This is a genomic window from Phytohabitans sp. LZ39 (assembly GCF_059359075.1).
Genome location: NZ_JCADBM010000038.1, coordinates 1 through 55,267, shown reverse-complemented (window position 1 = coordinate 55,267; position 55,267 = coordinate 1). Strand labels below are relative to the sequence as shown.

The following is a 55,267-nucleotide window of genomic DNA, read 5'->3' as shown; positions in this document are numbered from 1 at the left end:
GGAGGTGAGCGGGTCGCCGTCGGTCGCGCCGGTGCGGCTCTGAAGGAAGAAGCCGTACAGGGTGTCGCCGTCCGACTCGCGGGCCAGCGTGCGCTGGGTGATCACGCCGCGCACGTCGTACAGCGTGCTGCTCGTGCCGTTGCCGGACGCCGGCGCGAGCGGCGAACGGTCGAACTTGCCGTCTTCGGCGTCGGTGGTCTGGCCCTGCACCTCGCCGACCGAGAGCACGGTCGTGACCTGCACGGTGAAGCCACAGGTGGCGGTCGAGCCGTCGGCGTCGGTGGCGGTGACCGTCACCGGGTACGTGCCGGCGGGCAGTTCGGTGCCGGCGGTCACTACTGCGGTGGCGGTGCCGCCGGGCGCGGTGGCCGGCGTGAACGAGGTCCGCGTGATGGCGGCGTGCGGCGCGGTGACGGCCAGGTCGACGATCGTGTCGTCGGGGTCGGTCGCGGTCACCTCCCGGGTCGCGGCGACACCGGCGGAGGTGGTCAACGTCGCGCCGCAGTCGAGCGAGGCGCTCGCGCCGTAGGCGCCGAGACCGTCGAACGCGTCGGTCGCGAATCCCTCCCACTGAGCCGACGGGTCGAAAGCGTCGGCGGTGTCGGTGTCGGGGGCGGTGAGCCGGCGCAGCGTGTTGTCGGCCGTGCTGGTGACGCCGGTGCCCCACTCCGCGCCGGGGTCGACGCCGACCTGGCCGATCGAGTCGAGGACGTCAGAGCCCTTGACCAGCACGACCGCGTCGTCGCCGTTGAAGAGGCCCGAGCCGGTGGTCTGGTCGGCCTGGGCGAGGATCGCGGCCGAGGCGGCGGAGTGGGCGAACACGAAGACGTTGCCGTCGGCCACTGTGCCGGTCAGCGCGAAACTCGTGAACGTGGTGGCCCCGTTGAAGTACATGCGGAGCGCGTATCCGCCGCCCGCCAGGTCGATCGGGGCGCCGGTGCCGTTGTATATCTCGATCGCCTTGTTGTTTGACGATCCTTCGATGTATTCGGATATGAACAGGTCGGTGGGCGCGGCGGACGCCGCGGCCGGGAAGAGCCCGACCGAGGCGACCGTGATCGCGACCAGAGCGCACAACTGGCGGCGCATGCATCCTCCAGGCGAGACGGGAGATCAACGCACGTTAAGTGGTCGATCCGTCGCCCGTCTATCGCCTGGGTGTCAGTTACATGTCACGTTTTCGGATCTAGGCGGTGCAGGAGCTCTGGAACGTCCGCACCGTACTCGTACCACTCCCGATCGGCCATGAATCCCAGCTCCGCGTTTACTTTCAGCATCGGCTCATTGTCTGGCGCGTTCCACGTCTGCACCTCGGTGAGGCGGGGCTCGGCCGAGCGGAGCTCGAAGAGCATGCGTGCCTTGATCGCCCGGTCGATGCCGTATCCGCGATGCTCGGGCACCACGATCGTGTCGTACTGGTCGGCGCGGGTCGGGTGCTGTGCCGGCACGACCACCTCGGTCAGCCCCGCCACCGCCCCGGTGCGCTCGTGGATCGCCAGCACGATGTACGGCTTCATACCGCGGCGGTGCAGGCAGGCGAGGCTGTCGCGGAGCCGCTGCGGATCGTAGGAGCTGGGCCGCAGGTCGAGGTCGCCGTCGTCGACGTCGCGCAGCGCCGCCTTGGCCACGGCGTATCCCTCGATCAGATCGTCGGTGGGACCGCCCGGGAAATACTCCACCCGGTAGCCGTTGCTGACGCTGCCGGCCGTCTCGCCGACCGCCAGCCAGTCCACCGTGGACAGCTTGAGCACGCTGCGTGTCTCCACGTACTCACGGGCGAAGCCGAGCGACTCGTAGAACTTCACCGCCGGCGTGCCGCCGACCACCTCGACACCGATCGCGGAAAAACCCTCGTCGTAGACCCTCCGAACAACCTTGGTGAGCAGCGTGCGGGCCAGACCGGTGCGGCGCTCCGACGGGTGGACGAAGAGCTCGACCACGCCGATGTCGCCGAGCAAAAGCACATTGGCATGGCCCGGAAGGCGGCCCGACTCGTCTTCGGCCACCCAGGAGATCCGCCGCTCGCCCGGCATGGTCTCCGACTGGTACTCCCGCAGGAACGAGTCCTGCCATTGGGGATCTTCAGGGAGGTCGGCCGCGAGCACCGCATTGAGAGTGTCCAGGAGGGACTCTATCTCGGCGGGTGACGCGGTCCGCGGATCCCACTCGCGCACCATCACCCGTACAGCTTGCCGTCAACCGAAGGTGAGGGGAAGGGCCTTGTTCTTCAAAGTGCCTGAGAGGTGACGCTAAGTGCGACTCTTCGTACCGTACTCGTTTGCCGCGTCAAACACGTCCTGGGCGTAAACCCGCACGTCGTTGTAGGAGAGGATCGCGTTCCACCAGTCGGTGGCGAGATCCATGTTGCGGCCGCCCTGACACAGGTAGTTACCGGCGGCGAGGGCCGCGTCGTCGATGTCATTGATGTCGGTAAGGCCGTCGTTGTCCGCGTCGACCTTGTGGGTCTGCCAGGTCGACGGGATGAACTGCATCGCGCCGACGGCCCGGTCGAACGTGGTGTCGCCATCGAGCACACCGTCGTCGGTGTCGTCGATCCGCTGGGTGTTGCCGGTGCCGTTGAGCACCGGCCCGAGGATGCGGGGCGTCGACTCGCCGTCGTTACCGAGCGTGGCGTTGTAGCGGCCGTGGTTGGACTCGACCTTGCCGATCGCGGCGAGGGTGGTCCACTTGAGCTTGCACCCCGGCCGGGTCTCGTTGATGACCAGCTCCGCGTATCCGTAGGCCTGCATCGCCACCCACGGCACATCGACCTTGCCGCCGGTCTGGGTGGCCCACGCCGCGAGCACGTCGGCCGGGCGAGCACCCGCGGGGGGCGCGGTGGTCACCGTCGCACCCGGCGAGGGCGTGACACCGCCGGTGACCGGCGGCCCGGTCGACGGCAGCGGCACCTGGCCGTCGGAGAGCGTCGGCGCCGGCGTGAGGTCGCCGCCGACGGTGGCCTCCGGTGCCGCCTTGCGTGAGCCGGCGGTCATCGGGATCGCGATCGCGCCCGCGCCCGCGGCGGCGATGACCAGCACGAGCAGCAGCACGGCCGGCAGCGTCAGCCGTCCACTCGGCCGCCCGGACCAGGCCCGCACGCCGCGCGCCACGTCGCCCGCCCGCGGCGCGCGCCGAAAACCATGAGCGAACCGCACTCGCCGTCGCGGTCCAGCAGGAGTTTCTGGTACGACCGGCGCGGCGGCCGCCACGGTGACCGTGGGCCGGTCGGCAGGCGACTCGGTGGTGCCGGAGCCGGTTGCGGGAGGCGTCGCCCCAGGCGCCGCCTCACCCTTTTCCTCGCCCGTGGCGTGGCCATCCGCGGGCCGTGCCCACTCCGACGGCGGCTCGACGTCGGCCTTCGTGGTCTCGCCCTTGGCGGTCTCCGGCGGCGCGGCCTCGGCCTCACCCGGCTCGGGCGTCACGGGCGTGCCCGGCTCCCGCTGCTCGGGCGTCACGGGCGCGCTCGGATCCGGCTCCCGCTGCTCCGGCGCGGCCGCCTTCTCCGGTGTGAGCTTGTCGGCCGCGGGCGCCGCCTCCTCTGGGGCCGCGCCCGAACTGCCCAGCGGCCCAGCCCACTCGGGCGCCGCCGAACGCAGGGGCCGCTTTGGTGTCGCCTCCCCGTCCGCCACGCGTCGAGTATGGCGCATCGCGCTGGGCAGCGCGGCGGTCGTACCCTGTCTGGCATGCCCCGGTACGAGTTCCGCTGCCGCGCCTGTGGCGACACCTTCGAGGTCAACCGCCCGATGACCGAGTCCGGCGAGCCTGCGAGCTGCCCGCAGGGCCACGCCGACACGGTCAAGCTGCTTTCCACCGTCGCCGTCACCGGCCGTGGCGGTGGCTTCACGTCCAGTCCCGGCCCGGCCGCCTCGGGTGGCGGGGGTTGCTGTGGCGGCGGCTGCGGCTGCGGATAGGGCCGGAAGGCGGGTATTTCTGACCCGTCGTGCCACAACCCGTTCCGCCTGTCGTCGTTACGTCAGCCGTAACACCCCCGACACACCCCTCTCGTTGGCTGCTGCTTGGTTGTGATCACCCCTGGCTACGGCCGTGGGGGCAGGTCTGTACCGGCCGTTCCTACGATGTGCCAGGTTGCGGGGGTACGGGAGCATAAACCGCGACTTCCAGGGGGGCGGAGGTTCCACGCGTGCCGGCACACAACTTGCCGAGTGGCTTGGTGACTTTCATGTTCACCGACATCGAGGGCTCGACCAGATTGGCCCGGATGCTCGGTGCGGGCTACCGTCCGGTGCTGAGCGAGCACAGACGGTTGCTCCGCCGTACCTTGTCCGAAAGCGACGGTACGGAGCTGTTCACCGAGGGCGACTCCTTCTTCGTAGCCTTCACCGACGCGGCGGCGGCCATCGAGGCCTGCGCGACCGCACAGCGGGCGCTCGCCACCCACGAGTGGCCGTCGCCGGAGTCGACCCCGAAGGTCCGGATGGGCCTGCACACCGGTCACGCCGAGGCGGTCAACGGTGAGTACGCGAGCCCCGAGGTGCACCGCGCGGCCCGGATCGCCGCCGCGGCGCACGGTGGGCAGGTGCTCTGCTCGGAGGCGACCGCCCGTTACGCGGCGCCGCTGCCGCCCGAGGCCTCCCTGCTCGACCTGGGCCTGCACAGGCTGCGCGGCTTCGACGACCGCGAGCGGCTCTACCAGCTCGTCGCGCCCGGCCTGGAGCGGCAGTTCCCGCGCCCGCGTACGGCTGACGCGCTCGCGCACAACCTGCCGACCCAGGTGACCTCGTTCGTCGGGCGGCACGCCGAGCGGTCAGAGCTGTCGAGCTTGATGGCCGACCACCGTCTGGTGACGGTCGTGGGCGCCGGCGGCGCGGGCAAGACCCGTCTCGCGGTGGAGATGGCCGGTGGACTCGTCGACACGTACCAGGATGGGGTCTGGTTCGTCGATCTCGCGTCGGTGACCGACCCGGGCCTGGTGGCGTTCGCGATCGCCGCGGTGCTGGGTTTGCGGCCCGAGCCGGGCCGCCCGGTGGTCGACACGCTGGTGGAGTTCGCCGCGTCGCGGCGGATGCTGCTGGTGCTCGACACGTGTGACGCGCAGCTGTCCGCGGCGGCCGAGGTGATCTCGCGGCTGCTGACCGGCGGCGGTGCCGTCCGGGTGCTGGCGACCAGCCGCGAGCCGTTCAACCTGCCTGGTGAGACGGTGTGGCGCATCCCACCGCTGTCCGTGCGGCCGGGCCCGGCCGGCGGGCCGAGCGAGGCGGTGTCGCTGCTGCTCGACCGCACGACCTCGGCGCGCGGTGGCCGCCGTTCGGAGCCCACCGAGGCCGACGACCTCCAGCGGGTGGTGGCCCGGCTCGACGGGCTGCCGCTGGCGATCGAGCTGGCCGCGGCCCGGCTGCGGGTGCTGTCGGCCAGCCAGCTCGCCGAGCGCCTCGACGACGTACTGGGCGCGCTCGACGCCGGCCGCGAAGACCCCGAGGGCACGTACGCGGGCGAGGGCCGGTGGGTGGCCAGCCAGCTGGCGACGGTCGACCTGGCCCAGGCCGGTGCGGCCCGCCGGGCCGAGGCGGCGGTCCGCTCGGCGACCCAGCGGCACGCGACGATCCAGGCGACGGTGACGTGGTCTTACCGCACGTTGGGGCCGCGAGCGGCCCGGCTGCTGCGGTGGCTGTCGGTCTTCGCCGGGCCGGTCGACCTGCCGACCGTGGAGTGGCTGCTCGACGACGACCCGCTCGACCCGCTGTCGGTGCTCGTCGACAAGTCGATGATCCAGGCGGAGCCGCACGCGTCCGGCACGACCTACCGCATGCTCGACCCGATCCGGGCGTACGCGGCCCGGCGGCTGGCCGAGGCCGGCGAGGAGCGGGGCGCCCGCGACCGCCACGTGGCGTGGTCGCTGCACGCGCTCGACAAGGCACATCTGGGTCCGGACCACCGCCCGGTGACGCTCTCGCTGTACGCGCTGGACTCGCTCGCCGACGAGATGCGCGCCGCGCTGCGCTGGTCCGCCACGGGCGGCAGCGCCCGGGGTGGCCTGCGCCTGGCCAGCGGCCTCGACCAGTGGTGGCGCGAGCGGGGTCTGGCCCGGGAGGGCCGGCTGTGGCTGTTCCGGCTGTACGGGCGGATCGCCGAGACCGGTGAGCCGATTCCCGAGGCCGAGCTCGCGGCGGCGTACCACATGCACTCGCTGCACGCCGGCGCCGACGGTGAGGTGGCCGAGGAGCTGCGCTTCTCGCAGCGGGCCGAGGCCGCGGCGCGGCAGGCCGGCGACGCCGGGCTGCTGGCTCGCGTGCTCACCGGCCGGGGTGGCTCGCTGGTCGACATGGGCCAGCACGACGACGCCGAGCGGGTCTGCCGCGAGGTGATCGCGTGGGCCGAGACCAGCGGGGTGGCCAGCGACGCGCTGCTGGCCGTCTACACCCTCGCCGAGCTGCTGTGGCGCCGTGGCGCGCTCGACCAGGCCGCCGACGTGCTCGCCGGCGCCCGGCCGCTGGAGGCCGCCCGCCCGGCCGAGCGGGGCCGGCGCAGCGTCGACTTCCTGCTCGGCATGGTCGCCCTCGGCCGCCGTGACCTCGTCGCCGCCCACGACCACCTGGTGGTGGCGCTGCGGTCCCGGATGACCTACGGCTTCCACAGCCGCGCCTGCGACACGATCTGCGCGATCGCGGTCCGCTGCGCGCTCGGCGGCGACTCGCTGACCGCGGCCCGCCTCTTCGGCGCGGCCCAGGCCACCCGGTCGGCCCTGCGCAGCACGCCGGGCCGGTTCGGCGCCTACTGGGCCGAGCAGCAGGCGGCCGTGCGGGCGGCGCTGGGCGACGCGACCTTCGACGCCGCGTACGCCGAGGGCGGCGCGCTCACCGTCGAAGAGGCCGCCGCGCTGGCGCTGGCCGTCGACCACCCGGACATGGCGGTAGGCTCCCGCCGCTTCGCCGCCTGACACTTTCCGCCCCCGAGCCCCCGAGCCCCAAGAGGGCAGCCCTCTTGGGCGTGAATTCTGAGAAGGGCTCCCCTGTACCCGTCCTGACGGGAACAGGGCAGCCCTCTTGGGGACGAGCAGGCGGTCAGCGCGCGGGGAGCAGCTTGGCCGCCGCGTCGATCTGGGCCCGGCTCACCGAGCCGAAGACCGACACGGCCTGGTAGTACGTCCAGGCGAGCGCCAGGCAGGCCGGCCGCACCACCGAGTTGTACGTGTTGCACTTGCGCTTCAGGTCCTCGTAGAAGGCGCTGTCCAGCCGCGGCTTGTTGGCCGGAAACTGCCCGATCGCCTTGTAGTTGCGGTAGCCGAAGTCGTGCCGGTAGCAGGAGAGGGTGAAGTCGAACCCGAGGGGGTTGTCGGGGCTCGACGAGCAGTAGTCGGTCGACCAGTCGAAGCCGTACGCCGCCCACGCGCCCTGGTTCTGGCGGGCGGAGTTCCAGGCGCTGTAGCTGGTCGCGCTGGTCTGCGTCCAGTTGGACAGGACGACCGGCTTGTCGGACGGTGCGGCGACGGCCGGGCCCGCCAGCCCCAGCAGGGTGAGCAGGGCGGCGGACACGGCCACGAGCAGAGTTGCGACCCGACGGGACACGTTTCCTCCATGGGGATGGAAGGGGGATACGACTTGGTTACCGGTGGGTAAACCAAGGTGTCCTCAGTGTCGGGGCATAGCCTTGCTTAAATCAATAAATGTCGTAGACGCAGGTGGAACGGTTAATGGATCACGGGCCACGGCAAGCTGGGCAGGCTCTCGTTCCACAGCCGGTCCAGCGCGGTGACGTAGTACGTGTACCGAGTGCCGGGCGCCGCCGAGGTGTCCACGAAGGACGTGCCACGGGTGGTGCCGACGAGGTGTGCGGCGTCGGCGAAGCCGCAGCGTCCGGGGAGGGTGATCCCGTCGAAGCGGTACACCGCGTACGACGTGGCCGGGCCCAGCAGCTGCTTCCAGCGCAGCGTGACCGGACCGTCCGCCGCCCGGGACGCCCCGGTCACCAGTGGGGGCAGCGGCGCCTTCCGGTCCAGGTGCGGCATCTCCGGCACCAGCGCCGGCCGTGAGTAGTGCTCGGCGGCGTAGATGTCGGTGGCGCCGAGCTTGTTCGCCCGTACCTGCACCGCGCTGAAGTGCACGTTGCCGTCCACCTCGGGGTAGTCGCGGTTGAAGGTCAGGTGGCGGGACATCTCGGCCGGATCCTGCCAGGGCGCCGGCTGCGCCGGATCGGCGATCTTGTAGTCGGCCTGCCCGACGTAGAGGTGCACGCGGGTGCCGGCGACCACGTCCGCCCACCAGGGCACCAGCTTGGCGTAGTCGGCCACGGCCAGCCCGATGTGCCAGTACACCTGGGGCAGGATGTAGTCGATCCACTCTTCCTTGACCCATTTGCGGGTATCGGCGAAGTTCGCCTCGTACGACTGGGTGCCGTTGGTCTCCGAGCCGAGCGGGTCGGCCGCCTTGTTGCGCCAGATGCCGAAGGGGCTGATGCCGAACTTCACCCACGGCTTGGCGGCCTTCACCTTCGCGCCGAACTCCCGGACCAGCAGGTCGATGTTGTGGCGCCGCCAGTCCGCCTTGCTGGCGAAGCCCGCACCGTACTGGGCGAACGTCGCCTCGTCGGGAAAGTCCTGTCCCGCGGCCGGGTACGGGTAGAAGTAGTCGTCGAAGTGCACCGCGTCGATGTCGTACTTCGTGACCGCGTCGAGCATCGCCCGCTGTACGAACTCGCGCACCTCGGGGATGCCCGGGTTGTAGTAGAGCCGCGAACCGGCCGCGTTGACCGGGTAGGCGACCGCCCACTCCGGGTGCTGCCGGACCGGGTGGTTGGGCGCCAGCTTGGCGATGTCCGGCCCGGCGCCCTGCGGCATCGAGATCCGGTACGGGTTGAACCACGCGTGAAACTCCAGGTTGCGCGCGTGCGCCTCGGCGACCAGGAACTTCAGCGGGTCCCAGCCGGGCGAGGCGCCGTCGCGGGCGCCGGTGAGCCACTCCGACCACGGCTCGTACGGCGAGGGCCAGAACGCGTCGGCGGTGGGTCGCACCTGCACGATCACCGCGTTGTGGTTGAGCCGCTGGGCGAGGTCGAGCCAGCCGCGGTACTCGGCCTTGAGCTTCTCCTCGCTCTGCCCAGGCGCGCTGGGCCAGTCGATATTGGCGACGCTCGCGATCCACATCGCCCGAAACTGCCGCTTGGGAGTGGCCGGGTCGGCCGTACACGTGGGGGTCGTCGCCGCGGCGCTCGCGGGTGCCGCCGGCACCATGAGCCCGCCGGCGATGACCAGCGCCGCGACCAGCGCTCTTCTAAGGGGCCGTCTACTCGACAACATTCGCCGCCTCCTGCTCGTCGATAGAAGGAAATTTTCACAGCGGCGCCGCTGAGCGCAAGGCCCCGATGCCGGGGTTTTCCCCGATGCGGCGGTTGCGGGCGAGGAGGACCCTGGGTCTATGGGACGTTTCTTGGCCTGGACCGCGGTGGGTGTCGTCGCCGTGGTAGCGGTGGGCTGGCTCGCGATCGCGCTGCTCAAGGCGCTGCTGGGCATAGCCGTGTACTTGATCGTGGGCGCCCTCGTGGTCGGCGGCGGTGTCTACCTCTACCAGAAGGGCAAGCGGGCCATCTCCCGCGACCAGCGGATGCGCAACCGCATCGAGGCGGCGACTATCACCTACCGCCAGCGCAACCGCTGACAACTCGGAAATCTAGCGGCCGTGAGGGTCGCCGTCGGTCCATGGCTATTTCACATATTTGAGCTACCGCGACGTCCGCGGTGGTCCCGACCGTTGCTCCCGCGGCCTCACCCGTCCGCCGTTGGTCGCGCTGAGCCCTTTGCGGTCGCGCTGTCCGTCTGTGCGTCCAGGTCGCCCGCCGTCCCGCGGGCCGATGGCCCGAGGTGGTGGGTGGTGTTCGCGGCGCCTTTGCTCTGCTCCCTTATAGGAGGCGGCCGGCGGGTCAATGGTTCTTGGGTGGGGGTGCCCATCATGGGGAAGCAGAGCAAAGGGATCCGCGCGCACACCCCGTTCCTGGCCGGGCCCGCGCGGCCGTGGAGGGTGAGCGTGACCGGCGGCGGACGGGTGAGGCCCGGGGGGAGCGGTGGGTGGCATTGGTCCGGACCACCGCGGACGTCGCGGTAGCCCGAATCTCCGTTTCGACTGGAACGCTCGACCCAGGAAGCTCTCTAGATGATCGTCCAGGTGTCGCCGCCGGTCAGGAGGCCGGCGAGCTGCTCCTCGGGCGTGCCGGTCGCCTTCGCCTTGGCCGCGTCGAGCTGGCTCTGCACCAGGTTGTCGTAGGACGGCCGGGAGACGTTGCGGAAGACCCCGATCGGCGTGTTGCGCAGGTCGATGCCGGGGAGGCGGGAGAGGGCGAAGGCGTACGCCGGCTCGGTCACGCCGGCGTCGTGCACGACGATCTCCTCGGGCGAGACAGTCGCCGTCTCGCGCACCTCGAGCCCGAAGCCGCCCGGCGGGTGTACGACGCAGAACTGCCCGTCCTTGCCGAACGTGATCGGCTCACCGTGCTCCAAGCGGATGAGGTAGTCGTCGCGGGTGCCCGGGTCCTTGAGCTCTTCGAACGCGCCGTCGTTGAAGATGTTGCAGTTTTGGTAGATCTCGACGAAGGCGGAGCCGTTGTGCTCGGCGGCCGCCCGCAGCACCGACTGGAGGTGCTTGCGGTCGGAGTCGATCGTCCGTGCCACGAACGCCGCCTCCGCGCCGAGCGCCAGTGACAGCGGGTTGAACGGCGAGTCGGCCGAGCCGGCGGGCGTCGACTTTGTGATCTTGCCGATCTCCGACGTCGGGGAGTACTGGCCCTTGGTCAGCCCGTAGATCCGGTTGTTGAAGAGCAGGATCTTGAGGTTGACGTTGCGGCGGAGGGCGTGGATCAGGTGGTTGCCGCCGATCGAGAGCGCGTCGCCGTCGCCGGTGACCACCCAGACCGACAGGTCGGGCCGGCTCACCGAGAGGCCGGTCGCGATCGCCGGGGCGCGGCCGTGGATCGAGTGCATCCCGTACGTGTTCATGTAGTACGGGAAGCGGGACGAGCAGCCGATCCCGGAGACGAAGACGATCCGCTCGCGCGGGATGTTGAGCTCGGGCATGAACGACTGCACGGCCGCGAGGATCGCGTAGTCACCGCACCCCGGGCACCACCGCACCTCCTGGTCGGACTTGAAGTCCTTGGTGGTGAGCTTCAGCGCGACGGGCTCAGGCATTCTTAACCACTTCTTCCAGCATGGTCTCCAGCTCGGCGGCGGTGAACGGCAGGCCGCGGACCTGGTTGTAGGGGATGGCGTCGACGAGGTAGCGGGCCCGGATGACATGGGCGAGCTGGCCCAGGTTCATCTCCGGGATGACCACGCGGTCGTACCGGCGGACCACCTCGCCGACGTTGCGCGGCATCGGCGCGAGGTGGCGAAGGTGGGCCTGGGCCACGGCCTGACCGCGCTGGCGCAGGGCCCGGCAGGCGGCGCCGATCGGCCCGTACGTCGAGCCCCAGCCGAGCACCAGCACGCGCGCGTCGCCGTCGGGGTCTTCGACCTCCAGGTCGGGCACCTCGATCGCCTCGATGCGGGCGGCGCGGGTGCGCACCATGAAGTCGTGGTTGGCCGGGTCGTACGAGATGTCGCCGGTCTTGTCCGCCTTTTCCAGGCCGCCGATCCGGTGCTCCAGCCCCGGCGTACCCGGAATGGCCCACGGCCGGGCCAGCGTCTGCGGGTCGCGCAGGTAGGGCAGGAAGGTGCTGCCGTCTTCGCCGTTGGGCTGGGTGGCGAACTCGACCTGGAGGTCGGGCAGCGACTCGACCTCGGGCAGCAGCCACGGCTCGGAGCCGTTGGCCACGTAGTTGTCGGAGAGAAGGATCACCGGCGTGCGGTGGGTCAGCGCGATCCGGGCCGCCTCGATGGCCGCGTGGAAGCAGTCGGAGGGTGAGCGCGGCGCGATGACCGCCACCGGCGCCTCGCCGTGCCGGCCGAAGAGTGCCATGTTGAGGTCGGCCTGCTCGGTCTTCGTGGGCATGCCGGTCGAGGGGCCGGCCCGCTGCACGTCGACGACGACGAGCGGCAGCTCCAGGGCCACGGCCAGCGAGATCGTCTCACCCTTGAGCGCGACGCCCGGCCCGCTGGTGGTGGTAATCCCGAGCGCGCCGCCGTACGCCGCGCCGAGGGCCGCGCCGATCGCCGCGATCTCGTCTTCGGCCTGCATGGTCGTGATGCCGAAGCGCTTGTGCTTGCTCAGCTCGTGGAGGATGTCCGAGGCCGGCGTGATCGGGTAGGCGCCGAGGAAGACGGGCAGCTTGGAGCGGACGGCGGCGGCGATGATGCCCAGCGCGAGCGCCGCGTTACCGGTGATGTTGCGGTAGGTGCCCGGCGGCATCTTGGCCGGCTTGACCTCGTAACGCACGCCGAAGTCTTCGGTCGTCTCGCCGAAGTTCCACCCGGCCTTGAACGCGGCGATGTTGGCCGCGACGAGCTCGGGGCGGGCCGCGAACTTGCGCTCCAGGAAGCGGATCGTCGACTCGTACGGCCGGGAGTACATCCACGACAGCAGGCCCAGCGCGAACATGTTCTTGGCGCGCTCGGCGTCTTTCTTCGAAACGGCGTGCTCGGCCAGCGCGCCGACCGTCATGCTCGTCAGCCCCACCGGGTGCACCGAGTAACCGTCGAGCGAGCCGTCTTCCAGCGGGTTGGCCGCGTAGCCGACCTTGGCCAGATTGCGCTTGGTGAACTCGTCGGTGTTGACGATGATGTCCGCGCCGCGCGGCAGGTCGCCGAGGTTGGCCTTGAGGGCCGCCGGGTTCATCGCCACGAGCACGTTGGGCGCGTCGCCGGGGGTGAGGATGTCGTAGTCGGCGAAGTGCACCTGGAAGCTCGACACGCCGGGCAGCGTGCCGGCGGGCGCGCGGATCTCGGCGGGGAAGTTGGGCAGCGTCGAGATGTCGTTGCCCAGCTGAGCGGTTTCCGACGTGAAACGATCACCGGTGAGCTGCATGCCGTCGCCTGAGTCGCCAGCGAACCGGATGACCACCCGATCCAGCTGGCGGACCTGTTTGGTCACTGACCCCTGACCTCCTTGCGAGCCGGCAGCGGCGGGGTGCACCTGGTGTGCCCATCCGCCTAAGTTCAGTCCACCAATGAGCGTACGTCGAACGACTCACGTCATCTGTAACCTGTCCGCCGCATGAGACCTGAACCGCACGCCTGCGGAAGATCACGCGGTACGCTGCGGGCCGTGGACGGTTATCTCGGGTCCTACGCCACTCTCGGGTTGCTGCTGCTCGCGGCCGTCCTGGTCTTCGTGGGGGCGTTCTCGGCCAACCGCCTGCTCAGCCCGGCGAGCCCCGCGGAGCCCGCCGGCAAGCGCGAGACGTACGAGTGCGGTGTCGACCCCGTCGGCGGTGACTGGGCACAAGCCCAGATCCGTTATTACGTCTATGCCTATCTATATGTGCTCTTTGCGGTCGAGGCCGTGTTCCTGTTTCCGTGGGCGGTGATCTTCGACCGCCCGGGCTTCGGCATGACGACCGTGGTGGAGATGGCGATCTTCGTCGCTGTGCTGGCGCTCGGCATCCTGTACGCGTGGCGCAAGCGCATCCTGCGCTGGACCTAGGGTCCTAGGCCAGTCCTCGTCGCGACACCGCCGGCGGGCGGTCGCCCCTGATCGAGGCCACCATGTCCAGCACCTGGCGGGTCTGTCGCACCTGATGGGCGCGGAAGACCCGCGCGCCGAGCCAGGCTGACACCGCGGTCGCGGCGAGCGTGCCGGAGAGCCGCTCGCCCACCGGCAGGTCGAGCGTCTCGCCGACGAAGTCCTTGTTCGAGAGCGCGACGAGCACCGGCCACCCGGTGGCGACGAGCTCGCCGAGCCGCCGGGTCAGCTCCAGCGAGTGCCGGGTGTTCTTGCCGAAGTCGTGCGCCGGGTCGATCAGGATGCCGTCCGGGCGTACGCCCAGGTCACGGGCCCGCTCGGCGAGCCTGGTGACGGTCGTGAGGGCGTCCGCGACGACGTCGTCGAAGGCCGCCCGGTGTGGCCGGGTACGCGGCCGCAGCCCACCCGCGTGCGCGCAGACGAGCCCGGCACCGGTGGCGGCGGCCACCTCGGCCAGCGCCGGGTCCGCGCCGGCCCAGGTGTCGTTGACCAGGTCGGCCCCGGCCGCGACCGCCTCCCGAGCCACCTCGGCCCGCCATGTGTCGATCGAGATCACCAGCTCGGGGTACTCGGCCCGGACCGCGGTGATCGTGCCGACCGTACGGCGGATCTCCTCGGGCACGTCCACGTCGGCGCCCGGCCCGGCCTTGACCCCGCCGATGTCGACGATCTGGGCGCCCTCGTCGACCGCCTGGGCGACCGCGCGGAGTGCCGCGTCCGGGGAAAAGGTCGAGCCTCGGTCGAAGAACGAATCGGGCGTGCGGTTGACGATGGCCATCACGACCAGCTCACCGGGCCCGAACACCCGTTCACCCAGGCGGAGATCGTCCACCCCATGAAACTTAGACCGGGGTGGCGGGGTCGCCCGCCGCGCCCGGCCGTGCCACGATCGGTCCATGGGTCAGGTACTCCTCCTCGTCGTCGTGGCGTTGACCGTCGCCGCTGTCGTTTTCGGGGTCACCGTGCTGGTGACCGGCGGTGACTCGGGTCTGGGCACAGCCGAGCCGGATGGCCGTGCCGTGCCGCTGCCGGGCACCAGGCCGCTGATGGAGGCCGATGTCTCCGCGGTCCGGTTCGACACCACCGTGCGGGGTTACCGGATGGCCCAGGTCGACCAGGCGCTGCGCCGGGCGGCCTACGACATCGGATACAAGGACGAGCTCATCGGCGTGCTGGAGGCCGAGGTCACGGCGCTGCGCGAGGGGCGCGCCACCGACGCCGACGCGCTGCGTCGGGCCCGCGAGGCCGCCCTGGTGCCGGCCGGTGCGGGCGCGCCCGGCGAGGGCTACGGCAGCCCGGCGTCCGGCGTGGTCGACCTCGGCGACGTCTCGGCGCCGCGCCACCACCGCGACACCACGGAGCGTGACGAGGAAGAGGGCGTCGCGACGGCCACCGCCGCGGCGGTGCCGGGCCCCGTCGTCACGGGCGCGGCCGTCACCGCCGACGAGGTGATCGGCGACGACACCGACGACGAGATCGACACCGATGCCTCCGACCCGGTCGACGCCGAGGTAGAGGAGGCCGAGGCGGCAGACGAGACCGAAGACGAGCCGGACGACGCCACCGACTCGGACGCCCGCCGCGTCCTCCCCGACCGGGACGAGAGGGCATGACCGAGGAAAACCTTCGCTCCGCGGCTCAGCCCGGCTCGGGCGAGGTGACCGCGACGGTCATCGTCAACGCGCCGGCCGAGTCGGTCTTCAAGGCGTTCACGGCGTGGGAGCGGCAGTCCGACTGGATCCCGTTCACCAAGGTGCGCGTGGTCGAGGGTGACGGCGGCGAGGGCAGCCTCGTCGAGGCGGTCACGGCCCTCGGCCCGGCCACCCTGCGCGACGAGATGCGTGTGGTCCGCGTCGACCCGCCGTACGAGGTGCGTGTGGTGCACTTCGGCCGCCTCCTGCGCGGTCCGGGCGTCTTCCGCTGCACCCCGATGGGCGAGGGCCGCACCCAGGTGGTGTGGCACGAGTGGTTTCACCTGCCGGGCGGCGTGGCCGGGCGCGTAGCGTGGCCGGTGCTGTGGCCGGGCTCCAAGGTGAGCCTGACCCAGGCGCTGAAGAAGTTCGCCCGGCTCGTGGAGGCGGGAAAGATCTAATGTCCGACCTCGTGATCGGGGCAGATGGGCTGGCCCGCTGCGGGTGGGGCGGCCGCACACCCGAATACATCGCCTACCACGACGACGAGTGGGGCCGGCCGGTGCGCACCGACGACGGCCTCTACGAGAAGGTCACGCTGGAGGCGTTCCAGTCCGGCTTGTCCTGGCTGATCATTCTGCGCAAGCGGGAGTCTTTCCGGGCCGCGTTCGACGGCTTCCACATCGAGACCGTCGCCAAGTACGGCGAGGCCAAGATCGAGCGGCTCCTCGCCGACCCGGGCATCGTGCGCAACAGGGCCAAGGTCGAGGCCGCCATCCACAACGCCCGCGCCGCGCTCGACCTGCCAGACGGTCTGGCGTCGCTGCTGTGGTCGTACGCGCCCCCGCCACGCGCCCGCCGCCCGAAGTCGTTCGCCGAGGTGCCCGCGCTCACCCCCGAGTCCACCGCGATGGCGAAGGCGCTGAAGAAGAGCGGTTTCCGCTTCGTCGGCCCCACGACCGCGTACGCGCTGATGCAGGCGACCGGCATGGTCGACGACCACCTCGACGGGTGCCACGTCAAGATGCCGTGATGGGATGGCGCCATGGGGCACTGGACGGTGGTCATCTCGGATGAACGGCACGAGGCGGAGCGGCTTTTCCATCACGACACGCTGGAGCTGACCGGCATTGGCCAGCCCCGCCCCAAGCCCGGCGACGAGGTGCTGGTGGTGGCCGGCCACGAGCGGCCCGCCGTGGTGGCACTGGGCCTGGTGCGCCCGGTGGGCTCCGAGCGCGACCCCGACGACCCCGCGCCCAGCGACGACGAGCCGCTGGTCGTCACGTACACGCGCAGGACCTTCGACGAGCCCGTCCCGGCCGAACGACTCGCGCTCGACCAGCCGGTGGCCCCGGTCGACCCGGAGACCTTCCAGGCGATCACGGACAGCCTCCGGCCGGCCGTCGACCGCACCACCTGGATGGTCAGCCTCGACCTCCCGATCGAGGCATCCTCCCCGGCGGAGGCGGTGCGCGTCTTCTGGACCTACGTGATGGAGCTCGGCCCGCGCGAGCTGCCCGCCTTCGTCTCCCCGGCCGGCGACGAGCTGGCCATGCAGGCGTTCGTGCTCGGCGAGGAAGCCAACCTCGACCCCGAAGAAGAAGACGAAGATCACTCAGCTTAGTCTGACAAAGGCTCTGACGTGCGCGTCATCCCAGCTATACCTTCGAAGATCGTCCCGGGTCCGCGTCAGTGGCGGGCCGTCGCTCCCGCCGGAGACCGCGCGGGCCGGCGGCTCGCGGGGCGAGCCGAAGTCCCCGGCCCACGCTGCCAGCCCCGCGCGTCAAGCCCGCCAGGGTTCCGCTTCGCGATCCACGCTCGCCGTCAAGCCTTGGACAATGTCCAGCTGCCGCCGCAATGTAAGCGCACGGGCGGGCGAACTTTCAGATCTAGGAGACTTGGGGTTTGATATAGCGCCCTAACTCTCCAAGATCTCGAATTCCCGGGGCACGAGCACCGTCGCCTCGATTACTCGGAGCAGTTAAACCGCGACCAACAGCGAACGGGTGAGGCCGCGGGAGCAACGGCCTCGACCACGACGGACGTCGCGGTAGCTCAAATCTCGAAAGGTTCTAACGCCCTTCGAAAACTGGCTTCTCCTTGGCCACGAAGGCGGCGGTGGCGTTGCGGTGGTCGGCGGTGGCGCCGCAGATCGCCTGGGCCTGCGCCTCGGCGGCGAGCGCCTCGGAGAGGGTGCCCGCGTCGCCGACGGAGAGCTGGCGCTTGATCGCCCCGTAGGCCACCGTCGGGCCCGTGGCGAGCCGGGCGGCCAGCTCCTGCGCGGTCGACAGCACCAGCTCGTCGTCGTCGACGAGGCGGGTGAGCAGGCCCAGCCGCTGCGCCTCGGTCGCGGACACCGGCTCGGCGAGCATGAGCAGCTCGACCGCCTTCGCGTGGCCGACGAGCCGGGGGAGCGACCAGGAGACGCCGGTGTCGCCGGCCAGCCCCACGTTGGCGAAGGCCATCAGGAAGGTGGTCTTCGGCCCGCCGATCCGGAAGTCGGCCAGCAGCGCGAGCGAGGCGCCGGCGCCGGCGGCGGTGCCGCGGACCGCGGCGATCACCGGCTTGGGCATGCCGGCCAGGCGGGCGGCGATCGGGTTGTAGTGGGCGCGCACGGTGCCCAGCGGGTCGTTGGTGCCGGTGTCCAGGGTGGCCACGTGCTCGCGGAGGTCTTGCCCGACGCAGAACGCCCGACCCGCGCCGGTCAGCACCACCGCCCGGACCGACCGGTCTTGCTCCAGCTCGCCCAGCGTGTCGCGCAGTGCGACCTTGAGGGCGGTGTCCAGGGAGTTGAGCGAGTCGGGCCGGTTGAGGACGACCGTGGCGACGGCGCCGTCACGCTCGACGAGAAGTGGTTCAGTCACGGTTGCGCGCCCTTCTTCTGATCCAGGCAGAGATCCACGTACCGGTCGGCCGCCGGCCGCAGCCGGGCGGCGTGGCGGTCGAAGAAGGCCGCCGCGCTGGTGCCGGCCCAGCGCTCGGGGAGCAGGGCCGGCGGCAGTTGCGGGTCCCGGAACAGAAAGGTACGCCAGGCGTGCACGAGCCGGAATCGCGCCGCGTATGCCTCTTCGTCGCTGCTGCGGGCGGTGACCTGGCCGAGCGCGTCGCGCTGCTCGGCGACGAAGCGCTCGTACGCCGCACCGATCTCGGACAGGTCCCAGGCCCGGCGGACCACGCCCATCGCGCCCGGACCGCCCATCGCGTGGCTGGCACTGAAGCGCTCGTGCCGGATGCCGGACTCGCTCAGGAGGCCGTCGACGTCCTCGCCGGGACGGGGCGCCACCCAGGTGCGCTCGTCGAGCGCGCCGTATCCGAGGAACGAGAGGTTGGAGCCGAGCCGCTGCCGATCGCGCCGGGACGCCGGCGGATCGAGCACGATCAGATCGAAGCGCCCGTCCCAGCTGATCTTGCCGGTGCGGTAGATCCGCGAGGCCGCCTCATCCAGGCGGCGGGCGGCTTTGGGGGTGAGCAGGTAGCCGGGTCCGGCCGAAAGTCGTAGCGGATGAAGCCACCCTTGACGCACCATACGGGACACGGCAGTGCGCACCGCCGGCGGCGCGATCCCGAGCGGGGAAAGCAGCCTGACCAGGGCGGCGACGGGTGCCCGCCCGCCCCGGGGGCGGAGGTAGTCGCCGTAGAGGTCAAATAGGGCCGACCGAGCCTGCATGACGGGACATTGTGACAGCCGCCTTCACGATAAGCTAGATGTTGTCACATCAATCCGGCTTCAGTTTGGGCTCAGCGGGTTTCATCAGGGAAAATCGTTGGTCGGCACCGCGGGCCGTGAGCGCGGTGACGCTGACGGAGTGGCTGTGGGGAGACCCACCGACCCAGGTGTAGAGGTCTGAGGGGAGACAAGATGGCGGCGATGAAGCCGCGGACGGGCGATGGTCCGCTGGAGGTCACCAAGGAGGGCCGGGGCATCGTGATGCGGGTTCCGCTGGAGGGTGGTGGCCGGCTCGTCGTCGAGATGACTCCCGACGAGGCGAACGCGCTCGGTGACGCGTTGAAGGCCGCCGCCGGATAGCTATTGGTTGGATGGACCCGCCGGTGCGGCGCTGCGGCCGTGCCGGCGGGTCTCTCTGTCGTAAACCTGGAGGTCTCCCCAGTGATGGCCATCCGCGTCGCGGCCGAACCAGGCGCCGCGCGCGCCGTCGCCCTGCCCGTAGTCGGGTCAGTGCTTCCGCCGACGGCGTACGACCTGCCGGAAGACGCGCGCGCCGGCGCGGCGGAGCTGCTGGCCGACCTCGACGACGAGGCGGGCGCGACGCGAGCCCTGCGTCACCTCCTGCTGGCCCATGCCGGCAGTGGTGACGAGGCCGGCTGGCGGGCCGCCGGAGCCGCCGTCAGCAGGGCTTTCGCGGATGAGATGTCGATCACTGTCGCCATGCCGGCCGGTGCGCCGCCAGAGGCCGTGCGGGGGCTCGCCGAGGGGATGCTGCTCGCGGCGTACCGGTTCTCCATGCGCGACGAGCCGGCCGTGGAGTGTGACGTGACCGTGGTGGTCGATGACCCCGCGCGCTACGAGTCGGCCCTGGCGACGGCGGTCGCCACTGCGGACGCCACCCGCCTGGCCCGCGACCTGACCAACACCCCCTCGTCGCTGAAGAACCCGGCCTGGTTCGCCGGCCAGGTGGTCGAGGCGGCCGGCGGGCGGCCCGGCCTGAGCGTCACCGTGCGGGAGCCGGATCAGCTCGCCGCTGAGGGCTTCGGCGGCATCCTGGCGGTGGGCGGTGGCTCGGCCAGCCCGCCCCGCCTCCTCGAGCTCTCCTGGCAGCCGGCCGGCGCCGAGATGCACGTGGTGCTGGTCGGCAAGGGCATCACGTTCGACACCGGCGGCATCTCGCTCAAGCCGGTCGAGGGCATGAGGCTCATGCGCAAGGACATGGGCGGTGCCGCGGCCATCATGGCGGCCACGCTCGGCGCGGCCGCCCTGGATTTGCCGGTACGGGTCACCGCGCTCGCCCCGCTCGCGGAAAACCTGCTGAGCGGCTCGGCGTTCCGCCCGGGTGACGTGGTGCGCCACTACGGCGGGATCACGAGCGAGACGACCAACTCGGACGCCGAGGGCCGGCTGGTGCTGGCCGACGCGCTGGCGTACGCGGTGGAGCGGCTCTCACCCGACCTGCTGGTCGACTTCGCGACCTTGACCGGCGCCAACGCGGTGGCTCTCGGCAAGCGGACCGCGGCCCTCTACAGCGAGAGCGACGAGCTCGCCGCCGCCCTCATCGGCGCCGCGGCCGAGGCCGGTGAGCAGGCCTGGCGGATGCCGCTGGCGGCCGACTACGTCGAGTATCTCGGCAGCGACATCGCCGACCTCTACAGCTCACCCGACCGCGGTGCCGGCTCGGTGACGGCGGCGCTGTTTCTGCGCGAGTTCGTGGGCGACTGGCGCGACCGCTGGGTGCACGTCGACATGTCCTCACCGTCGTGGTCGGAGAGCGCCGACGGGGTGCTGCCGAAGGGTGCTACCGGTTGGGGTGTGCGGACGCTGCTGCGCTGGCTCGCCGCGCTGCCCGCGCCGTCAGGCCCGCCGTCGTCAGGCCCGCCGTCGTCAGGCTCGCTGTCGTCGGGCTCGCTGTCGTCAGGCTCGCTTGACGAGGGCGAGTAGGCCGTCGCCGGCTGGGAGCAGCGCGGGGATCCAATCCTCGCTCTCCCGCACCGCCTTGACCACCTCGCGGATCGTCACGGTGTCGAGGTCGCGCGCCGCCGGGTCGGCGATCCGGCCGCCGGCCAGCGCGCCGTGCAACGCGAGCACGCCGGCCGGGCGGAGCAGGCGCAGCGCGGCGTCGACACAGGCGCCGTACTCGGCCGGGTCGGCGTCCGCGAAGATCATGTCGTAGGCACCGTCGGCCAGCCGGGGGAGCACGTCCAACGCGCGTCCGGTGATGATCCGGGTACGCGACGGCGCGAAGCCCGCCTCCTGGAAGATGCGCCGCGCGATGCGCTGGTGCTCGTTTTCCAGATCGATCGTGGTCAGCACGCCGTCGGGGCGCATGCCGCGCAGCAGCCATGCGCCGCTCACGCCCGTGCCGGTGCCGATCTCGACCACCGCGCGGGCGCCGCCAGCGGCCGCGAGCAGGCGCAACGAGGCTCCGACGCCGGGCGCCACCGGCTCCAGCCCCACCTCGCGGGCGAGCGTGCGAGCGGTCTGCAAGACGATATCCTCGGCGACGAACCCCTCGGCGAACTGGAGCGCCTGAGCCGTCGTCTGACCGCCAAAGCGTGCGACCGTGGCGATGGTGGACCTCCTGCTGCGGGGTGCCGGTCGGAGTATCAGCCTACGGGCGCGGGTATCCGAACGGGAGCCGGCGCATCCACTGAATGCTTCTGGGCTTTCCGTGCCATCCTGGATGAACCGAAGTACCGACTGGGAGGCTGCGAACGTGACCGACGGCTGGCACTGGCACCAGCCCGACGGCACCACGACGCCGGCGACTTCGTCGCCGCCGCCGAGGCCGCCGGTGACCCCTCAGGATGCCGGTTCACCCTGGTGGTCCGACGCGTTAGGTGACCCGTGGCGGGACCCGCGGGCACCGGCCGCGGTGGTGCTGCCCACGCCGCCGAGCCCGGGTAACGCGCCCGAGCCGGTCACCGATCCCGACTCCGTGTCGCGGCGCGGGATGAGGTCGGTGCTGTTCATCGCGGTCTTCTCGGCGCTGCTGGCGGGCGCGCTGGGCGGATCCCTCGGCTACGCGCTCGCGCTGCGCGGGGGCGTCGGCGGCGGCACGGTCCTCGGCGACCCCAATGAGGCGCCGCCGGCCGCGCAGCGCCCGCCGGACTCGCTGGCCGGCGTCGCCGAGCGCGTGGCGCCCAGCGTGGTGACGGTGCGGGCGGCCGTCAAGGGCGGCACCAGCATCGGCTCCGGCTTCGTGGCCACCACCGACGGATATGTGATCACCAACGACCACGTGGTCGAGGGTGCGACAAGCGGGGCCACGGTCGTCTTCAACGACGGCTCGACCGCCTCCGCCTCGATCGTCGGACATGACGCCGAATCGGACATCGCGGTCATCAAGGTCTCGCGGCCCAACCTCGTGCCCGTCGAGTTCGGCGACTCGGAAGCCATCGCGGTCGGCGATCCGGTGCTCGCGTTCGGTTCGCCGCTGGCGCTCGCCAACACGGTCACCGCCGGCATCGTCAGCGCGCTCGACCGCACGATCCAGTCCGGCGAGCCGGGCGGCCAGGTCCGCTACTACGCGGCCATCCAGACCGACGCCGCGGTCAACCAGGGCAATTCGGGCGGTCCGCTGGTCGACGGCGGCGGGCGGGTCGTCGGCGTCAACTCGGTGATCAAGTCGCTCGCGGTCGACGACGATCAGGCCGGCAACATCGGCCTCGCGTTCGCCATCCCGATCAACCAGGCGAAGCGGGTGGCGCAGGACATCATCGACACCGGCAAGGCCCGCCGTACGGTGATCGGCGCCACGGTCGACAACGGCGGCCGCAACCCGGGCGGCGGCGCCCGGCTCAGCGCCGTCGACGCGGGCGGTCCGGCGGCCGCCGCGGGCATGCGGGCCGGCGACGTGATCACCAAGCTGGACGGGCGGCAGGTGGAGGAAGGCACCGACCTGATCGCGCTGGTACGCAAGTACGCGCCCGGTTCGGTGGTGACCGTCGAGTACCGCCGGGGGAATTCCCGGGAGTCCGCGTCAGTGACGTTGGCGGCGGACGCGAAGTGAGCGAGCCTGCGAGCGAACCATTGGCTCAGGGATTGACCCTCTGGCGCTGGTCGCACCGCCAGACGGCCCAGTAGGGTTCTTTCCATCGCCGGTGCGTGGAGAGGGGTCCTGGCGTGTTCGAAAACCTCAACTGGTGGGAGATCGGCGCCCTCCTGCTGCTCGCGCTGCTCATCTTCGGCGACAAGCTGCCCAACGTGATCTCCGACGGCCTCCGCATGGTGCGCAACCTTCGCAACATGGCCAGAAACGCCACCGGCGACCTCAGTCGCGAGCTCGGCACCGACATCCAGCTCGAAGACCTGCACCCGAAGGCGTTCATCCGCAAGCACCTGCTCAGCGAGGAAGACGAAGAGGCGCTGCGCAAGCCGCTGCGGGGGATCTACGACACGGTCAAGTCCGACCTCGACGGCGTCAAGGACGAGATGAAGGACGTCGCCGCGGCGGCCGACATCCGCACGCCGGCGCCGGCGCCGGCTTCGACCCCCGCCACCCGGCCGCGCCGCTTCGACGTCGACGCGACCTGAGGCCCCAGCGACCGCGGCCTCAGGCCCCAGCGAGCGCGCGGCCTGAGGCGCTAGCGAGTGCGCGACCTGAGGCGCTAGCGAGACGGGCCGGTCGGCGCGACCTGGGCCTAGCGGGACGGGCGCAGGCCGAGCGGCTTGCCGACCAGCGACTCGCGGCGCACGGCCAAGCGGTCGGCCACCTGCCGCAGTGCGATCGAGGCCGGCGCTTCCGGCGCGTCAAGCACGATCGGCCGCCCGGCGTCGCCCGCCTCCCGCACCCGGGTGTCGAGCGGCACCTGGCCCAGCAGCGGCACCTCGGCCCCCACCACGCGGGTGAGCGACTCGGCCACGGTGGCACCGCCGCCCGCGCCGAATATCTCCATCCGCTCTCCGTTGGGCAGCTCCAGCCAGGACATGTTTTCCACCACGCCGACGAGGCGCTGGTGGGTCTGAAGGGCGATCGCACCGGCCCGCTCCGCCACCTCGGCGGCCGCGGTCTGCGGGGTGGTCACCACCAGGATCTCGGCGTTGGGCAACAGCTGGGCGAGCGAGATCGCCACGTCGCCGGTGCCCGGGGGCAGGTCGAGCAGCAGCACGTCGAGGTCGCCCCAGTACACGTCGGCGAGGAACTGCTGGAGCGCCCGGTGGAGCATCGGCCCGCGCCACACCACTGCGGCGTTGCCCGAGGTGAACATGCCAATTGAGATGACCTTCACCCCATGTGCCTGGGGCGGCATGATCATGTCTTCCACGCGGGTGGGCTTGCCGTCCGCGCCGAGCATGCGAGGCACCGAGTGCCCGTAGATGTCGGCGTCGACCACGCCGACCGAGAGGCCGCGGGCGGCCAGCGCGGCCGCCAGGTTGACCGTCACGCTGGACTTGCCGACGCCGCCCTTGCCGCTGGCCACCGCGTACACCCGGGTGCGCGCGCCGGGCTGGGCGAACGGGATCACCGGCTCGGGTGTGGCGCCGCCGCGCAGCCGCGTCTGTAGCTCCTGCCGCTGCTCCGTGCTCATCACGCCGAAGTCGATCTCGACGGCCGTCACGCCCGGCACCGCGCTCACCGCGGCCGTGATGTCCGTGCGGAGCTTGTCGCGCAGCGGGCAGCCGGCGACCGTGAGGAGCAGCTCGACCTTCACCGCGCCGGCGTCGTCGACCGTAGCGGAGCGGACCATGCCGAGATCGGTGATCGGCCGGCGGATCTCCGGGTCGTCGACGGTGGCGAGAGCGGCCTGCACCGCTTCCTCGATGGTGCTTACCGGTGCGGACATGTACGCCATGCTACGTCGGGCGATACCGCCGGATCGCGGGCCTCGGCGGGCGGGGTGTGCATTTTAGGTCACTCGTCGGGCCTGTGTGGTCTTTTTGGATATTGTCGGTTTCCGGCTGGACTCCGTACCCCCTGAGGTGCGACGATCGTTGTAGAACGCCGCGCGCCTGGCCCCTTGGGGCGCGCGGCGCCACCCTTTCCAAGGCCTGTGCGTAGAACGCCGCGCGCCCGGCCACAGCGCTCCCAGTGCGGGCGCGCGGCGCCACCCTTTCCAAGGCCTGTGCGTAGAACGCCGCGCGCCTGGCCACAGCGCTCCCAGTGCGGGCGCGCGGCGCCACCCTTTCCAAGCGCCCGGGCGCCTAAGGGCCGTCGGTGTCCAGCTCGTCGTAGGGCTCGGACGGGACTTTCTTCTTGGCTTTGCGGGCCCGTTTCTGGGACTCCGCGATCTCCTCGCTCAGCCGCTGGAGCTCGGAACGGACGAAGTCGCGCGTCGCCACCTCGCCGAGCGCGATCCGCAGGGCCGCGATCTCCCGCGCCAGGTACTCGGTGTCCGCCTTCTGCGCATCCGCCCGCCGGCGGTCGTGCTCCAGGCCCAAGCGATCCCGGTCGGCCTGCCGGTTTTGCGCGAGCAGGATCAGCGGGGCGGCGTACGAGGCTTGCAGCGAGAGCATCAGCGTCAGGAACGTGAACGTGTACGGGTCGAAGCGCAGGTTGGCCGGCGCCAGCGCGTTCCAGCCGATCCACAGCAGGATCACCACGGTCATGTAGACCAGGAACTTCGCCGTGCCCATGTAGCGGGCGATGGCCTCCGACCACTGCCCGAAGGCCTCCGGGTTGAAGCGCGGCAGGCGGACCCGACGTGGCTCGCGTGGCTGGTCCAGCCGGTCCGGGCGACGTGTCTCAGCCACTCACACCTCCCGAAGCGGTATCCCGGTCGCGCCAGTCCGGTGGCAGCGAGTGGTCGAGGAGGTCGTCGACCGTCACCGCGCCGACCAGGCGGTTGGAGCCGTCGACGACCGGCAGGGCGACGAGGTCGTAGGTCGCCATGCGCCGGGTCACCTCGACCATCGGCGTCTCCGGCCGCAGCGGGTCGATGCCGCTGTCGAGCACGCCGCCGAGGATCTCGGCCGGCGGCTCCCGGAGCAGCCGCTGGAAGTGCACGATGCCCAGGTATCGCCCGGTGGGTGTGGCCATCGGCGCGCGGGCGACGAAGACCTGCGCGGCCACCGCGGGCGGCAGCTGCGGCTCGCGGATCCGGGCCAGCGCCTCGGCCACCGTGGTATCCGGCGTGAGGATCACCGGCTCGGAGGTCATCATGCTGCCGGCCGTCCCTTTCTGGTACTTCATCAGCTGGCGGACCGGGTCGGCCTCCTCCGGCTCCATCAGCTCGAAGAGCACCTCCTGCTCGGCGCGGGGCAGCTCGGCGAGCAGGTCGGCCGCGTCGTCCGGGTCCATCTCCTCGAGGACGTCGGCCGCCCGCTCGCGGTCGAGCGCGGCCAGGATCTCCACCTGGTCGTGCTCGGGCAGCTCGCCGAGCACGTCGGCGAGGCGCTCGTCGTCGAGGGCGGCGGCCACCTCGTTGCGCCGCTCGTCGGTCATGTCCTGTAGCGCGTTGGCCAGGTCGGCCGGGCGCATGCCCTCCAGGAGGGCGAGCAGGTTGGCGGTGCCCTGCGTGTCCGGTACGCCGATGAGGCCGCGCGCCCGCACCCAGTCGACCTCGCGGAGGTGGCCGCGGCGGGCGAGGCGGCCGGTGTGCTCGCGGACGGCGACCCGGACGAGCGACCACTCACCGAGCCGGTTGGGCTCCATCGCCACGTCGACGACGACGCCCGGCACCTCGTCCGGCTCGATCGTGACCCGCCGGTCCAGCAGGTCTTCGAGTACCAGGAGCTCGTTGGGACGCTTTTCGAACCGGCGGAGGTTGAGCGTGCCGGTGCCGAGCACCACCGCGTCGGTGTCGATCGAGGTGACGCGGCCCATCGGTAGGAAGATCCGCCGGCGCAGCGGCATCTCCGCCACCAGCCCGACCACCTGGGGCGGGCGGTTGGTGGTGCGCAGCCGCACGACCGCGTCCCGGACCCGGCCGACGTGGTCGCCGTTCGGGTCGAACACGGGGAGCCCGGCGAGCCGGGCGACGTACACCCTGGTCGCCGTGGTCACCAGCTCAGCGTAGTGCCATAGGCTGCGGAGGCATGTCGACCTTGGACTACCAGATCGTTGACGTCTTCACCGATCGCGCGTTCGCCGGCAACCCCCTCGCGGTGGTGTTCGGCGCTCAAGAGCTCACCACCGAGCAGCTGCTGGCGATCGCGCGGGAGTTCAACCTCTCGGAGACGGTGTTCATCCTGCCGCCCACCGATCCGGCGGCGGCCACGTACCGGGCGCGGATCTTCACGCCGAGGGTGGAGCTGCCCTTCGCCGGCCATCCCAGCGTCGGTGCGGCGGTCGTCCAGGCGGGCGGCCCCGGCCGGGTCATCCAGGAGTGCGGGGCGGGCTTGCTCCCGATCGAGGTGACCGGGGACGGCCGGGCCACGCTGACCGGCGGTACCCCGTCGGTCGGCGCCGAGCTGGACCCCGCGCCCCTGCTGGCGGCGGCCGGTCTGACCGCGGCCGATTTCGCCGGCCCGCCGCCGCGGTTGGCGGGCTGCGGCATCGACTTCCCGTACCTGTCCGTGCGGCCGGAGGCGGTGGCCCGCGCGGCGCTGGACCACGGCGCGGCCGCCCGTGAGGGCGTCGACGTGGTGACGATCGTGGGGTGGGACGCGACCACGAGCGTCGCGCACGTGCGGATGTTCGGCCCCGGCGTCGGCGTGGCGGAAGACCCGGCCACCGGCTCGGCCGCGCTCGGTCTCGGGGTGTGGCTGGTGGCGAGCGGCCTGCTGCCGGGTGAGGGCGAGTCGCCGTACTCGGTGCGCCAGGGCGCCGAGATCCAGCGCCCGTCCACACTGGACTGCACCGTGACGGCGGCCGGCGGCGTGGCCGTGCGCGCGACCGTGACGGGCCAGGTGGTGCCGGTGGCGGAGGGCCGGATCAACGTCCCTTAGCGCCACGCACCCGGTGCAGGCGGAAGGGGCGCTTGGCGGGCCGGGCGGCGGGCGACTCGCGCGGCGGCGCGGCCTCGGACGCGTCTCCCGGCGCTTCCGGGTCGCCGTCGGGCGCCAGCCGGTTGACCGTGCACTCGGCAGCCCAACGCTCGGCCAGGGCGGTGGCCGAGCCGGGCGCGTTGAGCCGCTTGGCGGCGAGCTGGGGCACCACGGTGGCCCACTCCTCGCTGCGCGGGTCGATCCGGGTCACCTCGGCCGGCCAGGTCACGATCCGTCCACCGTGATCGCCGCGGAGGCTCACGCGCGCCTCGTCCGCGTACGCGAGGCCGGGCGCGGCCTGCTCGCCGGGGCCGCTCACGATGTACAGCGCGTCGTCGAGCGGGAGGCACCACAGCGCGAGGGCCGGGCCGCCGTCGACCGACACCCACGCGACGGCCGCCTTCTTCAACGCCTCCGTCACCAATGAACTTTTTTCGACCCGTCCTCCGGGACCCTCCTGGCCGCCGGTCGCGGTCGGAGTCGCCGCAGCGCTGGCTTCAGGTCGAAAATCGTTCACCGGATCCGCCATGGAGGCATCATGCCTCAACCGACCGGCACCGGCGCCAGATCGACCATGCGGACCAGCTCGAACAGCCTGGTCACCGTGGGGCCGTTCCAGCCGGGCTCGGCGTTGAAGACGAGGTGGTGGGTGAGGTCCGGGGCGGCGAGCCGCACCGCCGTCATGCCGAGCTGGGCGGCACCGGTCAGCTCGCGGCTGCCGCCGTCGCCGACGTAGAGGCAGTCGCTCGGCGGGACACCGAGCCGCACGCAGGCCTCCAGGTAGATCGCGTGGTGCGGCTTGCACTGTCCGATCTCGACGGAGTACACGCGGGCGTCGAGCAAGCCGGCCACCCGCATCGTGGGCAGGAGCTGGGGCAGCTCGTGCGTGCAGTCGCTCACCACGGCTGTGGCCAGGCCGCGGCGGCGCAGCGCGCGGAGCGTGGCCACCGCGTCCGGGCGCAGTCTCGTGTCGGTGCGCATCGCCAGAAGCCGGGCGGCCAGCGCGGCCCGGAGCGCGCGGCGCGAGGGGCGCACGCCGACCTGTTCGGCCAGCCACCGCATCGTCTCCTCCGCCGAGCCGTACTCGCCGCGGGCCCGGTCGTAGAACGAGCTGTCGAGCACGGCGACCAGCGCATCCGGATCGCAGCCGAGCGCCTGGGCGACGGCGGTATGCGCCGGCCCGCGGCGCACGGAGAGCGTCAAAGTGCCGAAAAAATCAAAAAGCACCGCACGGTACGCGGGCACGATAGGTCAGCCTCCTTCCGTGCTCCAGGCACGGATCGGGCGAGCTTATAGGGATCACGACGTATGAACTGTCAGCCACTGTTGGTAATCAGTTAACTGCAAGAAGTTACGTGTGAGGATAAACCACCGTGCATCACCGCCTAGATCCCCTCACGCTGGCGGCGATCGGGCTGGCGGTGGTCTCGGTGTCGTCATCGGCGCCCCTGATCGCGTACGCCGCCGCGCCCGCCCTGGCCATCGCGTTCTGGCGCAACTTCCTCGCGCTCGGCGTGTTGGGGCCGGCCGCCCTGGTACGCCGCCGCGACGAGCTGCGGGCACTGGTCACCGGCGACCGCCGCCGCGAGGCCCGGTACAGCGTGCTGGCCGGGCTCGCCCTCGCCGCCCACTTCGCCACCTGGATGCCGAGCGCCCAGCTCACCTCGGTGGCGACCGCGACCGCGCTGGTCGCCACCCAGCCGGTGTGGCAGGGCCTGCTCGCGCTCGCGCAGGGTCGGCGGCTGCGGCCGGTCATGTGGGTGGGCATCGGCATCGCGGTGGCCGGTGCGGTGATCGCGACCGGCGCCGACCTCGGCACCTCCGGCCGTGCCATCGCCGGCGACCTGCTGGCGCTGGCCGGCGCCGTGGCGGTCGCCGTCTACACCGACCTCGGTGAACGGGCCCGCGCGGCGCTCAGCACCACCACGTACACGCTTGTCTGCTACTCGGTATGCGCCGCCGCGCTGCTGGTGGTCTGCCTCGTGGGCGGTGTGCGCCTCGGCGGGTACGGCCACACCACCTGGCTGGCGATCGTGGGCCTCGTGGTGGGCGCCCAGCTGCTCGGCCACTCGATGTTCAACTACGCGCTGCACAAGGTCTCCGCGACCACGGTCAGCATGCTGATCCTGCTCGAGGTGCCGGGCTCGGCGTTGATCGCCTGGCTGTGGCTGGAGCAGGTCCCGCGCGCCGCGGCCTACCCCGGGCTGGCGCTGCTGGTGGTGGGCGTCGCGGTGGTCGTCGTGGGTGGCGCCCGGGCCAGCCGGCGGGTGCCTCCACAGCCGGCGTGACATCTTCCACAGGTTGGTTCTCGCCGATCGGCGCGCGAGGTTACCGTTGGGTAGTTCTGCGCCTTACCGATCGCTAAGGAGCCTCGATGGTGGCAGTTGGACGCCCGCGCCGCTCCTGCCTAGCGGTGCCCGGATCGAGCCTCAAGATGCTCGACAAGGCCCGTGGACTCCCGGCTGACCAGGTCTTCCTCGACCTTGAAGACGCGGTGGCCCCGCTGGCCAAGCCGGATGCCCGCAAGAACATCGTGGCCGCGCTCAACGAGGGCGACTGGGGCCGTAAGACCAGGGTGGTCCGGGTCAACGACCTGACCACGCCGTGGACGTACCGCGACGTGGTCGAGGTGGTCGAAGGCGCCGGCGCCAACCTCGACTGCGTGATGCTGCCGAAGGTGCAGTCGGCGTCCCATGTGGAGTGGCTCGACCTCACGCTCACCCAGATCGAGAAGACACTCGGCCTCGAGGTCGGGCGGATCGGCATCGAGGCGCAGATCGAAAACGCCGCCGGTCTGGTCAACGTGGACGCGATCGCGGTCGCCTCGCCCCGCGTCGAGACGATCATCTTCGGCCCGGCCGACTTCATGGCCAGCATCAACATGCGGTCGCTCGTGGTCGGCGCGCTGATCCCGGACTACCCGGGCGACCCGTACCACTACATCCTGATGCGCATCCTGATGGCCGCGCGCATGCACGACAAGCAGGCCATCGACGGGCCGTTCCTCCAGATCCGTGACGTCGACGGCTTTCGCGAGGTGGCCAAGCGGTCGGCGGCGCTCGGCTTCGACGGCAAGTGGGTGCTGCACCCGGGCCAGATCGACGCGGCCAACGAGGTGTACTCCCCGGCCCAGGACGACTACGACCACGCCGAGCTGATCCTCGACGCGTACGAGTACTACACCTCCGAGGCGGGCGGGCGGCTGGGCGCGGTGATGCTCGGCGACGAGATGATCGACGAGGCGTCGCGCAAGATGGCGCTGGTGGTCGCCGCCAAGGGCCGCGCGGCGGGCATGCGCCGCACGACCACCTTCACCCCACCCGAGAGCTGAATCCAGAGAGCTACCGCGACGTCCGCCGTGGTCCGGACCGTTGCTCCCGCGGCCTCACCCGTCCGCCGCTGGTCGCGCCCACCCCCGCGTCTGGTCGCGGTGCCGCGGGGCCCTTGCCGGTCCTGTCACCCGTGCGCCTCGATCAACTCAGCTGAGTGGCGTGGGGTCCGGTCTTGTCCCGCGGACCCGGCAGCGGAGGTCGGGGGTTTCGGCTCGCCCCGCGAGCCGCCGACCGGAGCGTTGCCCGCGGGAGCATACGGTCCGCGGCTGACGCGGACCGGGGAAATCTGCCTGGATCGTGATCTAGTACGTGCTGCTGTTGCCGTTGTTGACCGCGATGATGATGATCACGACGTAGAACGCGATGAGCAGCACCAGCAGGGCGGTCAGGATCCAGCCGACGATGATGCCGGCCAGCGCCAGGCCGTCGCCGCCCTCGCCCCGCTCGCGGATCTGCTTGCGGGCGACGTGGCCCAGGATCGCGCCCACCGGTGCGCTGATGCACGTCGCGAGGCCGGCGAGCGAGCAGACCAGCGCCGCGATCGCCAGCCCGTTGGTGGGCGGCGCGGGCTGGTAGGGCGGGTACCCCGGATACATCGGCGCCGCGTAGCCCTCCGGGATCGGCTGGCCGCTCACCGGGTAGCCCGGGTCCTGCTGGCCGGGCTGCGGCGGCCAGGAGGGGTCGCTCCAGTTGCCGGACTGCGGGTGCGTCATGACGATCTCCGTGTTAGAGGGTGGCCGTCAGGGTAGCGGCCCGGGGCCACCCGTTGGGGTACCCCGTCGTTGCCCACGCCGGGCGGACCGGGCAGGATCGCGGGCATGGACGACGACGCGACCACTACCGTGCCCGACTACGGTTCGCTCCGCCTCGACGGCCGGGTGGCGCTGGTCACCGGCGCCGGCAGCTCCGACGGCATCGGCTACGCGACCGCCCGCCGGCTGGTCGACCTCGGCGCCCGGGTGGCGATCGTGTCCACCACCCGCCGCATCCACGAGCGCGCGTCGGAGCTCGGCGCCATCGGGTTCGTCGCCGATTTGACCGACGAGTCCGAGGTGGGCGCGCTGGCCGACGCGATCGCCGAGCAGCTCGGCGACGTCGAGGTGCTGGTCAACAATGCCGGCCTGGCGAGCCGCACCAGCCCGGAGGTGTTGCGGCCGGTCGCGCAGCTCACGTTCGACGAGTGGCGGGCCGAGATCGACCGCAACCTGACCACGGCGTTCCTGTGCAGCCGGGCGTTCATCGGCGGCATGGCCGAGCGCGGCTGGGGGCGCATCGTCAACCTGGCCGCCACCGCCGGCCCGATCAACGCGCTGCCCACCGAGGCGGCCTACGCGGCTGCCAAGGCGGGCGTCGTCGGGCTCACCCGCGCGCTGGCGATGGAGATGGTCGCCGACGGCGTGACCGTCAACGCCGTCGCGCCCGGCACGATCTACACCGCGGCGTCCACCGTGGCCGAGCTCAAGCAGGGTCTGGGCACGCCGATCGGGCGGCCGGGCACGCCGGACGAGGTCGCCGCCGCGATCACGTTCCTCTGCTCGCCGGCTGCTTCGTACATCACCGGGCAGATGCTCGTGGTCGACGGCGGCAACAGCGTGCGCGAGGCGCAGTTTCGGTAGGCCGGCGCCCGCGCCCCGGGCTCAGTAGGTGGTGCCGCTGCCGTCGGTGGCGATCGCGGCGATCACGCCGATGCAGCAGAAGGCCAGCGTGAGACCGGTGAAGATGTAGCTGAGCACGAGCCCGGCGGTGGCCAGGCCGCTGCCCTGCTCGCCGCGCTCCTTGATCTGCTTCTTCGCGATGTGGCCGAGCACGATGCCCACCGGTGCGAAGATGAACGCGAACACCAGCGACAGGATCGCCATGACGTTGGTGCTGCTCGACTGGGGCGGGTATCCGCCGGCGGCGTACTGGGGAGTGCCGTAGCCCTGCGCGCCGTACTGCGGCGTGCTGTACTGCCCGCCGTAGGGCTGCTGGCCCCCGTACTCCTGCCCGGTGTACGGCTGGCCGCTGTACGGCGAGGCGGGCGAACCGGGCTGGCTCCCGTAGGACGGCCCCGGCGACCCAGGCTGGCTGCCGTACGGCGCGCCCGACCCGGGCTGCGGCGTGCCGTACGGATCCGAGTACGGCTGCTGCGGCTGATTGGGGTCGTAAGGCTGCTGCGGCTGGTATGGGTCGGTCATTCTGTTTGCCTCCTTGTCCCCCGGCACGCTACTAGGCCCGGTGAACCTTTTCACACACGTCCCGCGCGACCGACCATGGGAGCATACTGAGCAAGCGTTTAGTTACCTGCCGGTAATGAACAGGAACCCGGGAGGACCCATGGCCCGCCTCGCCCAGACGCCCGGTCTGACCGACGTCCAGCGGTCGATCCTGGAAACCGTGCGGGAGTTCGCCGACAAGGAGATCATCCCGCACGCGCAGCGGCTGGAGCACGCCGACGAGTACCCGGCGGACATCGTCGACGGCATGCGGGAGATGGGACTCTTCGGGCTCACCATCGCCGAGGAGCACGGCGGGCTGGGCGAGTCGCTGCTCACGTACGCCCTCGTGGTCGAGGAGCTGTCCCGTGGCTGGATGTCGATCTCCGGGATCGTCAACACGCACTTCATCGTCGCCTACCTGATCTCCCAGCACGGCACGCCCGAGCAGAAGGCCAGCCTGCTGCCCCGGATGGCGACCGGCGAGGTGCGCGGCGCGTTCTCGATGTCGGAGCCGGGGTGCGGCTCGGACGTGGCGGCCATCCGCTCCAAGGCCATCCGCGACGGCGCCGACTATGTCCTCAATGGACAGAAGATGTGGCTGACCAACGGCGCGTACTCCTCGGTGGTCGCCACGCTGGTCAAGACCGACACCGGCGCGGAGTCGGTGTACGGCAACATGACGACCTTCCTGCTGGAGAAGGAGCCGGGCTTCGGCGAGACCGCGCCCGGGCTCACCATCCCCGGGAAGATCGAGAAGATGGGCTACAAGGGCGTCGAGACGACCGAGATGATCCTCGACGGCGTGCGCGTGCCACCGTCCACTGTGCTCGGTGGCGAGGCCGGCGTCGGCCGCGGCTTCTACCAGATGATGGACGGCATCGAAGTCGGCCGGGTCAACGTCGCGGCGCGCGCCTGCGGCATCTCCATCCGCGCCTTCGAGCTCGCGATCGCGTACGCCCAGCAGCGCCAGACCTTCGGCACACCCCTGACCGGCCACCAGGCGATCGCGTTCAAGCTCGCCGAGATGGGCACGAAGATCGAGGCGGCGCACGCCCTCATGGTCAACGCCGCTCGCCTCAAGGACTCCGGCGCCCGCAACGACGTCGAGGCCGGCATGGCCAAGCTGCTCGCGTCGGAGTACTGCGCCGAGGTGGTGCAGGAGGCGTTTCGCATCCACGGCGGCTACGGCTACTCCAAGGAGTACGAGATCGAGCGGCTCATGCGCGAGGCGCCGTTCCTCTTGATCGGCGAGGGCACCTCGGAGATCCAGAAGACGATCATCTCGCGCGGCCTGCTCAAGGAGTACCGCGCCTAGAGACCTTTCGGGATCAGGGTCGCCGCGGTCTCGGGCTCGATTCAAAGGCAGATTTCGGCTACCGCGATTTCCGTCGTGGTCCCGACCGCTGCGCGGGGCCCCCGGGGGAAACGTGGAGCGCAGCGGAGCGTTTTCTTGGGGTGCATTTCCCGCGGCCTCACCCGTCCGCCGCTGGTCACGCTCACCCCGCGCGTGGTCCGTTTGTCCCCAATGCCCCATGCCGAAGCGACGGGCAACAGACCGGACAGAGGCGCTGTCACCGCGGGTAACCGCCGCGGTGGCGTGGACGGTGTCCGGTGCGAGATCTTGGAGAGTTAGGGCGCTATTTCAACCCTAAGCGTTCTAGATCTCGAAGGCCGACCCCGCAGCTGGTGACGCTGTGTCAGGATGCTGGCGGTGGTGGGGCTTGTCGCGCGGAGCTGGCAGTGGACGGCCGGGGATCTCGGCTCGCCAGGGCGAGCCGCCGGCCGGGAGCGGTGCCCGCGGGAGCATGCGGTCTACCGCTGACATGGACCTGGGAAAAGTCCTGTCTCGGATTTGACCGTGCATTGTGGCCAAGCGCACCCACCCCGACCGCGAAAGCTCTCAAGAGATTCTGGATCCGCGGGTTACGCCCGTCGCGGCGGCTGATTTGCCCGCGTCCGCGCCTGTCGAACGCAGCGGTGGGTGGGCGCGACCAACGGCGGATGGGTGAGGCAGCGGGAGCAACGGCATGGACCACGACGGACATCGCGGTAGCTCAAATCTTGGAATTTGGGCTTGGCCGGCCACGGAGCCCGAGTCGTCGCTGTGCTAGCCCTTGTCTTTCGTTTTCTCGTCGCAGGCGATGCCGTTGCCGTCCTTGTCGAGCTTGTCGCGGTAGCCGGGATCGCCGGGGTAGAGCGGCGCGGCGCCAGCCCGTTCGGCCTTGTTGCAGTTCTGGTAGTACACCGTCGAGGCCGTCGACGGCGGGGCGGGCTTTGTCGCGTCGCCGCCGGCATCCGCCGCCGGCTTGGTGGTGGCACTGCTGCGGCGCGGCGTCGCGGTGCTCGGCGGTGACCCGGACTTGCCGGCGGGCGGCGGCGCGTGCTCGGCCGGCGCACCTCGGCCCGTCGTCGGTGGCGGCTGGACCGCCGGCTCGGGCGCCACGCGCGCGGGCACCTCGGGCGACTGCGCCTGATGCGCCGGGTTGGCGAGCACCACGCCGAAGATCGCCGTGCCAGCCGCGATCGCGACGATCAACGCCATCACGAAGAGCACGAAGCGCCGCTTGTTGGCGAACCTGGCGGCGCGACCGGTCGGGGCCGAGTCGGCCGCGGGCTCGGGCACCGGCCGGCCCTTGCGAAGCGGCCGGTAGTGCGCGGACGCCTGGTTTCCCCGCCCGTAGACAACCGCGCGTCGCTGCTGCGACGGCTCGTCGAGGGGCGGAAACGTCACCCGAAGAGTCTTACATGTACCTACGGCACAGATGGGGGCCGATACACCACTCTGGTGTCCGAAACTCGATCGATACCTTGTCTAGAGATCCAGGACGGTGACCAGGCGATCAAGCTCTTGGCGGGTGCCGATATCGGCCCTGTGCTGGGGATTGTCGACGTAGTGGCGGATCGCGCCGGCGAGGAAAGCGGCATCGACGGCGAGCCAGCGGTGCATGATGCGTACCACGAAAGCGCCGTAGTCCGGGGGCCGCCGGCGGACCAGGATCGAGATCTGGCGCGGCTTTTCCACCGGTGCCGGTGGCCCGCTCGCAAGCACCGACTCCCAGCGCACGAGCCGGGTGCGCACGGTGCGCACGAGCAGCCCGCCCGGTCGCAGCTCCACGCGCGGTCCGCGGAAGAGCGTCCAACCCGCGACCGTGAAGATCACCGCTACGGTCACGAACGTCTGCACCCAGCCGGCCGCCGAGATGCTCACCTCACCGTCGGGCGCGCGCTCGGTCGCCAGGCCGTTGCCGGCCAGAAACATCAGCATGATGACGAACGGCCCCACCATCCATGGCGACGTCGGCGTCACGAACGCCGGCCGGCCATGGTCCATGGCGAGCAACAGCGCCCGCGGGGCCGGTCGCGGCCGCGGACACAGGCGGGTGAAGGCCAGCAGGGGAACGGCCAGTGCCGTCACCGCGCCGGCCGCGTAGACCGCGAACGCCGGCATGAAGCTCAGCCGCCACGACATCGGCTCGATGCCGAACTCCACGATCACCCGCAGCGCGAACGCGCCGATGCCCAGAAGCAGCGCCGTGGCCTGGACGTTGCTCACGCTGGTGGTCAGATCCTCACGGACGTGTCGGGTCACGTGAGCTCCGGACCGGGTGGTGGGTTCGCCGGGACGGTCATGCTTGGCAGGGTATGGAAACCTTTCGTCCGGCGCGAGTCCGGTTTTGTGCGACGCCGGCGCCACTCAGGCGGCCGGGTGGCGGGTGAGATTGCCCACGGCGCGCTCGACCGCGATGCAGCGATCCTCCACGTAGTCGATGCCGGCATCCGTGGCGATCCGCCGCGCCTCGGGCGAGACGATGTCGAGCTGGAGCCACACCGCCAGCGCACCGACGGCGACCGCCTCCCGGACCACCTCGACCGCGTCGTCGGCCGGGCGAAACACGTCGACGAGATCGACCTTCTCCGGGATGTCCGCCAGTGACCGGTACACCTTCTCGCCGAACAGCTCGTCCGCGTACGGGTTGACCGGGATGATCCGCCAGCCGTGGCGTTGTATCTGGAGCGGCACGGTGTGTGCCGGCTTTTCGGGGTCGCGGGACGCCCCGACCACCGCGATGACCGCGGATTCCGCCAGGATCTGCTGAGGGGTGCGCACGGTCCGACGATAGCTCGCGATCGATCAGGCGTTCGGGGCGCGACCGCGGGCGCGGTCGAGCACGTCGGCGGCCAGCCCGTGGAGCGGGTGATCCGGTGGTGCCGCGCGCAGGATGCTCCGCGCGATCTCGGTCGCCGCGGTGGCGTCTCCCTCGTCGCCGGTCCGCTCGTATCGGGCCAGGTGGATCGCGCCGACGTCGAGGATCCGCTCGAGGTAGTCCATGTGATCGGGCGCGGTCGCCTCGACCGCCGCGTGGGCCGCGCGCAGCGCCGCCGCCAGGTCGGCTTCGTCGCCGGTGACCTCGTAGCGGCCGCGGTGTGCCTGGTGCAGTGCGCTCAGCCGGGTGCCGAGGGCGGGGTCGTCCGGCGCGGTCGTGTCCACCGAGGTCTTGATCTCCGTTAGCGCCGCGTCCAACTCGGCGGGATCCTGCGACACGTACGCGTACCGCAAGAGCCGGGTCTGCCCGAGGTTGCACAGGTACATCGGGCGGTCTTCGTGGTCGCCGGGCGCGGCCGCCAGCGCCGTCTGGTACGACCGGATCGACGCGTCGAGGTCTTCAGTGTCCATAGTGGACACGAAGCGTGCCTGGAGGAAGCCGCCGAGCGTGCTGAGCCGGTTGGTGTACCTGGGGTCGAACGCCGCCGTCTCCGCGATCACCGCACGGGCGGTCGTGATCGCCTCGGTGAGGTCGGCGAGGTCACCGCTGCGGCCGAAGCGGAGGTGCTGTGCCTCCGCGAGGTTCATCCGGAACGCCAGGCTCTCCGACCAGTCCCGGCACTCGCGGATCGCGTGCCGGGTCGCGGTGATCACCCCGTCGATCTCGTCGAGCGGCGATCCGGAGAACGAGAAGACGGCGATCGTCCGCGGGGTGAGCCGCAGCGGCTGGCGCGGCACCTCGGCAAGCTTGCGTATCTGCTCGGCCAGGTCGGGCACCCAGTCGTACACCGGGCCGAGCAGCGACTCGGCCACCTCGCGGTCGTCGCCGCCCGGCCTGGCGACGTCGCGGGCGTGGTGCAGCAGCCCGGCCGCGTGGTACGCGTGGATCCACGCGCCGGCGTCCCTGGTCTCGTCGGTCATCGCCAGCAGCGCCCGCGCGTCACGCACACCGGCCGGGTCGAGCACGTCTTCGGCATCGCCGCTGTTGACGTATCGGTTTACCCGAGCTCGTACCGCGGCGAGAAGCTCATCCAGCGGAGGCACGCTCCGAAGTAGAGCAGGTTCGAACTACAGAAGGGTTAACTGCTCCGGCTCGGGTGGGGGCGGGGGCGACTCGGTCTGGCGGGCATCGCCCGGCTCGGCGCGGTCGAGGCCGTGCCGCCGCGCGGCAATGCGCACCCGCGCGGTCACCTCCCGCTGGTACTCCTTCGGCAGGTAGGAACCCCGCCCGTACAGCCGGCGGTAGTGCGGGGCGAGAGCCGGAAACTCGCGGGTCAACCACGACGCGTACCACTCGCGGGCGCCGGGCCGCAGGTGCAGCGGGATCGGCGTGACGCTGGCCGCGCCGGAGGCCGCGATCGCCGCCACCGTCGCCTCGATCGAGTCGTCGGTGTCGGTGAGGCCGGGCAGGATCGGCGCCATCAGCACACTCACCCGAAAGCCCGCGTCGGTCAGCGTGCGCACCGCGTCGAGCCGGCGTCGCGGGCTTGGCGTGCCCGACTCGACCGACCGCCACATCCGCTCGTCGACGAAGCCCACCGACATCGCGACGCCGACCTGCGTCACCTCGGCGGCCTGCCGGAGCAGGGGCAGGTCGCGCAGGATCAGCGTGCCCTTGGTGAGGATCGAGAACGGGTTGGCGAAGTCGCGCAGCGCCGACAGGATCCTCGGCATCAACTGGTATCGCCCCTCGGCCCGCTGGTACGGGTCGACGTTGGTGCCCATCGCGATGTGCTCGCCCCGCCACTTTGGCGCGGCGAGCTCGCGCCGCACGAGCTCGCCCGCGTTGACCTTCACCACGACCTTGGTGTCGAAGTCGTGGCCCGCGTCGAGATCGAGGTAGGTGTGCGTGCCGCGGGCGAAGCAGTAGCTGCACGCGTGGCCGCATCCGCGATACGGATTGATCGTCCACAGGAACGACATGCGGGACGACGCCGGCACCTTGTTGATGATGCTCTTGGCCTGCACCTCGTAGAAGGTCATGCCGGCGAAGCCCGGCGTGTCGAACGTGCGGGCCACCGCGCCGGGCAGCGCCAGCGGCAGGGGTGGAGCCGCTGGCGCTGGCCCGTCAGGGACCTCTCCGTCGGGGGGAGCCGACAGGTTGTCCCAGCGCATGCAGTCTATTCGAACATGCGTACGAGTCCAGTGCAAGCAATTACGGGCGTGGCGCGCCGGTGCTGTCGCGGCGGACCAACTCGGCGCCGACCTGCTCGATCCGGGGCGCCGTGTGATCGGCCGGCTCCTCCAGAGCGAGTGTCATCGCCCGCGCGCCCATGTCGACGAGCGGCAGCCGCACGGTGGTCAGCGCCGGCGTCACGTCGCGGGCGATCGGCATGTCGTCGAAGCCGATGACGCTCACCCGCTCGGGCACCGCGATGCCGCGCGAGCGCAGCAGCGACAGCGCGCCGATGGCCATCGAGTCGTTGAGCGCGGCCATGGCGGTGAGGTCAGGCTCGGCATCCAGGAGCGCGGCGGCCGCCTCGGCACCGCTCGTGCGGTCGAAGTCGGCGTACGCCACGCGGGTCGCCGGCAGCTTGTGGCCGTGCTCGCGGGCGGCCCGGCGCAGGCCGGCGAGGCGGTCGGTCGTGGTGGTGAGCTGCTTGGGGCCGGCGATCACGCCGATCCGCTCGTGGCCGAGCTCGTAGAGGTGGCTGGCCAGCAGGTAGCCGCCCATCTCGTTGTCGGGCACGACCGCGTCGCCGGCGTGCTCGTGCCGGCCGATCACCGCCACCCGGCCGCCCGTGCTCTCGTACACCCGGAGCTTGCCGTCGAGTGCCTTCGTGAAGTCTTCGTCGTGGTAGCCGGAGCCGGCGAGCACGATCGCGGCGACTTGGTGGGCGCGGAGCAGCTCGACGTACTCCAGCTCCTTGACCGGGTCGCGGTAGCTGTTGCAGATGATGACGAGCCGGCCGTGCGCGGTGGCGACCCGCTGGAGGCCGCGGGTGATCTCCGCGAAGTACGGGTCGGAGACGTCGTGCACGATCACGCCGATCGCGGTGCGGTGCGAGCGCGCCAGGAGCTGGGCGTGCGCGTTCGGCACGTACTGAAGCTCCTCGACGGCGGCCAGCACCCGCTCGCGGAGCGCGTCGGTGACCGGCTTTGAGCTGCCGTTGATGATCCGTGACGCGGTGGCCGGCGAAACGCCCGCACGCCGCGCCACATCGGCAAGCGTCGCCATCTGAGACCTCCGACCCACGCGCACCGGCGCCAGCCCACGGCACCCAGGTTTATTTGCCGACTGAGAATACCGTGGACCTGCCCATATATAGGAAAGGCCTTGCAGCGCAACAGCGACCGCCAGTACCGTGATCGAGGAAAGCGCTTACCTTAGAACGATTGGACCTTCCATGGCCCGCAGGACGATCGGCATCGCGCTCAACGGCGTGACCGGCCGGATGGGATATCGGCAGCATCTGGTGCGGTCGCTGCTGGCGATCCGCGAGCAGGGCGGCCTGCCGTTGCGCGACGGCACCCGGCTGTGGCCGGAGCCGGTGCTCGTGGGCCGGAGCGAGACCAAGCTCCGGGAGATCGCCGACCGGCACGGGCTCACCGACTGGACCACCGACCTGACGGCCGCGCTGGCCCGCCCCGACGTCGAGGTCTACTTCGACTCCCAGGTGACCGCCCAGCGGGAGAAGGCGCTGCGCGCCGCGATCGACGCGGGCAAGCACATCTACACCGAAAAGCCGATCGCCGAAGACCTGACCACCGCCGTCGACCTGGCCCGCCTGGCCGACGGCGCCGGCATCAAGCACGGCGTCGTGCAGGACAAGCTCTTCCTGCCCGGCCTGCGCAAGCTGGCCCGCCTGGTGGAGGGCGGCTTCTTCGGCCGCATCCTGTCCGTGCGTGGCGAGTTCGGCTACTGGGTCTTCGAGGGCGACTGGCAGACCGCCCAGCGTCCTTCGTGGAACTACCGGGCCGCCGACGGCGGTGGGATCACAGTGGACATGTTTCCGCACTGGCACTACGTGCTGGAGCAGATCTTCGGCCGGGTCAGCGCGGTCAGCGCGCACGTCACCACACACATCGGCCGGCGGTGGGACGAGGCCGGCGAGGGATACGAGGCGACCGCCGACGACGCGGCGTACGGCATCTTCGAGATCGAGGGCGGCATCGTCGCGCAGATCAACTCCTCGTGGGCCGTGCGGGTCTACCGCGACGAGCTTGTGGAGTTTCAGGTCGACGGCACCGAGGGGAGCGCGGTCGCCGGCTTGCGTAACTGCCGCATCCAGCACCGCGCCAGCACGCCCAAGCCGGTGTGGAACCCTGACCTGCCCGCCACCGAAGACTTCCGCGCACAGTGGCAGGTCGTGCCGGACAACGAGGAGTTCGACAACGGCTTCAAGGCGCAGTGGGAGCTGTTCCTGCGGCACGTGGTCGACGACGCGCCGTACACGTGGGATCTGTGGGCCGGCGCCCGCGGCGTCCAGCTGGCCGAGCTGGGCCTGCGCTCCGCCCGCGAAGGCCGCCGCATCGAGATCCCAGAGCTGTGACGCGCTTCTCGTTCAACCAGGCGACGGCCAACCGGTGGCCGATCCCCGACCTGGTGGCCGGGTGTGTCGAGGCCGGCGTCACGCGCGTGGGGCTGTGGCGCGAGCAGGTCGCGGAGTTCGGCCTGGAGAAGACCGCGGCGCTCGTGAGAGACGCCGGGCTCGAGGTCACCTCACTGTGCCGCGGGGGTTTCTTCCAAACCCCCCATTGGTACGAGGAGAACAGTCGCGCCGTCGCGGAGGCGCATAGGCTCGGGGCGCCCGTGCTGGTGCTGGTATCGGGCGGGCTGCCGCCCGGTGGCCGTGACATCGACGCGGCCCGCCGCCACGTCGGTGAGGCGATCGGCAGCCTGGTGCCGGTCGCTCAGGACGCGGGGGTTCAGCTCGCGATCGAGCCGCTGCACCCGATGTTCGCCTCGGACCGGTGCGTGGTGTCGACCCTCGGCCAGGCGCTCGACCTCGCCGCGCCCTACCCGGCCGAGGCGGTCGGCGTGGTCGTCGACACCTACCACGTGTGGTGGGACGACACGGTGTGGGCGCAGATCGAGCGGGCCGGGCGGGAGGGGCGGATCGCCTGCTTCCAGGCGGCCGACTGGATCACCCCGCTGCCCGAGGGCGTGCTGCTGGGCCGCGGGCTGCCGGGAGAGGGGTGCATCGAGCTGCGGCGCTTTCGCGAGGCGGTCGATGCCGCCGGCTACACCGGGCCGGTCGAGGTCGAGGTCTTCCACGCCGACCTCTGGGCCCGTCCGGGTGCCGAGATCCTCGCCGACACCATCGCCGCGTACGAGGAGCACGTCAGATAGCGAGGGCGCCCCTCAACGGTGAGGGGCGCCCTCCGCGGCGGGTCTACGTCAGTGGTTGTGGGCGGCGAGCTTCTTGCGGACGTCTTCCATGTCGAGCGCCTGCACCTGCTCGATGAGCGACTCGAGCGCCGACTCCGGCAGCGCGCCGGGCTGCGCGAACACGATCACGCCGTCGCGGATGGCCATGATGGTCGGGATGGACCGGATGTCGAACTTGGCGGCCAGCTCCTGCTGCGCCTCGGTGTCGACCTTGCCGAACACGATGTCCTGGTGCTTTTCCGACGAGCGCTCGTAGATCGGCGCGAAGCGGACACAAGGACCGCACCAGCTGGCCCAGAAGTCGACCAGTACGGTGCCGTCCTGGCTGGTCACCTCGTCGAAGTTCGCCGTGGTCAGCTCAACGGTCGCCATTTGATCTCTCCGATCACGGGGTTTCACCTACGCGTACTGAAACCTAACGAGGCCGGTCAGCATTCCCGACGAACCGGACACCGGGCGTGGCGTGGCGGGCCTCACCAGCACTCTCACGGTGCCCCTACGGCGAGCGTCGAAACAGTGACCAACAGCGATGACTGGCCAATTACCCATGGTGATGGGAGCGATTCCACCAGTTTACCTGCCCGAAACAGTGAAAACCTCGTCCGTGCTGGCCGCCGCCGGCCTTGAAGATCGGTAACGGTAGGTCACAAGTCGTTCGACTCTCACCGACTGTAATGTCACAAAAAGGTAACTGTGACCTCCGTCTCGCCCTGAAACCTTTCTCCAGTGCGAGTTGCACGGCAAAATCAACTGCACAAGCGTGGGCGGCGGGTGCCGGGGAGGGCCCCGCCGCTCATTGCGTCCGGGGTCAGTTTTCCGGTGTTCTACCCTCGACCCCCGGCTTAACCATCGATAAGGCATCCTTGCTCTACGCGGTAGGCGTGAGGGAGGGCGTGGATGCGGTTCGGCCGGTACTACGAGGAGTTCGAGGTCGGCGCGGTTTACCGGCACTGGCCGGGCAAGACCGTCACGGAGTACGACGACCACCTGTTCTGCCTGCTCACGATGAACCACCACCCGCTGCACCTGGACGCCCACTACGCCGAGACGTCCACGCACTTCAAGCGCAACGTCGTGGTCGGCAACTACATCTACTCCCTGCTCCTGGGCATGTCCGTCGCCGACGTGAGCGGCAAGGCCATCGCCAACCTCGAGGTCGAGTCGCTGCGCCACGTCGCGCCCACCTTCCACGGCGACACCATCTACGGCGAGACGACCGTGCTGGACAAGCGCGAGTCGACCTCGAAGTCCGACCGTGGCGTGGTGTCCGTGGAGACGAAGGGCTACAAGCAGGACGGCACGCTGGTGTGCGTGTTCCGCCGGCGGGTCATGGTGCCGAAGAAGGAGTACACGGCCGCCGCGGTGCTCGCCGGCGCGGATCCGGAGCGGCCCAGCTTCCCCGAACCAAAGGGCTGAACACCGACACGCAAGCTCGTGCGGCAAGCCGCGCATTGCCGCAAACTGGGCATATGCTGACCTCGGGAGGTCGCTATGCCGAGCCAATCCGCTTCCGGAGACCCGACACCCACGGCCGCGGGAGCGCGCGGCCTGCGCGGTGAGTCATCGCTGAGCCCAATGGCCCGCTCGCAAGCTCGCGAGCGTATCGGCGGCCAGGTCGCCGCGATGGCGTTCCCGCCGGGTGAGTGGGAGCTGCTCACCCACCTGCCCGCGCGGGTGATCGTGGCAGCCACGTCCGCCGAGCCGGACGGCCCACGCCGCACGGTCGCCGAGGGCCTCGCCGGCCTCGACGCGATCGCCGCCGGGCGGGCGTTCGACAGTGATCTGGTCCGAGCCGTGGTGTCCGCCATCTACGCCGAGGCCGACGACGACCGGCCCGCCGCCGAAGAGTTCACCGACCGGGCCGCCGGCCTCGCCGAGGTGCTGGAGGCCTGCCAGCGGGCGACAGGTGTGCTTGCCGCGCGGGCCGACCCGGCCGACTCGGCGGCATACCGCCAGTGGGTGCAGTCCGTGGCCGCCCGGGTCTGCGGCGCGGCCCGCTCGGGTGGGGTGCTCGGGCTGGGCGGCGAGCAGGTGAGCGCCGCGGAGCGGCGGTTCCTCGACGACCTGGCGGTCGCCCTGGCCCTCGCCTGAGCACCGCTTCGCGGCGGGGTGCCGGCAGCCCGTACCCTCTGATGACCGTGAGTGGTGATGAGCTCGAGGTCGGGGTCGGACCGTGGCCGGGCGATTGGCCGGCCGATCCGCGCCTCGACCCGGAGCTGCTCGCGCACGGCGACCGGCGCAACGTCGTCGACCGCTATCGGTACTGGCGGCGCGAGGCGGTCGTGGCCGACCTGGACCAGCGGCGGCACGACTTCCACGTGGCGATCGAAAACTGGCAGCACGACCTCAACATCGGCACGGTGGTGCGCAACGCGAACGCTTTCCTCGCGGCGGAGGTGCACATCGTGGGCCGCCGCCGGTGGAATCGCCGGGGTGCGATGGTGACCGACCGTTACCAGCACGTGCGCCACCACGAGACGATCGAGGAGTTCGTCGCCTGGGCGCACGCGCACGACTTGCCGGTGGTGGGCATCGACAACCTGCCGGGCGCTCACCCGATGGAGGCGGTGACGCTGCCGCGGCGCTGCGCGCTGCTGTTCGGGCAGGAGGGCCCGGGCCTCTCCGACATCGCGCGGGGCGCCTGCGACCAGGTCTTTTCCATCGCGCAGTACGGGTCGACCCGTTCGATCAACGCGGGCGTCGCCAGCGGGATCGCCATGCACGCGTGGATTCGCGCGCACGCCGGGCCGCCGCCGGAAGGCCTTGACGGGGAGGCGGCAAGGCCCGCACCGTAGTGAGGTGGGCGTTGCGGTGAGTTGCCCTAGATGTGGCGGTCCGGTGCGACCGCCTGACCTGATGCACACCGAGTGGCGCTGCGACGACGACGGCCCGGTGCCGCCGCTCCACGTCGCCGAGCACGTCAGCGCGGACATCGTGGCGAGCGTCCTGGCCGCGGTCGAAAAAGCCCAGGTGGCGACCGGTCGCCCGGCCGTGCCGGTGTGGTGCCCCTGGCCGCTCCAGCAGGGCTGGATGATGACCGGCGTGGCGTGGGCCGGCGACGACCGCACCGGCGTGCGCGCCACCGCCGTGGCATGCAGCGGTCCGTCCCCGCTGCGCGGCGGTCCGGCCGACCTCGTGTTCGTGGCCGAGGAGCCGGGCGTCGGTCTGGGCAACAGGTTCGGCGGTTTGCCCGGGCTCGATCCGGGCGCGCTCATCGCCGACGCGCTGGGCGACGCGGGCCCGCCCGCGGGTGACCACGGTGGACCGCACGCAAAGATCAAAGTGGGCGGTCATCCGACTCCACTGTGGTCTGTGAAGTCGCCGACGGATCGGAGCGCCTATGCCGGAGAAGCCAGGGGAATGTGGCTGTATGCGATAGCCTGGCCGGCGAGTGCGGGTTACCTCCTCGCGGAGCATGTCGTCGTGCACGACCTCTCTGAGTGGCTGCCGCCCGAGCTCGTGTATGGCGCGCCGTCGCCGTACTTGCACGGGAGAGCGTGAATGCGTTTTCCAGTGATTGAACCGAACACGTAAAGACGCTCACTTGTATACTCTGGGTACTGCCGGCACCGGCTCGGCTGGAGTGCGGAGGGACGGCCCGCAATGGTCAAGAAGATCCTCACCTGGGGCGGCATCGCGTTCCTGCTCTTCTTCATCGCCTACCGGCCGGATTCCGCGGCCGACGTGTTCCAGTCTCTGGGCAGCACGGTTGGCGACATCGGGCGGGGGCTTGGCGACTTCGTCACGAGCCTGATCGCATAGCTGTCCATGGGCAGTGCACCGGGCGGACCCCCCGACGACCCTGACGAGCCCGACCGATCCCACCGCCAGCGGGATACGGAGCCCATTCCCCGCATGCCGCGGGGCGACGAGGGCCCGGGCTACAGCGATGACGCCGCCTTCTCGACCGGCCCTTCCTATTCGGACGGCCCGGCCTACTCCGAAAATGCCAGCTATGCCCACGACGACGGGCGCGGTGGCTACCTGCCTCCCGAGTTTTCCGAAGACGAGCTGGCCGGCCTGCGCACCGACGCCGCGGGCATGCCGATCGGGCCGCGGCGCGTGCTCCCGCTCGAAGACGAGCCGAGCTCGCTGGTCGCCCGATACCTCTTCCCTACGGAGCGTTACCGCGGGGAGTGGAAGCGGCACTGGATCCACCTGACCACGCCGCTGCTGATCGGCACCGCCGCGACCTTCGCGCTCGGCTACCTCTCCGGCTTCCTCGCCCGCCAGGATGTCCGCGGCCTCACCACCGCCGCCGTCATCGTCTGGTTCGGCGTCATGGGCTGGGTGGCGTGGCAGGTCGGCGACTGGTATTTCGACCGGTTCATCCTGACCAACAAGCGCGTCATGGTGGTCAACGGCATCATCACCCGCAAAGTCGGCATGATGCCGTTGCTGCGCGTCACCGACATGAAATACGAGCAGTCCCCGCTCGGCCGCATGCTCAACTACGGCACGTTCGTGCTCGAGTCGGCCGGCCAAGATCAGGCGCTCCGCGAGGTCAAACACCTGCCCAACCCCAATGAGCTCTATCTTCGCGTGGTCGAGGAGATGTACGAGCCGCAGGCGGTCGAGGCGCGCCTCGGTAAAGACGCGGAAGACATCAAGGCCGACGACGGGGCCTAACGCTGGTTTGGCCGTCCGTGCCATGTTCCTTGCCCAAAGGCTGTGACAACCTTCGGGAGGACACATGTCATGGGGAGGCGATGGTGTCGGCCGCCAGGCAGGAAATGGAGGAGGAGTTCCGCGAGTTCGTCGCGGCTCGCTCCGCTGCCCTGCTGCGCACGGCTTACCTGCTGGCCGGTGACTGGGCCACGGCCGAAGATCTCCTACAGACCGCCCTCACCAAGACCTACCTGGCGTGGAAGCGGCTGGGTGAGATCGAGGCCGTCGAGCCGTACGCGCGACGCGTGCTGGTCAACACCGCCACGAGCTGGTGGCGGCGGCGGTGGCACGGCGAGCGGCCCACCGAGATCCTGCCCGAGCGGGCCGCCCCCGACCAGATCGACGAGCAGCTTGAGCGCGACGCGCTGTGGCGGCACGTCAAGGCGCTGCCGGCCCGCCAGCGCGCGGTGCTGGTCCTGCGCTTCTACGAAGACATGACCGAGGCGCAGACCGCCGCGCTGCTCGACATCTCCACCGGCACGGTCAAGAGCCAGACCTCGCGCGCCCTGCACACGCTGCGCCAGCGTCTTGGTGCCGCCGGCCTCGCGCCGGAGGCTGCGGAAGCCGGCGTCCAGGGCGACGCCCGGGCAAAGCGCGGGCCAGCCGGCCCCGCGCCGGAGCCCAAGCCCGCACCCACCCGCGTGCGGCCGGCACCGGTCCTGCCGATTCCGCCGATCCCGGCACCCGCCGCCGGTCTGGAGCGCGGGTGACGATGGGCGAGCCGGACAACCTGCGGCCGTCGCCAAGGCGTCCAATGGGCGTGGCATCGGACGATCTGGAGCAGGCACTTCGGGAGACGCTTTCGCGTGCCGCCGCCCCGGGGCAGGCGGTGGGCGGGCACGACCCCGGCGGGCAGGCGATCCGCAAGGGGCGTCGCATCAGCCGGCGTCGCTCCGTCGCGGGCACCGTCCTGCTCGTCGCCGCGACAGCCGTCGCCACCGTCGGCGTGGTCCGGCTCAACCCTGAGGAGGGGCGCTACCAGGGGCCCGCCTGGGTGGCCGACCCCGATCCGGAGATCAACCAGTCGCTGCCCGCGGTCGAGCCGACCACCGCCGTGCCGGCTCCCATGGGCAGCCTCGACAGCGACCCGATGTCCGCCGTCGACGTGCCGGTCGACCTTGTCGTCTCCACCCAGCTGCGTACGTCGAGCGGCACCGCGATCACGCTGCCCCAGATCGGCACCGTGACGCGGGCACACGAGACAAACAAGGGCTGGCTCGTCGTCGGTGTCCCGCCCGCTGGCGGCGCCACCCTCTGGTACGTGGCGCCCGACGGCTCCTCGATCCAGGTGCTTCCCGCGGTCGACGCGGTGGCGGTGGCTCCCGACGGCCGCCGGGTCGCCTGGCGCGACAGCGCCCGCCTCTTCAGCGCCGTCGTCGAGCAGGGCGCCCTCAAAGACGCCACGCAGACGGCCGCGCCGTTGGAAGGGCGGCCGGTGAGCTTCGTGGGGCAGGGCGTGCTCATGGAGCGCTCGGCCTCCGGCGCTTCGCGAAACGGGTTCGACGTGTGGTGGCCGCGCCAGGACACGCTGTACACCCCGGTGTGGACGGCGGGCACCTCCGAGATCTACGGGCCGTTGCCCGACGGCCGCACGGTCGTCGGCCAGGTCTCCGCCGAGGCGGGCGACCGCCCGTGCCTCGCGCTCCTCGACGCGGTCAACGCGCTGACCGTGCTCAAGACGGCCTGCGCCCTTCAGCTCAACCCGCGTGGCGCCGGCACGGTCTCGCCCGACGGTCACTGGCTGGTGGCCGCCGGCGCCGGCCGGGCGCGGCTCGTCGACCTGCGCGTCGCCTTCAACGGCAAGGCCAGCGCGGCCGACGCCGGTCCCGCGCTGAGCGACCAGGCCGCCTGGGCCGGCCGCGACACGCTTGTGCACGTCTCCCGCGAGGGCGACCTCATGCGCGTCAAGGCGGGAAAGAAGCCGCAGGTCGAAGAGGTGCCGGTGCCCGGCGCCGACGGCAACGACCGCCTGCTCGTGGTGGACCCCATGCTTGTCTGATGCGCATCGACCTGCACGCACACACCACCGCCAGCGATGGCACCCTCACCCCCGCCGAGCTGGTCGCCGCCGGCGCGGAGGCCGGCCTCGACGTGCTGGCCATCACCGACCACGACACGACGGCCGGTTGGGCGCCCGCCGAGCAGGCCCGGCCCGCCGGCCTCGTGCTGGTGCGCGGGGCCGAGCTGTCCTGCCGGTGGTACGGGCAGGTGCCGGCCATCCCGCTGCACCTGCTTGCGTACCTTTTCGACCCCACCGCACCAGCCTTGGTGGCCGAGCTGGCCCGGGTGCGGCGCGGCCGCGTGGAGCGGGCTCAGCGCATCGTCGAGCTGTTGCGGGCCGACGGGGTCGACGTGACCTGGGACGAGGTGCACGGGTACGCCGCCGGCGGCACCGTCGGGCGGCCGCACATCGCGCGGGCGCTGATCCGGGCCGGTTTGGTGGCCGACACCGACGAGGCGTTCGAGGATCGGTGGCTGGGCGAGCGCTACCGGGTGCCCAAAGAGGACACCGACGTGTTCGAGGCGGTGCGGCTGGTGCGCGCGGCCGGTGGCGTGCCGGTCTTCGCCCACCCGAAGGCCACCAAGCGCGGCAAGGTGGTGCCCGACTCGCTGATCGTGGACCTGGCCGCGGCCGGCCTCTTCGGTTTGGAGGCCGACCACGAGGCACACTCGCCCGCCGAGCGCGAGCACGTGCGCGGGCTCGCCACCGAGCTGGGGCTGGTGGTGACCGGCTCGTCCGACTTCCACGGCACGCACAAGCAGGTCAAGCTCGGCGCGTACACGACGGAGCCCGCCGTGTACGAGGCGATCGTGGCGGCCGCCTCGGGTGTACCCGTCCTCGGAGCATGATCAGTCCTCTAGCGTGACCTTGTGGATCTCAAGCTGTTCGGCGAGGTTTTTGTCACGCTCCTCGTGATCATGGATCCGCCGGGCATGGTGCCGATCTACCTCGCGCTCACCGGCACCCTTTCCGCGCGGGAGCGCAACCGGGCCGGCACGCAGGCCGTCGCGCTCGCGTTCGGCGTGATCGTAGTCTTCGCGGTGGCGGGCCAGACGCTCCTCGACTACCTCCACGTCGACCTGCCCGCGTTGCAGGGCGCCGGCGGCCTGCTGCTGATCCTTATCGCGTTGGAGCTGCTCACCGGCCGTACCGGCGACCCCAACCAGCAGGTCACCTCCAACATCGCGCTGGTGCCGCTGGGTACGCCGCTGCTCGCCGGCCCCGGCGCGATCGTGGCGACGATGCTCTTCGTCCAGCGGGCCGACGGCGTGGCCGACCACGTCGCGGTCGCGGTCGGCATCGTCGCGGCGATGGCCGCGGTCTGGCTGGCGCTGCGTTTCTCGGGCGGGATCGTGAAGGTGCTCCGCCCGAGCGGCATCGAGGTGCTGACCAGGATCGCCGGCCTGCTGCTGGCCGCCATCGCCGTGCAGTTGATCGCCGACGCGGTGGCCGCTTTCGTGCGGGAGTACACGAACGGCGGGTGAAGCCGCCGATTGTCGTACGCCAGTGGGAGGATCGTGGGGTGACTTCCGCGACCCCGCGCACGCGCGGCGCCGGGCGGCCGGTGCCGGAGCAGCTCGGCTTCGAGGGCATGCCGGAGCGGCTCTTCGTCTGCACGCCCAGCAAGCTGGGCTCTTACGAGGATTGCCCGCGCCGCTACCGATACTCCTACGTTGACCGTCCGACGCCGCCCAAGGGCCCGCCGTGGGCGCACAATTCGCTGGGCGCGAGCGTGCACACCGCCTTGCGAAACTGGTTCGCCCTGCCCGCCGACCGCCGCCGCCCCGAGGCGCTGCCCACCCTGCTCAAGGGCACCTGGGTGCGCGAGGGCTACCGCGACGAGGCGCAGGAGCGCACGGCATACCGGCGGGCGCTGGAGTGGCTAGAGTCCTATGTGGAGACCCTCGACCCGGCCGTCGAGCCACTCGGCGTCGAGCGGGTCGTGGCGGTAAAGACCGCGGTGCTGGCCTTCAACGGCCGCGCCGACCGCATCGACTCCCGCACCGGTCCCGACGGACCCGAGCTGGCGATCGTCGACTACAAGACCGGCCGCTCGGGCCTCGACGCCGACGACGCCCGAGGCTCCCAGGCGCTCGCGCTGTACGCGTACGCGGCCGAGCGGGTCTTCCGCCGCCCCTGCCGCCGGGTCGAGCTGCACCACCTCCCGTCCGGCACGGTCGCGGCACACGAGCACACGCCGGAGTCGCTGGCCCGCCAGGTCACCCGCGCCGAAGACACCGCCCGCGACATCGTGGCCGCCGAGCGCGCGGTCGCCGACGGGGCAGACCCCGACGCGGCGTTCCCGACGACACCCGGCCCGATCTGCACCTGGTGCGACTTCCGCAAGAGCTGCCCGGCGGGCGTCGAGGCACCGGCCAAGGACCCCTGGGCCGCCGTCGACCGCGTGCTCACCCCACCCCCGGCCGATGGGTGAGGCCACGGGAGCAGCGGTCTTGACCACGACCGGACGTCGCGGTAGCTCGCTCTAGAGAGCTTTCGGAGTCGGGGTAGCGGCGGTTACACGCGGCGACGACGACCCCATTGCATTCCCGGATCGCCGATCCGGGAACAGACATTCTGGACAAACGCCGGCCACCGCCCGGCGCGAGCTCCGTCACCACGCCCCCTTTCCTCCCGGCCGGTTGCGCGCAGGGTGAGCGTGGCCAACGGCGGACGGGTGAGGCCGCGGGAGCAGCGGTCTGGACCACGACGGACGCCGCGGTAGCTCAAATCTCTGTCTAAATAGGGGGTCGAAGCCACCCCGACTCCGAAAGGTCTCTGGATAGGGCTTAGCGGCCGAAGCCGAAAGGCCTCTAGACCGTGGCCGGCGTCGAGGGCGTCGGCGGGAGGCGGTAGACGGAGACGTGTGATCGGGAGTCGGCGGTGAAGTCGGCGCCGGACCAGTCGGCGTGCCGGCTCTCCAGCTCAAACCCGGCCATCTGGGCCATGAGGTCGAGCTCGGCCGGCCAGATGTAACGGTGCGGGCTGCGGCCTAGTCGCGCCTCCTTGCCCTCGCCGAAGTGAAAGTGGTGCGAGACGACGTGCTGGCGGAGCACGTCGTAGGTGTCCAGGCCGATGTAGCCCGCCTCGGTGTGCCACACCACGGCCTGCTGACCCGGCGGGAGCTTGCGCAGCTCGGGCACCCACAGCTCGATGACGAACCGGCCACCGGGTGTGAGGTGGCGGGCGGCGTTGCGGAAGCAGGCGACCTGCTCGGCCTGTTCGAGCAGGTTGGAGATCGTGTTGAAGACCAGGTAGACCAGCGTGTAATCGCCGGGGGCGACCGTCGTGCTCATGTCGCCGATGATGACCGGGAGCGTCGCTTCGTCCACTTTGGCGCGGAGGCGCTCGACCATCGGGCGCGACAGCTCGATGCCGGTGACGGGCACGCCCCGCTCGGCGAGGGGGATGCCCACCCGGCCGGTGCCGATGGCAAACTCCAGCGCGGACCCGCCGTCGGCCAGGGCGACCAGGCGGTCTACGGTCGGGCCGAGCACCTCGGGTGCGAACATGCCGCGACCTGGCGTGTCATAGCTCTCGGCGGCCTCGACGTCCCAGATCTCCTCTTGGCGCATACGCCCACGATCGCCGCGGGCGGCCCGGCGCGTCCAACGATTTAGCCGGGGACGGAGTCGACGGCCCGGCGGGCGGCGCGCTCCATGGCTTGCTTGTAGATCGGGCCGGTGCGGTAGCGCTTGGGCAGGGTGGCCACGAGCAGGCGTAGGCCGCGCACGGATACACCGGCGGAGACGTCGGCCAGGGGGAGGCCCAGTGCGCCGTACATGCGGCGGGCCCACGGCGGCAGCAGCGAGAAGGCGGTGGCGGCGATACCCATGTAGGCCAGGCGCACCGGTGTGAGGCCCAGGCGCCAGGGGAGCGGCGGGTGGCTGAGGAAGAAGAACGTCTCCGCCGCCGCCTTGCTCATGCCCAGCTCGGGACGGACCCGCTCGTAGTACTCGGCCACCTCGGCGGCCGTGCCGGGCACGGTGGCGGGGTCGAGGCCGACCAGTGCGGCGACGCGGCGCTGCTCGGTGTAGTAGGCGTCGACCTCGGCCGCGGTCAGGCGCACGCCGGCGCGGCGGGCCGTGGAGACGAACGACTCGACCTCGGCCACGTGCACCCACCGCAGCAGGTCGGGCTCGTCGACCCGAAACTCGGCGCCGGTGCGCGGGTCCGTGGCGCGCAGCCGCGCGTGCAGCGCGCGCACCCGGCGGCCGGCGGCCTCGGCCTGGGCGGTGGTGCCGTAGATGGTGGTGCCCACGTACTGCGAGGTGCGCACCAGCCGGCCCCACGGGTCGGCCTTGTAGTCGGAGTTTTGCACCACGGCGGCGACCGCCAGGGGATGCAGGGCCTGGAGGTAGAGCGAGCGCAGGCCGCCGACGAAGAGGATCGGCTCCTCGTGCACGCGCCAGCTCACCGAATCGGGACCGAAGAGGCCGAGATCCTCAGATGTCATCGGCCTTGCGAGCCTGGCAGATCGGGCACAGGCCCCAGTACGTCACCTCGGCCTCGTCGATCTGGAAGCCGTGCGAGACGTGGGGGTCGAGGCAGGGCGCCTCGCCCACGGCGCAGTCGATGTCGGCCACCTCGCCACAGCCGCGGCAGACCACGTGGTGGTGGTTGTCACCGGCGCGGGCCTCGTAGCGGGCGGGGCTGCCAGCGGGCTCGAGACGGCGGGCCAGGCCGGCGCGGGAAAGCGCGCCGAGCACGTCGTAGACGGCCTGGGTGGAGACCGAGTCGAGACGGGTGCGCACTCGACGAGCGATCTCGTCGACCTCCAGATGGCCACCGCCGGCCAGCACATCGAGCACCGCGAGCCGCGGTCGCGTTACCCGCAGGCCACGCGACCGCAATAGCTCCTCGCCGTGCATCTAGCAATAACAGCACGTGGATTCGTCACCAGCAAGGCAGGCGGAACCTGGATGAACCGCCTCGACTCTGTCCGCGTAACCCCACTGACAAGGGGCCACATCCGCGAGACGGACAAATCGTACGATGATCTCGCGGTTACGTGGATCCCTGAAGGAGGACTCGTGTTCGACGAGATCATGGGCCTGCCGACGCATCCCCTCGTGGTGCACGCCGCGGTGGTCTTCATCCCACTGCTGGGGCTTGCCGCGGTGGTCTACACCTTGGTCCCTCGCGTGCGGTTGCGGATCGGCTGGGCCGCCGCGCTGCTCGCGATCGCCGGACCGGCCGCGGCGTTCGTGGCCCGGAAGTCCGGAGAGCGGCTGGAGGAGCGGCTCGTCGCCGCCAACTACGGCCAGGAGATCCTCGACAAGGTCAACGACCACCAGGGGTACGGCGATCTGACCTTCTGGTTTAGCCTCGGCCTCGGTGCCGGCACACTGCTGCTCGTCTTCGTCACCAACGGCCTGACGAGCGGCCGCGGCACCGCAGGCGGCGTGCCACTCTGGCTGACCTGGGTGCTCGGCGCCGCGGTGATCATCCTGGCCGGCGTCACCGGCGTCTACGTCTTCCTGACCGGCGACTCAGGAGCCGACGCCGTCTGGAGCGGCATCTAGAGACCTTTCGGGATCAGGTGGCGCCGTCGTGGTGCGCCTCGAGCTTGAGTTTGCCCGGGTCCGTGTCACTCGCGGATCGCTGCTCCCGCCGGAGACCGCGCGGGTCGGCGGCGAGCTGGCGCTCGCCGAAACCCCCGCCCCGCGCTGCCAGGTCCGCGCCGCAAGCCCACCGGGCCGGACCCTTGTCGGACGGGGGTGCCCGCGGGTCGCACCGG

Annotated in this window: 59 protein-coding genes and 1 pseudogene (1 of these 60 cut by a window edge); 31 read left to right on the top strand and 29 right to left on the bottom strand. The window is 71.1% G+C overall.

What is annotated here, in order from left to right; genetic code table 11:
• From AC5L36_RS43115 to AC5L36_RS43105, 3 genes are all read right to left on the bottom strand, one after another.
• Positions 1-1,089: the 5' portion of a lamin tail domain-containing protein gene (locus AC5L36_RS43115; protein WP_441221919.1), read on the bottom strand. It extends 2,091 nt beyond the left edge of the window; only the first 1,089 of its 3,180 coding nucleotides appear in the window; the start codon lies at positions 1,087-1,089; its stop codon lies beyond the left edge, outside the window.
• 83 nt (positions 1,090-1,172) lie between these two features.
• A complete protein-coding gene (locus tag AC5L36_RS43110) occupies positions 1,173-2,177 on the bottom strand; it encodes a GNAT family N-acetyltransferase (protein WP_441222253.1) in 1,005 nt (334 codons plus the stop codon).
• Between the two features lie 72 nt (positions 2,178-2,249).
• Entirely contained in the window at positions 2,250-3,629 is a 1,380-nt protein-coding gene (locus AC5L36_RS43105) for a lytic transglycosylase domain-containing protein (RefSeq protein WP_441221921.1), read from the bottom strand.
• Between the two features lie 54 nt (positions 3,630-3,683).
• Between AC5L36_RS43105 and AC5L36_RS43100 the strand changes: the two genes are divergently transcribed.
• Together AC5L36_RS43100 and AC5L36_RS43095 are read left to right on the top strand one after the other, a co-directional pair.
• The gene (locus tag AC5L36_RS43100; protein ID WP_441221923.1) at positions 3,684-3,911 is read left to right on the top strand and encodes an FmdB family zinc ribbon protein; all 228 of its coding nucleotides are present in this window, start codon (positions 3,684-3,686) and stop codon (positions 3,909-3,911) included.
• Between the two features lie 269 nt (positions 3,912-4,180).
• Positions 4,181-6,895, top strand: a complete 2,715-nt coding sequence (locus AC5L36_RS43095) for a winged helix-turn-helix domain-containing protein (protein WP_441221925.1) — start codon at positions 4,181-4,183, stop codon at positions 6,893-6,895.
• 124 nt (positions 6,896-7,019) lie between these two features.
• Here AC5L36_RS43095 and AC5L36_RS43090 read toward each other — a convergent pair whose 3' ends face one another.
• Complete coding sequence (locus AC5L36_RS43090) at positions 7,020-7,523, bottom strand: phospholipase (RefSeq protein WP_441221927.1); 504 nt, start codon at positions 7,521-7,523, stop codon at positions 7,020-7,022.
• Between the two features lie 122 nt (positions 7,524-7,645).
• Positions 7,646-9,250, bottom strand: coding sequence for a glycoside hydrolase family 10-like protein (locus tag AC5L36_RS43085; RefSeq protein ID WP_441221929.1), 1,605 nt, complete (start codon positions 9,248-9,250; stop codon positions 7,646-7,648).
• Positions 9,251-9,368: 118 nt separating this feature from the next.
• On the opposite strand from AC5L36_RS43085, the gene AC5L36_RS43080 reads away from it, so the two are divergent.
• Positions 9,369-9,608, top strand: coding sequence for a hypothetical protein (locus AC5L36_RS43080; RefSeq protein WP_441221931.1), 240 nt, complete (start codon positions 9,369-9,371; stop codon positions 9,606-9,608).
• Between the two features lie 488 nt (positions 9,609-10,096).
• Here AC5L36_RS43080 and AC5L36_RS43075 read toward each other — a convergent pair whose 3' ends face one another.
• Both AC5L36_RS43075 and AC5L36_RS43070 read right to left on the bottom strand, forming a co-directional pair.
• The gene (locus tag AC5L36_RS43075; protein WP_441221933.1) at positions 10,097-11,131 is read right to left on the bottom strand and encodes a 2-oxoacid:ferredoxin oxidoreductase subunit beta; all 1,035 of its coding nucleotides are present in this window, start codon (positions 11,129-11,131) and stop codon (positions 10,097-10,099) included.
• Entirely contained in the window at positions 11,124-12,971 is a 1,848-nt protein-coding gene (locus tag AC5L36_RS43070) for a 2-oxoacid:acceptor oxidoreductase subunit alpha (RefSeq protein ID WP_441221935.1), read from the bottom strand. The genes AC5L36_RS43075 and AC5L36_RS43070 overlap by 8 nt, the downstream gene beginning before the upstream one ends.
• A 174-nt stretch (positions 12,972-13,145) precedes the next feature.
• On the opposite strand from AC5L36_RS43070, the gene ndhC reads away from it, so the two are divergent.
• Positions 13,146-13,523 carry an NADH-quinone oxidoreductase subunit A gene (gene ndhC, locus AC5L36_RS43065; protein ID WP_441221936.1) on the top strand — a complete coding sequence of 126 codons (378 nt, stop codon included), beginning with the start codon at positions 13,146-13,148 and terminating at the stop codon, positions 13,521-13,523.
• Between the two features lie 4 nt (positions 13,524-13,527).
• Here ndhC and folP read toward each other — a convergent pair whose 3' ends face one another.
• On the bottom strand, positions 13,528-14,340 hold the full coding sequence (folP, locus tag AC5L36_RS43060; protein WP_441222254.1) for a dihydropteroate synthase: 813 nt from the start codon (positions 14,338-14,340) through the stop codon (positions 13,528-13,530).
• A gap of 118 nt (positions 14,341-14,458) precedes the next feature.
• On the opposite strand from folP, the gene AC5L36_RS43055 reads away from it, so the two are divergent.
• From AC5L36_RS43055 to AC5L36_RS43040, 4 genes are read left to right on the top strand one after another with little or no spacing between them, the layout of a single operon-like run.
• Positions 14,459-15,175: a DivIVA domain-containing protein gene (locus AC5L36_RS43055; protein ID WP_441221938.1), complete on the top strand. Its 717-nt coding sequence runs from the start codon at positions 14,459-14,461 to the stop codon at positions 15,173-15,175.
• Positions 15,172-15,654, top strand: a complete 483-nt coding sequence (locus AC5L36_RS43050; RefSeq protein ID WP_441221940.1) for an SRPBCC family protein — start codon at positions 15,172-15,174, stop codon at positions 15,652-15,654. Before AC5L36_RS43055 ends, AC5L36_RS43050 begins: the two co-directional genes overlap by 4 nt.
• A complete protein-coding gene (locus tag AC5L36_RS43045) occupies positions 15,654-16,226 on the top strand; it encodes a DNA-3-methyladenine glycosylase I (RefSeq protein ID WP_441221942.1) in 573 nt (190 codons plus the stop codon). The genes AC5L36_RS43050 and AC5L36_RS43045 overlap by 1 nt, the downstream gene beginning before the upstream one ends.
• A 12-nt stretch (positions 16,227-16,238) precedes the next feature.
• Entirely contained in the window at positions 16,239-16,817 is a 579-nt protein-coding gene (locus tag AC5L36_RS43040) for a hypothetical protein (RefSeq protein ID WP_441221944.1), read from the top strand.
• Between the two features lie 448 nt (positions 16,818-17,265).
• On the opposite strand, the gene AC5L36_RS43035 is transcribed toward AC5L36_RS43040, so the two are convergent.
• A complete protein-coding gene (locus tag AC5L36_RS43035; protein ID WP_441221946.1) occupies positions 17,266-18,057 on the bottom strand; it encodes an enoyl-CoA hydratase-related protein in 792 nt (263 codons plus the stop codon).
• Positions 18,054-18,860: a PaaX family transcriptional regulator gene (locus AC5L36_RS43030; RefSeq protein ID WP_441221948.1), complete on the bottom strand. Its 807-nt coding sequence runs from the start codon at positions 18,858-18,860 to the stop codon at positions 18,054-18,056. Before AC5L36_RS43030 ends, AC5L36_RS43035 begins: the two co-directional genes overlap by 4 nt.
• A gap of 192 nt (positions 18,861-19,052) precedes the next feature.
• Here AC5L36_RS43030 and AC5L36_RS43025 point away from each other — a divergent pair, with 192 nt between their 5' ends.
• Positions 19,053-19,220: a DUF3117 domain-containing protein gene (locus AC5L36_RS43025; RefSeq protein ID WP_007455245.1), complete on the top strand. Its 168-nt coding sequence runs from the start codon at positions 19,053-19,055 to the stop codon at positions 19,218-19,220.
• 81 nt (positions 19,221-19,301) lie between these two features.
• Positions 19,302-20,708 (top strand): annotated as a pseudogene (locus AC5L36_RS43020) (leucyl aminopeptidase family protein); the annotation flags it as partial.
• A gap of 69 nt (positions 20,709-20,777) precedes the next feature.
• Here the strand turns inward: AC5L36_RS43020 and AC5L36_RS43015 are convergent.
• Positions 20,778-21,356 (bottom strand): O-methyltransferase, encoded by a 579-nt coding sequence (locus AC5L36_RS43015; RefSeq protein ID WP_441222255.1) that lies wholly within the window; start codon positions 21,354-21,356, stop codon positions 20,778-20,780.
• A gap of 190 nt (positions 21,357-21,546) precedes the next feature.
• On the opposite strand from AC5L36_RS43015, the gene AC5L36_RS43010 reads away from it, so the two are divergent.
• Together AC5L36_RS43010 and AC5L36_RS43005 are read left to right on the top strand one after the other, a co-directional pair.
• Complete coding sequence (locus tag AC5L36_RS43010) at positions 21,547-22,875, top strand: S1C family serine protease (RefSeq protein ID WP_441221950.1); 1,329 nt, start codon at positions 21,547-21,549, stop codon at positions 22,873-22,875.
• Between the two features lie 113 nt (positions 22,876-22,988).
• On the top strand, positions 22,989-23,399 hold the full coding sequence (locus AC5L36_RS43005) for a twin-arginine translocase TatA/TatE family subunit (RefSeq protein ID WP_441222256.1): 411 nt from the start codon (positions 22,989-22,991) through the stop codon (positions 23,397-23,399).
• A gap of 107 nt (positions 23,400-23,506) precedes the next feature.
• Here the strand turns inward: AC5L36_RS43005 and AC5L36_RS43000 are convergent, their stop codons facing one another.
• The 3 genes from AC5L36_RS43000 to AC5L36_RS42990 form a co-directional block, all read right to left on the bottom strand.
• Positions 23,507-24,649, bottom strand: coding sequence for an Mrp/NBP35 family ATP-binding protein (locus tag AC5L36_RS43000; RefSeq protein ID WP_441221952.1), 1,143 nt, complete (start codon positions 24,647-24,649; stop codon positions 23,507-23,509).
• A 358-nt stretch (positions 24,650-25,007) separates the two neighbouring features.
• Positions 25,008-25,556, bottom strand: a complete 549-nt coding sequence (locus AC5L36_RS42995) for a DUF1003 domain-containing protein (RefSeq protein WP_441221954.1) — start codon at positions 25,554-25,556, stop codon at positions 25,008-25,010.
• Positions 25,549-26,808 carry a magnesium transporter MgtE N-terminal domain-containing protein gene (locus tag AC5L36_RS42990; RefSeq protein WP_441221956.1) on the bottom strand — a complete coding sequence of 420 codons (1,260 nt, stop codon included), beginning with the start codon at positions 26,806-26,808 and terminating at the stop codon, positions 25,549-25,551. The genes AC5L36_RS42995 and AC5L36_RS42990 overlap by 8 nt, the downstream gene beginning before the upstream one ends.
• Before the next feature lie 32 nt (positions 26,809-26,840).
• On the opposite strand from AC5L36_RS42990, the gene AC5L36_RS42985 reads away from it, so the two are divergent.
• Entirely contained in the window at positions 26,841-27,692 is an 852-nt protein-coding gene (locus AC5L36_RS42985; RefSeq protein WP_441221958.1) for a PhzF family phenazine biosynthesis protein, read from the top strand.
• Here the strand turns inward: AC5L36_RS42985 and AC5L36_RS42980 are convergent.
• On the bottom strand, positions 27,679-28,155 hold the full coding sequence (locus tag AC5L36_RS42980; protein WP_441221959.1) for a hypothetical protein: 477 nt from the start codon (positions 28,153-28,155) through the stop codon (positions 27,679-27,681). The two genes, AC5L36_RS42985 and AC5L36_RS42980, sit on opposite strands and share 14 nt — an antisense overlap.
• A gap of 119 nt (positions 28,156-28,274) precedes the next feature.
• Positions 28,275-28,976: an HAD family hydrolase gene (locus AC5L36_RS42975; protein WP_441221961.1), complete on the bottom strand. Its 702-nt coding sequence runs from the start codon at positions 28,974-28,976 to the stop codon at positions 28,275-28,277.
• Between the two features lie 128 nt (positions 28,977-29,104).
• Between AC5L36_RS42975 and AC5L36_RS42970 the strand changes: the two genes are divergently transcribed.
• Positions 29,105-30,019, top strand: coding sequence for a DMT family transporter (locus tag AC5L36_RS42970; RefSeq protein ID WP_441221963.1), 915 nt, complete (start codon positions 29,105-29,107; stop codon positions 30,017-30,019).
• Positions 30,020-30,105: 86 nt separating this feature from the next.
• Positions 30,106-31,062 (top strand): HpcH/HpaI aldolase/citrate lyase family protein, encoded by a 957-nt coding sequence (locus AC5L36_RS42965; RefSeq protein WP_441221965.1) that lies wholly within the window; start codon positions 30,106-30,108, stop codon positions 31,060-31,062.
• A 303-nt stretch (positions 31,063-31,365) separates the two neighbouring features.
• On the opposite strand, the gene AC5L36_RS42960 is transcribed toward AC5L36_RS42965, so the two are convergent.
• Positions 31,366-31,776 (bottom strand): DUF4190 domain-containing protein, encoded by a 411-nt coding sequence (locus AC5L36_RS42960; RefSeq protein ID WP_441221967.1) that lies wholly within the window; start codon positions 31,774-31,776, stop codon positions 31,366-31,368.
• 105 nt (positions 31,777-31,881) lie between these two features.
• Here AC5L36_RS42960 and AC5L36_RS42955 point away from each other — a divergent pair, with 105 nt between their 5' ends.
• Positions 31,882-32,679 (top strand): SDR family NAD(P)-dependent oxidoreductase, encoded by a 798-nt coding sequence (locus tag AC5L36_RS42955; RefSeq protein ID WP_441221969.1) that lies wholly within the window; start codon positions 31,882-31,884, stop codon positions 32,677-32,679.
• 21 nt (positions 32,680-32,700) lie between these two features.
• Here AC5L36_RS42955 and AC5L36_RS42950 read toward each other — a convergent pair whose 3' ends face one another.
• Positions 32,701-33,240, bottom strand: coding sequence for a DUF4190 domain-containing protein (locus AC5L36_RS42950; protein WP_441221971.1), 540 nt, complete (start codon positions 33,238-33,240; stop codon positions 32,701-32,703).
• Between the two features lie 139 nt (positions 33,241-33,379).
• On the opposite strand from AC5L36_RS42950, the gene AC5L36_RS42945 reads away from it, so the two are divergent.
• Entirely contained in the window at positions 33,380-34,576 is a 1,197-nt protein-coding gene (locus AC5L36_RS42945; RefSeq protein WP_441221973.1) for an acyl-CoA dehydrogenase family protein, read from the top strand.
• A 792-nt stretch (positions 34,577-35,368) separates the two neighbouring features.
• Here AC5L36_RS42945 and AC5L36_RS42940 read toward each other — a convergent pair.
• The 6 genes from AC5L36_RS42940 to AC5L36_RS42915 form a co-directional block, all read right to left on the bottom strand.
• A complete protein-coding gene (locus AC5L36_RS42940) occupies positions 35,369-35,992 on the bottom strand; it encodes an excalibur calcium-binding domain-containing protein (RefSeq protein WP_441221975.1) in 624 nt (207 codons plus the stop codon).
• 81 nt (positions 35,993-36,073) lie between these two features.
• Entirely contained in the window at positions 36,074-36,850 is a 777-nt protein-coding gene (locus AC5L36_RS42935) for a hypothetical protein (RefSeq protein WP_441221977.1), read from the bottom strand.
• A gap of 105 nt (positions 36,851-36,955) precedes the next feature.
• Positions 36,956-37,369 carry a CoA-binding protein gene (locus AC5L36_RS42930; protein ID WP_441221979.1) on the bottom strand — a complete coding sequence of 138 codons (414 nt, stop codon included), beginning with the start codon at positions 37,367-37,369 and terminating at the stop codon, positions 36,956-36,958.
• A 24-nt stretch (positions 37,370-37,393) separates the two neighbouring features.
• Complete coding sequence (locus AC5L36_RS42925; protein ID WP_441221981.1) at positions 37,394-38,569, bottom strand: hypothetical protein; 1,176 nt, start codon at positions 38,567-38,569, stop codon at positions 37,394-37,396.
• Between the two features lie 24 nt (positions 38,570-38,593).
• The gene (locus AC5L36_RS42920) at positions 38,594-39,640 is read right to left on the bottom strand and encodes an Rv2578c family radical SAM protein (protein ID WP_441221983.1); all 1,047 of its coding nucleotides are present in this window, start codon (positions 39,638-39,640) and stop codon (positions 38,594-38,596) included.
• Positions 39,641-39,680: 40 nt separating this feature from the next.
• Entirely contained in the window at positions 39,681-40,703 is a 1,023-nt protein-coding gene (locus tag AC5L36_RS42915; RefSeq protein ID WP_441221985.1) for a LacI family DNA-binding transcriptional regulator, read from the bottom strand.
• 169 nt (positions 40,704-40,872) lie between these two features.
• On the opposite strand from AC5L36_RS42915, the gene AC5L36_RS42910 reads away from it, so the two are divergent.
• Positions 40,873-42,018 (top strand): Gfo/Idh/MocA family protein, encoded by a 1,146-nt coding sequence (locus AC5L36_RS42910; RefSeq protein ID WP_441221987.1) that lies wholly within the window; start codon positions 40,873-40,875, stop codon positions 42,016-42,018.
• Complete coding sequence (locus AC5L36_RS42905) at positions 42,015-42,818, top strand: sugar phosphate isomerase/epimerase family protein (RefSeq protein WP_441221988.1); 804 nt, start codon at positions 42,015-42,017, stop codon at positions 42,816-42,818. Before AC5L36_RS42910 ends, AC5L36_RS42905 begins: the two co-directional genes overlap by 4 nt.
• 48 nt (positions 42,819-42,866) lie before the next feature.
• Here AC5L36_RS42905 and trxA read toward each other — a convergent pair whose 3' ends face one another.
• Positions 42,867-43,229 (bottom strand): thioredoxin, encoded by a 363-nt coding sequence (trxA, locus tag AC5L36_RS42900; protein WP_441221990.1) that lies wholly within the window; start codon positions 43,227-43,229, stop codon positions 42,867-42,869.
• A gap of 525 nt (positions 43,230-43,754) precedes the next feature.
• Here trxA and AC5L36_RS42895 point away from each other — a divergent pair.
• The 11 genes from AC5L36_RS42895 (at position 43,755) to AC5L36_RS42845 (ending at position 51,961) form a co-directional block, all read left to right on the top strand.
• The gene (locus tag AC5L36_RS42895) at positions 43,755-44,273 is read left to right on the top strand and encodes a MaoC family dehydratase (RefSeq protein WP_441221992.1); all 519 of its coding nucleotides are present in this window, start codon (positions 43,755-43,757) and stop codon (positions 44,271-44,273) included.
• A 159-nt stretch (positions 44,274-44,432) separates the two neighbouring features.
• Positions 44,433-44,948: a hypothetical protein gene (locus tag AC5L36_RS42890; protein WP_441221994.1), complete on the top strand. Its 516-nt coding sequence runs from the start codon at positions 44,433-44,435 to the stop codon at positions 44,946-44,948.
• 41 nt (positions 44,949-44,989) lie between these two features.
• The gene (locus tag AC5L36_RS42885) at positions 44,990-45,652 is read left to right on the top strand and encodes a TrmH family RNA methyltransferase (RefSeq protein ID WP_441221996.1); all 663 of its coding nucleotides are present in this window, start codon (positions 44,990-44,992) and stop codon (positions 45,650-45,652) included.
• A 4-nt stretch (positions 45,653-45,656) separates the two neighbouring features.
• The gene (locus tag AC5L36_RS42880) at positions 45,657-46,358 is read left to right on the top strand and encodes a DUF6758 family protein (protein WP_494909806.1); all 702 of its coding nucleotides are present in this window, start codon (positions 45,657-45,659) and stop codon (positions 46,356-46,358) included.
• Between the two features lie 102 nt (positions 46,359-46,460).
• Entirely contained in the window at positions 46,461-46,619 is a 159-nt protein-coding gene (locus AC5L36_RS42875) for a hypothetical protein (protein WP_441222000.1), read from the top strand.
• Between the two features lie 6 nt (positions 46,620-46,625).
• Entirely contained in the window at positions 46,626-47,486 is an 861-nt protein-coding gene (locus tag AC5L36_RS42870; protein ID WP_441222002.1) for a PH domain-containing protein, read from the top strand.
• Positions 47,487-47,569: 83 nt separating this feature from the next.
• On the top strand, positions 47,570-48,235 hold the full coding sequence (locus AC5L36_RS42865; protein WP_441222004.1) for a SigE family RNA polymerase sigma factor: 666 nt from the start codon (positions 47,570-47,572) through the stop codon (positions 48,233-48,235).
• Positions 48,236-48,285: 50 nt separating this feature from the next.
• Entirely contained in the window at positions 48,286-49,524 is a 1,239-nt protein-coding gene (locus AC5L36_RS42860; protein ID WP_441222006.1) for a hypothetical protein, read from the top strand.
• On the top strand, positions 49,524-50,375 hold the full coding sequence (locus AC5L36_RS42855; protein WP_441222008.1) for a PHP domain-containing protein: 852 nt from the start codon (positions 49,524-49,526) through the stop codon (positions 50,373-50,375). The genes AC5L36_RS42860 and AC5L36_RS42855 overlap by 1 nt, the downstream gene beginning before the upstream one ends.
• A gap of 21 nt (positions 50,376-50,396) precedes the next feature.
• On the top strand, positions 50,397-51,011 hold the full coding sequence (locus tag AC5L36_RS42850) for a MarC family protein (protein WP_441222010.1): 615 nt from the start codon (positions 50,397-50,399) through the stop codon (positions 51,009-51,011).
• Positions 51,012-51,118: 107 nt separating this feature from the next.
• The gene (locus AC5L36_RS42845; protein ID WP_441222257.1) at positions 51,119-51,961 is read left to right on the top strand and encodes a RecB family exonuclease; all 843 of its coding nucleotides are present in this window, start codon (positions 51,119-51,121) and stop codon (positions 51,959-51,961) included.
• A gap of 379 nt (positions 51,962-52,340) precedes the next feature.
• On the opposite strand, the gene AC5L36_RS42840 is transcribed toward AC5L36_RS42845, so the two are convergent.
• Genes AC5L36_RS42840 through AC5L36_RS42830 form a run of 3 tightly spaced genes read right to left on the bottom strand, consistent with a single transcriptional unit; the run spans position 52,341 to position 54,398 of the window.
• Positions 52,341-53,102, bottom strand: coding sequence for a class I SAM-dependent DNA methyltransferase (locus AC5L36_RS42840; RefSeq protein ID WP_441222012.1), 762 nt, complete (start codon positions 53,100-53,102; stop codon positions 52,341-52,343).
• Positions 53,103-53,143: 41 nt separating this feature from the next.
• Positions 53,144-53,983, bottom strand: a complete 840-nt coding sequence (locus AC5L36_RS42835) for an oxygenase MpaB family protein (protein ID WP_441222022.1) — start codon at positions 53,981-53,983, stop codon at positions 53,144-53,146.
• On the bottom strand, positions 53,973-54,398 hold the full coding sequence (locus tag AC5L36_RS42830; RefSeq protein WP_441222024.1) for a Fur family transcriptional regulator: 426 nt from the start codon (positions 54,396-54,398) through the stop codon (positions 53,973-53,975). Before AC5L36_RS42830 ends, AC5L36_RS42835 begins: the two co-directional genes overlap by 11 nt.
• A 162-nt stretch (positions 54,399-54,560) precedes the next feature.
• Between AC5L36_RS42830 and AC5L36_RS42825 the strand changes: the two genes are divergently transcribed.
• Positions 54,561-55,052, top strand: coding sequence for a DUF2231 domain-containing protein (locus AC5L36_RS42825; protein WP_441222026.1), 492 nt, complete (start codon positions 54,561-54,563; stop codon positions 55,050-55,052).
• Positions 55,053-55,065: 13 nt separating this feature from the next.
• Here AC5L36_RS42825 and AC5L36_RS42820 read toward each other — a convergent pair.
• Positions 55,066-55,267: hypothetical protein (locus AC5L36_RS42820; RefSeq protein WP_494909801.1), on the bottom strand; the 202-nt coding region annotated here is incomplete at its 5' end.

Excerpts from the sequence above, each read along its gene's own strand:
- AC5L36_RS43110 (WP_441222253.1), bottom strand. The coding sequence starts at position 2,177 with ATGGTGCGCGAGTGGGATCCGCGGACCGCGTCACCCGCCGAGATAGAG.
- AC5L36_RS43100 (WP_441221923.1), top strand. The coding sequence starts at position 3,684 with ATGCCCCGGTACGAGTTCCGCTGCCGCGCCTGTGGCGACACCTTCGAG.
- AC5L36_RS43095 (WP_441221925.1), top strand. The coding sequence starts at position 4,181 with ATGTTCACCGACATCGAGGGCTCGACCAGATTGGCCCGGATGCTCGGT.
- AC5L36_RS43085 (WP_441221929.1), bottom strand. The coding sequence starts at position 9,250 with ATGTTGTCGAGTAGACGGCCCCTTAGAAGAGCGCTGGTCGCGGCGCTG.
- AC5L36_RS43080 (WP_441221931.1), top strand. The coding sequence starts at position 9,369 with ATGGGACGTTTCTTGGCCTGGACCGCGGTGGGTGTCGTCGCCGTGGTA.
- AC5L36_RS43075 (WP_441221933.1), bottom strand. The coding sequence starts at position 11,131 with ATGCCTGAGCCCGTCGCGCTGAAGCTCACCACCAAGGACTTCAAGTCC.
- folP (WP_441222254.1), bottom strand. The coding sequence starts at position 14,340 with ATGGCCATCGTCAACCGCACGCCCGATTCGTTCTTCGACCGAGGCTCG.
- AC5L36_RS43055 (WP_441221938.1), top strand. The coding sequence starts at position 14,459 with ATGGGTCAGGTACTCCTCCTCGTCGTCGTGGCGTTGACCGTCGCCGCT.
- AC5L36_RS43050 (WP_441221940.1), top strand. The coding sequence starts at position 15,172 with ATGACCGAGGAAAACCTTCGCTCCGCGGCTCAGCCCGGCTCGGGCGAG.
- AC5L36_RS43045 (WP_441221942.1), top strand. The coding sequence starts at position 15,654 with ATGTCCGACCTCGTGATCGGGGCAGATGGGCTGGCCCGCTGCGGGTGG.
- AC5L36_RS43040 (WP_441221944.1), top strand. The coding sequence starts at position 16,239 with ATGGGGCACTGGACGGTGGTCATCTCGGATGAACGGCACGAGGCGGAG.
- AC5L36_RS43030 (WP_441221948.1), bottom strand. The coding sequence starts at position 18,860 with ATGCAGGCTCGGTCGGCCCTATTTGACCTCTACGGCGACTACCTCCGC.
- AC5L36_RS43025 (WP_007455245.1), top strand. The coding sequence starts at position 19,053 with ATGGCGGCGATGAAGCCGCGGACGGGCGATGGTCCGCTGGAGGTCACC.
- AC5L36_RS43010 (WP_441221950.1), top strand. The coding sequence starts at position 21,547 with ATGAACCGAAGTACCGACTGGGAGGCTGCGAACGTGACCGACGGCTGG.
- AC5L36_RS43000 (WP_441221952.1), bottom strand. The coding sequence starts at position 24,649 with ATGTCCGCACCGGTAAGCACCATCGAGGAAGCGGTGCAGGCCGCTCTC.
- AC5L36_RS42985 (WP_441221958.1), top strand. The coding sequence starts at position 26,841 with ATGTCGACCTTGGACTACCAGATCGTTGACGTCTTCACCGATCGCGCG.
- AC5L36_RS42965 (WP_441221965.1), top strand. The coding sequence starts at position 30,106 with ATGGTGGCAGTTGGACGCCCGCGCCGCTCCTGCCTAGCGGTGCCCGGA.
- AC5L36_RS42960 (WP_441221967.1), bottom strand. The coding sequence starts at position 31,776 with ATGACGCACCCGCAGTCCGGCAACTGGAGCGACCCCTCCTGGCCGCCG.
- AC5L36_RS42955 (WP_441221969.1), top strand. The coding sequence starts at position 31,882 with ATGGACGACGACGCGACCACTACCGTGCCCGACTACGGTTCGCTCCGC.
- AC5L36_RS42950 (WP_441221971.1), bottom strand. The coding sequence starts at position 33,240 with ATGACCGACCCATACCAGCCGCAGCAGCCTTACGACCCCAATCAGCCG.
- AC5L36_RS42945 (WP_441221973.1), top strand. The coding sequence starts at position 33,380 with ATGGCCCGCCTCGCCCAGACGCCCGGTCTGACCGACGTCCAGCGGTCG.
- AC5L36_RS42920 (WP_441221983.1), bottom strand. The coding sequence starts at position 39,640 with ATGCGCTGGGACAACCTGTCGGCTCCCCCCGACGGAGAGGTCCCTGAC.
- AC5L36_RS42915 (WP_441221985.1), bottom strand. The coding sequence starts at position 40,703 with ATGGCGACGCTTGCCGATGTGGCGCGGCGTGCGGGCGTTTCGCCGGCC.
- AC5L36_RS42910 (WP_441221987.1), top strand. The coding sequence starts at position 40,873 with ATGGCCCGCAGGACGATCGGCATCGCGCTCAACGGCGTGACCGGCCGG.
- trxA (WP_441221990.1), bottom strand. The coding sequence starts at position 43,229 with ATGGCGACCGTTGAGCTGACCACGGCGAACTTCGACGAGGTGACCAGC.
- AC5L36_RS42895 (WP_441221992.1), top strand. The coding sequence starts at position 43,755 with ATGCGGTTCGGCCGGTACTACGAGGAGTTCGAGGTCGGCGCGGTTTAC.
- AC5L36_RS42890 (WP_441221994.1), top strand. The coding sequence starts at position 44,433 with ATGGCCCGCTCGCAAGCTCGCGAGCGTATCGGCGGCCAGGTCGCCGCG.
- AC5L36_RS42885 (WP_441221996.1), top strand. The coding sequence starts at position 44,990 with ATGACCGTGAGTGGTGATGAGCTCGAGGTCGGGGTCGGACCGTGGCCG.
- AC5L36_RS42875 (WP_441222000.1), top strand. The coding sequence starts at position 46,461 with ATGGTCAAGAAGATCCTCACCTGGGGCGGCATCGCGTTCCTGCTCTTC.
- AC5L36_RS42870 (WP_441222002.1), top strand. The coding sequence starts at position 46,626 with ATGGGCAGTGCACCGGGCGGACCCCCCGACGACCCTGACGAGCCCGAC.
- AC5L36_RS42855 (WP_441222008.1), top strand. The coding sequence starts at position 49,524 with ATGCGCATCGACCTGCACGCACACACCACCGCCAGCGATGGCACCCTC.
- AC5L36_RS42845 (WP_441222257.1), top strand. The coding sequence starts at position 51,119 with ATGCCGGAGCGGCTCTTCGTCTGCACGCCCAGCAAGCTGGGCTCTTAC.
- AC5L36_RS42840 (WP_441222012.1), bottom strand. The coding sequence starts at position 53,102 with ATGCGCCAAGAGGAGATCTGGGACGTCGAGGCCGCCGAGAGCTATGAC.
- AC5L36_RS42835 (WP_441222022.1), bottom strand. The coding sequence starts at position 53,983 with ATGACATCTGAGGATCTCGGCCTCTTCGGTCCCGATTCGGTGAGCTGG.
- AC5L36_RS42830 (WP_441222024.1), bottom strand. The coding sequence starts at position 54,398 with ATGCACGGCGAGGAGCTATTGCGGTCGCGTGGCCTGCGGGTAACGCGA.